The 55358-nt window shown below is 55.4% G+C and carries 53 protein-coding genes and 1 pseudogene; 40 read left to right on the forward strand and 14 right to left on the reverse strand.

Going from position 1 to position 55358, the window contains the following annotated elements; all coding sequences use genetic code 11:
• Positions 1–493 precede the first annotated feature (493 nt).
• Positions 494–1912 carry a replicative DNA helicase gene (gene dnaB, locus B9Z45_RS13325; RefSeq protein ID WP_108407714.1) on the forward strand — a complete coding sequence of 473 codons (1419 nt, stop codon included), beginning with the start codon at positions 494–496 and terminating at the stop codon, positions 1910–1912.
• A 27-nt stretch (positions 1913–1939) separates the two neighbouring features.
• On the opposite strand, the gene B9Z45_RS13330 is transcribed toward dnaB, so the two are convergent.
• The 3 genes from B9Z45_RS13330 to B9Z45_RS13340 all read right to left on the reverse strand — a co-directional run bounded on the left by B9Z45_RS13330 (position 1940) and on the right by B9Z45_RS13340 (position 4808).
• Positions 1940–3628, reverse strand: coding sequence for a PhoH family protein (locus B9Z45_RS13330; RefSeq protein WP_108407715.1), 1689 nt, complete (start codon positions 3626–3628; stop codon positions 1940–1942).
• Between the two features lie 159 nt (positions 3629–3787).
• Positions 3788–4273 carry a peroxiredoxin gene (locus B9Z45_RS13335; protein WP_108407716.1) on the reverse strand — a complete coding sequence of 162 codons (486 nt, stop codon included), beginning with the start codon at positions 4271–4273 and terminating at the stop codon, positions 3788–3790.
• 157 nt (positions 4274–4430) lie between these two features.
• Positions 4431–4808 (reverse strand): Mth938-like domain-containing protein, encoded by a 378-nt coding sequence (locus tag B9Z45_RS13340; protein WP_108407717.1) that lies wholly within the window; start codon positions 4806–4808, stop codon positions 4431–4433.
• Between the two features lie 131 nt (positions 4809–4939).
• Between B9Z45_RS13340 and B9Z45_RS13345 the strand changes: the two genes are divergently transcribed.
• The 6 genes from B9Z45_RS13345 to B9Z45_RS13370 are packed head-to-tail and all read left to right on the forward strand — an operon-like array spanning position 4940 to position 11021.
• Positions 4940–6181, forward strand: a complete 1242-nt coding sequence (locus B9Z45_RS13345) for a pyridoxal phosphate-dependent aminotransferase (protein WP_108407718.1) — start codon at positions 4940–4942, stop codon at positions 6179–6181.
• Positions 6182–6237: 56 nt separating this feature from the next.
• Positions 6238–7560 (forward strand): homoserine dehydrogenase, encoded by a 1323-nt coding sequence (locus tag B9Z45_RS13350; protein ID WP_108407757.1) that lies wholly within the window; start codon positions 6238–6240, stop codon positions 7558–7560.
• Positions 7560–9005: a threonine synthase gene (gene thrC / locus B9Z45_RS13355; protein ID WP_108407719.1), complete on the forward strand. Its 1446-nt coding sequence runs from the start codon at positions 7560–7562 to the stop codon at positions 9003–9005. Before B9Z45_RS13350 ends, thrC begins: the two co-directional genes overlap by 1 nt.
• Positions 9006–9019: 14 nt before the next feature.
• Complete coding sequence (gene glp / locus B9Z45_RS13360; RefSeq protein WP_108407720.1) at positions 9020–10279, forward strand: gephyrin-like molybdotransferase Glp; 1260 nt, start codon at positions 9020–9022, stop codon at positions 10277–10279.
• Positions 10276–10527 (forward strand): molybdopterin converting factor subunit 1, encoded by a 252-nt coding sequence (gene moaD / locus B9Z45_RS13365; RefSeq protein WP_108407721.1) that lies wholly within the window; start codon positions 10276–10278, stop codon positions 10525–10527. Before glp ends, moaD begins: the two co-directional genes overlap by 4 nt.
• A gap of 5 nt (positions 10528–10532) precedes the next feature.
• Positions 10533–11021 (forward strand): molybdenum cofactor biosynthesis protein MoaE, encoded by a 489-nt coding sequence (locus B9Z45_RS13370; RefSeq protein ID WP_108407722.1) that lies wholly within the window; start codon positions 10533–10535, stop codon positions 11019–11021.
• A 7-nt stretch (positions 11022–11028) separates the two neighbouring features.
• Here the strand turns inward: B9Z45_RS13370 and B9Z45_RS13375 are convergent, their stop codons facing one another.
• Positions 11029–11580: a hypothetical protein gene (locus B9Z45_RS13375; protein WP_199221907.1), complete on the reverse strand. Its 552-nt coding sequence runs from the start codon at positions 11578–11580 to the stop codon at positions 11029–11031.
• Positions 11581–11666: 86 nt separating this feature from the next.
• Between B9Z45_RS13375 and clpB the strand changes: the two genes are divergently transcribed.
• The gene (gene clpB, locus B9Z45_RS13380) at positions 11667–14273 is read left to right on the forward strand and encodes an ATP-dependent chaperone ClpB (protein WP_108407723.1); all 2607 of its coding nucleotides are present in this window, start codon (positions 11667–11669) and stop codon (positions 14271–14273) included.
• A gap of 75 nt (positions 14274–14348) precedes the next feature.
• Positions 14349–16049 (forward strand): thiamine pyrophosphate-binding protein, encoded by a 1701-nt coding sequence (locus B9Z45_RS13385; RefSeq protein ID WP_108407724.1) that lies wholly within the window; start codon positions 14349–14351, stop codon positions 16047–16049.
• Between the two features lie 89 nt (positions 16050–16138).
• Here B9Z45_RS13385 and B9Z45_RS13390 read toward each other — a convergent pair whose 3' ends face one another.
• Positions 16139–16540 (reverse strand): SWIB/MDM2 domain-containing protein, encoded by a 402-nt coding sequence (locus B9Z45_RS13390; protein WP_108407758.1) that lies wholly within the window; start codon positions 16538–16540, stop codon positions 16139–16141.
• Positions 16541–16917: 377 nt separating this feature from the next.
• Between B9Z45_RS13390 and B9Z45_RS16915 the strand changes: the two genes are divergently transcribed.
• From B9Z45_RS16915 to B9Z45_RS13435, 10 genes are all read left to right on the forward strand, one after another.
• A complete protein-coding gene (locus B9Z45_RS16915) occupies positions 16918–17097 on the forward strand; it encodes a hypothetical protein (RefSeq protein ID WP_146180917.1) in 180 nt (59 codons plus the stop codon).
• A 162-nt stretch (positions 17098–17259) separates the two neighbouring features.
• Complete coding sequence (gene aceA / locus B9Z45_RS13395) at positions 17260–18591, forward strand: isocitrate lyase (RefSeq protein WP_108407725.1); 1332 nt, start codon at positions 17260–17262, stop codon at positions 18589–18591.
• A gap of 107 nt (positions 18592–18698) precedes the next feature.
• Positions 18699–20618, forward strand: coding sequence for a threonine--tRNA ligase (gene thrS, locus B9Z45_RS13400; RefSeq protein ID WP_108407726.1), 1920 nt, complete (start codon positions 18699–18701; stop codon positions 20616–20618).
• Positions 20619–20704: 86 nt separating this feature from the next.
• Entirely contained in the window at positions 20705–21298 is a 594-nt protein-coding gene (gene infC / locus B9Z45_RS13405; RefSeq protein WP_108407727.1) for a translation initiation factor IF-3, read from the forward strand.
• Between the two features lie 135 nt (positions 21299–21433).
• Positions 21434–21637 (forward strand): 50S ribosomal protein L35, encoded by a 204-nt coding sequence (gene rpmI / locus B9Z45_RS13410; protein ID WP_108407728.1) that lies wholly within the window; start codon positions 21434–21436, stop codon positions 21635–21637.
• A gap of 25 nt (positions 21638–21662) precedes the next feature.
• Entirely contained in the window at positions 21663–22025 is a 363-nt protein-coding gene (rplT, locus tag B9Z45_RS13415) for a 50S ribosomal protein L20 (RefSeq protein WP_026036460.1), read from the forward strand.
• 124 nt (positions 22026–22149) lie between these two features.
• Positions 22150–23187, forward strand: a complete 1038-nt coding sequence (gene pheS, locus B9Z45_RS13420) for a phenylalanine--tRNA ligase subunit alpha (RefSeq protein ID WP_108407759.1) — start codon at positions 22150–22152, stop codon at positions 23185–23187.
• Positions 23188–23242: 55 nt separating this feature from the next.
• Positions 23243–25672: a phenylalanine--tRNA ligase subunit beta gene (gene pheT / locus B9Z45_RS13425; protein ID WP_108407729.1), complete on the forward strand. Its 2430-nt coding sequence runs from the start codon at positions 23243–23245 to the stop codon at positions 25670–25672.
• Between the two features lie 7 nt (positions 25673–25679).
• A complete protein-coding gene (locus tag B9Z45_RS13430) occupies positions 25680–26030 on the forward strand; it encodes an integration host factor subunit alpha (protein ID WP_108407730.1) in 351 nt (116 codons plus the stop codon).
• A 23-nt stretch (positions 26031–26053) separates the two neighbouring features.
• Positions 26054–26389, forward strand: a complete 336-nt coding sequence (locus B9Z45_RS13435; protein WP_108407760.1) for a DUF1840 domain-containing protein — start codon at positions 26054–26056, stop codon at positions 26387–26389.
• Between the two features lie 94 nt (positions 26390–26483).
• Here B9Z45_RS13435 and B9Z45_RS13440 read toward each other — a convergent pair whose 3' ends face one another.
• Both B9Z45_RS13440 and B9Z45_RS13445 read right to left on the reverse strand, forming a co-directional pair.
• Complete coding sequence (locus tag B9Z45_RS13440) at positions 26484–26966, reverse strand: DUF192 domain-containing protein (protein WP_108407731.1); 483 nt, start codon at positions 26964–26966, stop codon at positions 26484–26486.
• Between the two features lie 94 nt (positions 26967–27060).
• Entirely contained in the window at positions 27061–27417 is a 357-nt protein-coding gene (locus B9Z45_RS13445; RefSeq protein ID WP_370445843.1) for a cold-shock protein, read from the reverse strand.
• A 58-nt stretch (positions 27418–27475) separates the two neighbouring features.
• Here B9Z45_RS13445 and clpS point away from each other — a divergent pair, with 58 nt between their 5' ends.
• Both clpS and clpA read left to right on the forward strand, forming a co-directional pair.
• Positions 27476–27835: an ATP-dependent Clp protease adapter ClpS gene (clpS, locus tag B9Z45_RS13450; RefSeq protein ID WP_108407733.1), complete on the forward strand. Its 360-nt coding sequence runs from the start codon at positions 27476–27478 to the stop codon at positions 27833–27835.
• A gap of 56 nt (positions 27836–27891) precedes the next feature.
• A complete protein-coding gene (gene clpA / locus B9Z45_RS13455) occupies positions 27892–30228 on the forward strand; it encodes an ATP-dependent Clp protease ATP-binding subunit ClpA (protein WP_108407734.1) in 2337 nt (778 codons plus the stop codon).
• A gap of 92 nt (positions 30229–30320) precedes the next feature.
• On the opposite strand, the gene B9Z45_RS13460 is transcribed toward clpA, so the two are convergent.
• Complete coding sequence (locus tag B9Z45_RS13460) at positions 30321–31295, reverse strand: NADPH:quinone oxidoreductase family protein (protein WP_108407735.1); 975 nt, start codon at positions 31293–31295, stop codon at positions 30321–30323.
• 155 nt (positions 31296–31450) lie between these two features.
• On the opposite strand from B9Z45_RS13460, the gene surE reads away from it, so the two are divergent.
• The 4 genes from surE (at position 31451) to rlmD (ending at position 35451) form a co-directional block, all read left to right on the forward strand.
• Positions 31451–32221, forward strand: a complete 771-nt coding sequence (surE, locus tag B9Z45_RS13465; RefSeq protein ID WP_108407736.1) for a 5'/3'-nucleotidase SurE — start codon at positions 31451–31453, stop codon at positions 32219–32221.
• On the forward strand, positions 32218–33009 hold the full coding sequence (locus B9Z45_RS13470) for a protein-L-isoaspartate(D-aspartate) O-methyltransferase (protein WP_108407737.1): 792 nt from the start codon (positions 32218–32220) through the stop codon (positions 33007–33009). Before surE ends, B9Z45_RS13470 begins: the two co-directional genes overlap by 4 nt.
• Positions 33010–33023: 14 nt before the next feature.
• The gene (locus tag B9Z45_RS13475; RefSeq protein ID WP_108407738.1) at positions 33024–33893 is read left to right on the forward strand and encodes a peptidoglycan DD-metalloendopeptidase family protein; all 870 of its coding nucleotides are present in this window, start codon (positions 33024–33026) and stop codon (positions 33891–33893) included.
• A 121-nt stretch (positions 33894–34014) separates the two neighbouring features.
• Entirely contained in the window at positions 34015–35451 is a 1437-nt protein-coding gene (gene rlmD / locus B9Z45_RS13480) for a 23S rRNA (uracil(1939)-C(5))-methyltransferase RlmD (RefSeq protein WP_108407739.1), read from the forward strand.
• An 83-nt stretch (positions 35452–35534) separates the two neighbouring features.
• Here the strand turns inward: rlmD and B9Z45_RS13485 are convergent, their stop codons facing one another.
• A complete protein-coding gene (locus B9Z45_RS13485) occupies positions 35535–36230 on the reverse strand; it encodes a Bax inhibitor-1/YccA family protein (protein WP_108407740.1) in 696 nt (231 codons plus the stop codon).
• Positions 36231–36412: 182 nt separating this feature from the next.
• Here B9Z45_RS13485 and B9Z45_RS13490 point away from each other — a divergent pair, with 182 nt between their 5' ends.
• On the forward strand, positions 36413–36820 hold the full coding sequence (locus B9Z45_RS13490) for a heme-binding protein (RefSeq protein WP_108407741.1): 408 nt from the start codon (positions 36413–36415) through the stop codon (positions 36818–36820).
• A 108-nt stretch (positions 36821–36928) separates the two neighbouring features.
• Here B9Z45_RS13490 and ilvD read toward each other — a convergent pair whose 3' ends face one another.
• On the reverse strand, positions 36929–38632 hold the full coding sequence (ilvD, locus tag B9Z45_RS13495) for a dihydroxy-acid dehydratase (protein ID WP_108407742.1): 1704 nt from the start codon (positions 38630–38632) through the stop codon (positions 36929–36931).
• A 102-nt stretch (positions 38633–38734) separates the two neighbouring features.
• Between ilvD and lgt the strand changes: the two genes are divergently transcribed.
• Positions 38735–39532 (forward strand): prolipoprotein diacylglyceryl transferase, encoded by a 798-nt coding sequence (gene lgt, locus B9Z45_RS13500; protein ID WP_108407743.1) that lies wholly within the window; start codon positions 38735–38737, stop codon positions 39530–39532.
• A 21-nt stretch (positions 39533–39553) separates the two neighbouring features.
• Here the strand turns inward: lgt and B9Z45_RS13505 are convergent, their stop codons facing one another.
• On the reverse strand, positions 39554–40021 hold the full coding sequence (locus B9Z45_RS13505) for a winged helix-turn-helix transcriptional regulator (RefSeq protein WP_108407744.1): 468 nt from the start codon (positions 40019–40021) through the stop codon (positions 39554–39556).
• A 126-nt stretch (positions 40022–40147) separates the two neighbouring features.
• Between B9Z45_RS13505 and B9Z45_RS13510 the strand changes: the two genes are divergently transcribed.
• From B9Z45_RS13510 to B9Z45_RS13520, 3 genes are all read left to right on the forward strand, one after another.
• Positions 40148–41458, forward strand: coding sequence for a D-amino acid dehydrogenase (locus tag B9Z45_RS13510; RefSeq protein WP_108407745.1), 1311 nt, complete (start codon positions 40148–40150; stop codon positions 41456–41458).
• A gap of 280 nt (positions 41459–41738) precedes the next feature.
• A complete protein-coding gene (locus B9Z45_RS13515) occupies positions 41739–42734 on the forward strand; it encodes a tripartite tricarboxylate transporter substrate binding protein (RefSeq protein ID WP_108407746.1) in 996 nt (331 codons plus the stop codon).
• Positions 42735–42796: 62 nt separating this feature from the next.
• Positions 42797–44356 carry a malonyl-CoA synthase gene (locus tag B9Z45_RS13520; protein WP_108407747.1) on the forward strand — a complete coding sequence of 520 codons (1560 nt, stop codon included), beginning with the start codon at positions 42797–42799 and terminating at the stop codon, positions 44354–44356.
• A gap of 37 nt (positions 44357–44393) precedes the next feature.
• Here the strand turns inward: B9Z45_RS13520 and B9Z45_RS13525 are convergent, their stop codons facing one another.
• Positions 44394–44837, reverse strand: a complete 444-nt coding sequence (locus B9Z45_RS13525) for a universal stress protein (RefSeq protein ID WP_108407748.1) — start codon at positions 44835–44837, stop codon at positions 44394–44396.
• Between the two features lie 106 nt (positions 44838–44943).
• On the opposite strand from B9Z45_RS13525, the gene B9Z45_RS13530 reads away from it, so the two are divergent.
• From B9Z45_RS13530 to B9Z45_RS13570, 9 genes are all read left to right on the forward strand, one after another.
• Positions 44944–47298 carry a heavy metal translocating P-type ATPase gene (locus tag B9Z45_RS13530; RefSeq protein ID WP_370445844.1) on the forward strand — a complete coding sequence of 785 codons (2355 nt, stop codon included), beginning with the start codon at positions 44944–44946 and terminating at the stop codon, positions 47296–47298.
• 49 nt (positions 47299–47347) lie between these two features.
• Positions 47348–47485, forward strand: a complete 138-nt coding sequence (ccoS, locus tag B9Z45_RS13535) for a cbb3-type cytochrome oxidase assembly protein CcoS (protein WP_019428923.1) — start codon at positions 47348–47350, stop codon at positions 47483–47485.
• A 71-nt stretch (positions 47486–47556) separates the two neighbouring features.
• A complete protein-coding gene (gene ccoN, locus B9Z45_RS13540) occupies positions 47557–48993 on the forward strand; it encodes a cytochrome-c oxidase, cbb3-type subunit I (protein WP_108407749.1) in 1437 nt (478 codons plus the stop codon).
• A 13-nt stretch (positions 48994–49006) separates the two neighbouring features.
• Positions 49007–49633 carry a cytochrome-c oxidase, cbb3-type subunit II gene (gene ccoO / locus B9Z45_RS13545; protein ID WP_108407750.1) on the forward strand — a complete coding sequence of 209 codons (627 nt, stop codon included), beginning with the start codon at positions 49007–49009 and terminating at the stop codon, positions 49631–49633.
• 12 nt (positions 49634–49645) lie between these two features.
• Positions 49646–49786, forward strand: a complete 141-nt coding sequence (locus B9Z45_RS13550) for a cbb3-type cytochrome c oxidase subunit 3 (protein WP_108407751.1) — start codon at positions 49646–49648, stop codon at positions 49784–49786.
• Between the two features lie 37 nt (positions 49787–49823).
• Positions 49824–50741, forward strand: a complete 918-nt coding sequence (gene ccoP / locus B9Z45_RS13555) for a cytochrome-c oxidase, cbb3-type subunit III (protein WP_108407752.1) — start codon at positions 49824–49826, stop codon at positions 50739–50741.
• Positions 50742–50897: 156 nt separating this feature from the next.
• Entirely contained in the window at positions 50898–52280 is a 1383-nt protein-coding gene (gene ccoG / locus B9Z45_RS13560) for a cytochrome c oxidase accessory protein CcoG (RefSeq protein ID WP_199221909.1), read from the forward strand.
• A gap of 21 nt (positions 52281–52301) precedes the next feature.
• Complete coding sequence (locus tag B9Z45_RS13565) at positions 52302–52577, forward strand: nitrogen fixation protein FixH (RefSeq protein ID WP_108407754.1); 276 nt, start codon at positions 52302–52304, stop codon at positions 52575–52577.
• Positions 52578–52597: 20 nt separating this feature from the next.
• A complete protein-coding gene (locus B9Z45_RS13570; RefSeq protein WP_108407755.1) occupies positions 52598–52894 on the forward strand; it encodes a hypothetical protein in 297 nt (98 codons plus the stop codon).
• Positions 52895–52953: 59 nt separating this feature from the next.
• Here the strand turns inward: B9Z45_RS13570 and fnr are convergent, their stop codons facing one another.
• Positions 52954–53676: a fumarate/nitrate reduction transcriptional regulator Fnr gene (fnr, locus tag B9Z45_RS13575; RefSeq protein ID WP_108407756.1), complete on the reverse strand. Its 723-nt coding sequence runs from the start codon at positions 53674–53676 to the stop codon at positions 52954–52956.
• 198 nt (positions 53677–53874) lie between these two features.
• Here fnr and hemN point away from each other — a divergent pair.
• A pseudogene (gene hemN, locus B9Z45_RS13580) lies at positions 53875–54942 on the forward strand (oxygen-independent coproporphyrinogen III oxidase); the annotation flags it as partial.
• 145 nt (positions 54943–55087) lie between these two features.
• On the opposite strand, the gene B9Z45_RS13585 reads toward hemN, so the two are convergent.
• Positions 55088–55358: transposase (locus B9Z45_RS13585; RefSeq protein ID WP_146180911.1), on the reverse strand; the 271-nt coding region annotated here is incomplete at its 5' end.

A 55358-nucleotide genomic window follows, 5' to 3' on the forward strand; every position in this document is an offset into this window, starting at 1 on the left:
CCATACTCCTGGGCGATTTGATTGATGGTCTTCATCCCGCCGAGCGCCTCCAGCCCCACCTTGGCCTTGAACTCCGGCGGATGAACTCTGCGTTTTTTTGATTCAGTCATTGGTAACCCGTTTTTTTTGGATAGTGTCCCACTTAAACACCTGTCCCAAATTCGGGGTCCACTTCAGGGTATCAAGTTGACGCCGTTCAATTATTGCCCTCCAGATGGTCAGTTTTCGGTCGGTGTCATCAGCGAGAACATCAAATCTGAGCGTGATAACGTCAATTTTTGGTTTCCTGACCATAGCAAGGAATACCAGGTGCAACAGGAACACTGAAGGCCCATTCAATGTTAAGTCGGCGTTTCCAATTTATTAATCATTTTGTAATGCAAGTTGACTTGTCCTCTGTTGATCACCGGATCCCCCCTGTTTATCCACAGGCTTATCCCGTGACGCCAACTCTTGGCGAGGCTAACATGGTCGTTTGATTTTCTGGTACCCAATGTCTGCTGTTTTCTCCCCCCATTTGAGCGAGTTTCCCGCCAATCTTTCGTCTGACAGTCAAATCGCCAAGTTGCGTGTCCCACCTAACTCGATTGAGGCTGAGTCGAGCGTATTGGGCGGGCTCTTGCTTGACAACGGAGCTTGGGACCGGGTGGGCGATTTGTTGGTGGATTCCGACTTTTATCGGCACGAGCACCAGTTGATCTACGCCGCGATGGGTGCCTTGATCAACGCTTCAAAGCCGGCGGATGTGATCACTGTCAGCGAGTATTTGCAAAATCAGGGCAAGACCGCAGAAATGGGTGGCTTGGGTTACCTCAACTCCTTGGCCCAATATGTGCCCAGCGCCAGCAATATCCGCCGCTATGCGGAAATTGTTCGTGAGCGGTCCATTTTGCGCAAACTGGTTTCTGCCAGTGATGAGATCGCCACCAATGCTTTCAACCCGCAGGGCAAGGCGATCGATCGTATCCTGGACGAGGCAGAGCAAAAGATTTTCAACATCGGCGAAGAAGGCTCCCGCATGAAGCAGGGCTTTCAGTCGATGGACACGCTGGTTGTTGAACTGCTCGACCGTGTTCAGGAAATGGCGAACAATCCCAACGACATCACTGGGGTGCCCACAGGTTTTTACGACCTTGACCGCATGACTTCCGGCTTGCAGCCAGGTGATCTCGTGGTTTTGGCTGCCCGACCCTCTATGGGAAAAACTGCTTTTGCCATCAATATTGCTGAGCACGTGGCCTTGAACGAGGGTTTGCCTGTGGCAGTTTTTTCCATGGAAATGGGGGCATCGCAGCTCGCAGTGCGTGTGGTTGGCTCGATCGGGCGAATTGATCAGGGGCACTTGAGGACTGGCAAGCTCAGCGATGACGAATGGCCAAGACTGACCGAGGCCATCGAAAAGCTGCGCACTGTGTCTTTGCACATCGATGAAACACCGGGGCTCACGCCCTCAGAGTTGCGTGCCAACGCCAGGCGCCTGGCGAGGCAGTGCGGAAAGCTCGGATTGATTGTGGTCGACTATTTGCAACTCATGAGTGGCTCTGGCGGCTCAGGTGGCGATAACCGGGCCACAGAACTAGGCGAAATTTCTCGGGGTCTAAAAATGCTGGCCAAAGAACTGCAGTGCCCGGTCATTGCGCTGTCGCAGCTGAACCGAAGCGTAGAGCAACGCACCGACAAGCGCCCCATGATGAGTGATTTGAGAGAATCAGGCGCCATTGAGCAGGACGCCGACATCATCATGTTCATTTACCGCGATGACTATTACAACAAGGATTCCAAAGATCCTGGCGTGGCCGAAATCATCATCGGCAAGCAGCGGAACGGCCCAACCGGAACGACCCGGCTGACCTTCCTGAAGAACCTGACACGTTTCGAAAGCCTGGCTTCGGGTCTGAGTGACGACTACTGAGACCCGAAGGGTTTAGCGCCGCTTTGATCAGAGGGCATCGCTGGCAAAGTCGGCCAGCCTGGAGCGCTCTCCTCGAGCCAGGGTGATGTGGCCACCATGTGCCCAGCCCTTGAAGCGGTCCACGGCATACGTCAGACCTGAGGAGCCTTCAGTCAGATAAGGTGTATCAATCTGGGCCAGATTACCCATGCAGATGATCTTTGTGCCGGGGCCTGCCCTTGTGATCAGGGTTTTCATTTGCTTGGGCGTCAAGTTCTGCGCTTCATCGATGATGACGTACTTGTTCATGAAGGTGCGACCTCGCATGAAGTTCATGCTCTTTATCTTGATACGACTTTTGATCAATTCATTGGTAGCAGCCCGACCCCATTCCCCGGAATTACCACCATCGCCCTTGGCCAGAAATTCCAGGTTGTCGTCCAATGCGCCCATCCAGGGGCCCATTTTTTCCTCTTCGGTCCCAGGTAAAAATCCGATGTCTTCACCCACGCTCACCGTAGCCCTGGTCATGATGATTTCGGTGTAACGGCGGTCATCGAGGACTTGTGTCAAACCCGCAGCAAGTGCCATCAGGGTCTTGCCTGTTCCAGCCGTTCCAGCCAAAGTCACAAAGTCGATGTCCGGATCCGTCAGCAAATTCATCGCGAAATTTTGTTCCCGATTGCGAGTCGTAACGCCCCAAATGGCATTTTTTTGGTGGTTGAAGTCTTTCAGTGTGCGCAGCACGGCAGTTTTTCCGCGGATCTCGGTCACTCGCGCGTACAAGCTGGGCTCGCCAGGTGCCTCAAAATAAACGAACTGGTTCATGAATAGGCTGGGCACGATCGGGCCGGAGATCCGGTAAAAAGTGTGTGTGCCTTGTTGCCAACTTTCGACGGTCTTGCCATTCCTGATCCAGAAATCGGGTGGCAAGGACAGCGACCCGGGGTACAGAAGGTCGCCATCTTCAAGAGTTTTGTCGTTTTGATAATCCTCGGCGTGCAGGCCCAAAGCACGCGCCTTGACCCGCATGTTGATGTCTTTGGAGACAAGAACAACTTCACGTGGCGCATGCAATTGCCCCAGTGCTTTGACAACACCCAAGATCTGGTTGTCCGCCTTGCCTTGTGGCAGGGCCAATGGCAGGCTGAGGTCTAGCGCTTGTGTCTGGAAGAAAAGTTGACCAACGGCATCGGTGTGGCCTGTCGCACTTAATGGCGAGCCTTTACCCAAATCGGCGCCCTGCGCGGAGGCCAGGGCATCCAGTGAACGGCTGGCTTGTCGCGCATTGCGCGCTACTTCGGTCATGCCTTTTTTGTGACCATCCAGTTCTTCCAGCACGATCATTGGCAAGAAGACATCGTGCTCTTCGAACCGAAAAAGACTCATGGGATCGTGCATGAGCACATTGGTATCGAGCACAAACAGTTTGCTTGGTCCCGTTCTGCGTTTGGGCCGACTCACTGGCGCTGAGCCCTGTTTCGTGGGTGCGGGCTCACGCGCTGATGGTTCACTAACACCCGAAGTAACCGCTGAATCAATACGAGACGCCGGTGCCTTGCGGGGACGGACGACACGTTTGGACTCTGCGGCGACAGCTTGCTCGGCAGGCTGTAGAAACTTCTTGGTTTCGATCTGTACCAATGCGGTTGGGCTTTCAATTTCAGCCGACAGTTCCTCGAATGCTTTGTGGGTCAAGCGACTGGCGCGTTGGGTTGGTGCGGGTGGGAGTGGCATGGACAAAGGCCTCTTGAATGGTAAAAAAGTCAGGCGCTGAAAAATAAAAAAGCCGCCTGGAGGCCTAGGCGGCTTTTTGTTTCAGGGAAGAAGGGGGCTGAATTTCAGTGGCATGAAATCATTATGCATGAGCCGAAAGACAAAACATTCCCATTTGAATCAAGCAACCGTGGCGGCTTTCTTCAGGTCTTTGACGGCCTTCAGGACTTCTTCCACATGGCCAGGTACTTTCAGGCCGCGCCACTCTTGTTTGAGGGTGCCGTCAGTACCGATCAAAAAAGTGCTGCGCTCAATGCCTTTGACTTTTTTACCGTACATGATTTTATTTTTAACCACACCGAACATGTGGCACATTTTTTCTTCGGTATCGGCAATCAACTCGAATGGCAATTCAAGTTTGGATTTGAAATCATCATGTGATTTCATGTTGTCGCGCGACACACCCAGAACCATGGCGCCTGCTTTGACAAAATCCTTGTATTTGTCTCGAAACTGCATGGCTTCGGTGGTGCAGCCGGGTGTATTGTCTTTGGGGTAGAAAAACAAAACAACAGGTTGTCCAACGTGGGAAATGTTGGAAACTTTCAGGCCGCTCGTAGCGTTCGCTTCAAATTCGGGGAGGGGTTTGTTAAGAACGATCGCCATAAAACTTTGATCTCGCTTGACAGGTTGAGCGCTTGCCGCCACCAAGTGACGTCAGAACAGCTAAAGGCCGAGGGCCTTGGCAACCTCATATTTTACTCTGAATGGGGGCATCGAACGGACAGATTCCAGAAACAAGGGTTTGTCTGAAACGCATGCTTTAGGGTTCCAGCAGCAAAGCGACCACGACTTTTCGCCCTTCGCTGGCCAAAATGTTGTAGGTGCGGCAGGCTGCGGGGGTGTCCATGGTTTCAAGCCCGATGCCGAGTTCTACAAGCGATCTTAGCCAGGCTGGCTGAGGAAAGCGCAAGCGTTGCCCACTGCCAAAAATGACCAATTCGGCACCGCAGGTGGACAAAATGTCGAAATCTGTTGATTTCAAGTCCTCAAATCGGGAGACTTCCCACTTGTCAGGTGTTGAGCCAGGCAGGCTGTTGACGGTCAGTGAGTGGGAAAATTTCTGGCCATTGACCTCAATCCATCCTGCGCCGTAAGCATTGATGGTGAGGCCGTTGGATTTGTCCGGTTGTAGTTTCATGGGTTGACCTGGAAGGGCTGTGCGACTTCAGTCCGGCTTTAGAGCCGTTGCTCTTGTATTTGAGGCCGAAATGCTCTGGAAATGTGGTCAAATTATAGGTTTTCCCCTTCGCAACCGCCTTTGGAGGCACTTTGAAGCCCATTCAAAAATCTGCCAAGCTCGCCAATGTTTGTTATGACATTCGTGGCCCCATCATGGACCGCGCCCGTCAGATGGAAGAGGACGGTCAAAAGATCATCAAATTGAACATCGGAAACCTGGCAGTTTTCGGATTTGATGCGCCTGAAGAAATTCAGCAAGACATGATTCGAAACCTGCCTAATTCAGCCGGTTACTCCGACAGCAAAGGCATTTTTGCAGCGCGCAAAGCCGTCATGCACGAAACTCAAAAGCAGGGCATTCTGGGCGTCACGCTTGACGACATATACCTGGGAAACGGCGCCAGCGAATTGATTGTCATGGCCACCAATGGCTTGCTGGACAACGGCGATGAGGTGCTTTTGCCAGCGCCGGATTACCCGCTGTGGACTGCAGCTGCCAGTTTGTCGGGCGGCACCCCCGTGCACTACAGGTGTGAGGAGTCGAATGGCTGGATGCCTGATTTGGCAGATATTCGGGCGAAAGTCACGCCACGGACCAAGGGCATCGTGGTGATCAACCCCAACAACCCTACGGGGGCCTTGTACAGCGACGATTTACTCAAAGGCATCGTCTCGATTGCGCGCGAGCATGGCCTGGTCATTTTCGCTGACGAGGTCTATGACAAGGTTTTGTACGACGGCGTCAAACACACGCCCATGGCCAGCCTGTCTCAGGATGTGCTGACCTTGACATTCAACTCGCTGTCCAAGAGTTACCGTTCTTGCGGCTACCGGGCCGGTTGGATGATCATTTCGGGGGATAAAAAAAATGCCCGCGACTACATCGAGGGCCTGAACATGCTCTCCAACATGCGCTTGTGTGCCAACGTGCCTGGCCAATGGGCCATTCAGACCGCTCTGGGCGGACACCAGAGCATCAACGAATTAGTGGGTGAGGGCGGACGTCTGCGCAAGCAGCGCGATTTGGCCTACGACCTGATCACGGCCATCCCTGGCGTGACGTGTGTCAAGCCGCATGCTGCCCTGTACATGTTCCCCAGGCTGGACGCCCGGATTTACCCGGTTAAAGATGACCAGGAGTTTTTCTTGCAATTGCTGGAGGAAACCAAAGTCATGCTGGTCCAGGGTACAGGTTTCAATTGGCCCCACGCCGATCATTTCCGGATTGTGTTTTTGCCGCATGAGGATGACTTGCGCGAAGCGATTGCGCGCATGGCGCGTTTTCTTGAGGGGGCCCGCAAACGTTTCGGCACTGAGGCCTTGGTGGCCTAAATTGAAGAATTGATGCCCGATTTTTTCGGGTGGACTGCAGCAAAGAAGTTAAAAAAATGAAACCGATCAAAGTAGGCCTATTGGGCATTGGCACAGTGGGCAGCGGCACTTTCAACGTGCTCAAGCGCAACCAGGAAGAGATCCAGCGCCGCGCCGGACGCGGCATTGAAATTGCCATGGTGGCTGACCTGGATGTGGCGCGTGCCAAAGAAGTGGTGGGCGAGGGTATCCAAGTGGTGGCCGACGCCCGTGCTGTGATTGCCAACCCCGAAATCGACATCGTCATCGAGCTGATCGGTGGTTACGGCATTGCCAAAGCGCTGGTGCTGGAAGCCATTGCTGCTGGTAAACACGTGGTCACAGCCAACAAGGCCTTGCTGGCGGTGCATGGCACGGAAATCTTTGCGGCAGCGCAGGCCAAAGGCGTGATGGTGGCTTTCGAGGCCGCCGTGGCTGGCGGCATACCGATCATCAAGGCGCTGCGTGAGGGCCTGACTGCCAACAGCATTCAGTGGGTGGCCGGCATTATCAATGGCACCACCAACTTCATCCTGTCCGAGATGCGTGACAAAGGCCTCGATTTCGGGGTGGTGCTCAAGGAAGCCCAGCGCTTGGGTTATGCCGAGGCCGATCCGACTTTTGACATTGAGGGTGTGGATGCCGCCCATAAGGTCACCTTGATGAGTGCCATTGCTTTTGGCATTCCGGTGCAGTTTGACAAGGCCTACGTGGAAGGCATCACGAAACTGGGCGCTGCCGACATCAAATACGCCGAGCAACTGGGCTACCGAATCAAGCTCTTAGGCATCACCAAGCGCACAGCGCAAGGCATTGAGCTGCGTGTTCACCCGAGCTTGGTGCCCACCCAGCGTCTGATTGCCAATGTTGAGGGCGCCATGAACGCCGTGATGGTACAAGGCGATGCTGTAGGCACAACCCTTTATTACGGCAAAGGTGCGGGCGCTGAGCCAACGGCAAGCGCTGTGATCGCCGACTTGGTGGACATCACCCGTTTGCACACCGCAGACCCGCTCAACAGGGTGCCGCATTTGGCATTCCAGCCTGGGGCCATGAGCAATTTGTCAGTGCTGCCGATGTCTGAAGTGGTGACCAGTTATTACCTGCGTTTGCGCGTGGCTGATCAAGCAGGTGTTTTGGCCAAGTTGACCGGTTTGCTGGCACAAGCTGATATCAGCATTGACGCGGTTTTGCAGCGTGAGGCCGACCAGGTGAGCCTGGCGGGCGAAAACCAGACCGATGTGATCATCCTGACCCACGACACCCGAGAAGGCACCTTGAACGATGTCTTGGCCCAAATGCAGGCTTTGCCGACCGTGATGGCTCCGATTGTGCGCATTCGCAAGGAAGAGTTGAACTGATGCGTTACCTATCGACGCGCGGTCATGCTGACCGCAAACAATTTTGCGAAATATTGCTCGAAGGCTTGGCGCCTGATGGCGGTCTTTATCTGCCTGAAAACTATCCGCAACTGGACATTGCAGGGCTCACGCGGCTGCGTGAGATTTGGCAAAGCCAGGGTTATGCAGGTTTGGCTTTCGAGATTTTGTCCTTGTACATCGACGATATTCCACGCGATGACCTGCAGGCCTTGTGCCGCAAGACTTACACAGCAGAAGTATTTGGCACAAAAGAAATTGTGCCGCTCAAACCTTTGCAAGCTCCGGGCCAAAGCCAGCCGGACCTGTATCTGGAAGCCTTGTCCAACGGCCCCACCTTGGCGTTCAAGGACATGGCTATGCAGCTGCTGGGCAATTTGTTTGAGTATGAGTTGGCACGACGTGGCGAAGAGCTCAACATTTTGGGCGCAACATCGGGCGACACAGGCAGCGCTGCCGAATACGCCATGCGTGGCAAAAAGGGCGTGAGGGTCTTCATGACCAGCCCGAATGGCCGTATGAGCCCGTTTCAGCAAGCCCAGATGTTCAGCCTGCTGGACAAGAACATCTACAACATCGCCATCGATGGCGTGTTCGATGATTGCCAGGACATCGTCAAGGCTGTGTCCAACGACCTGGCTTTCAAGCGTCGCTTCAAGATCGGTACAGTCAATTCAATCAACTGGGCTCGCTTGCTGGCTCAGGTCGTGTACTACTTTGCCGGCTACTTCCAGGCGACACAAAACAACGACCAGAAAGTCAGCTTCACAGTGCCCAGTGGCAACTTTGGCAATGTGTGCGCGGGTCATGTAGCCCGCATGATGGGCTTGCCAATCGACCGTCTGGTGGTTGCCACCAACGAAAACGATGTGCTTGACGAGTTCTTCCACACAGGCATCTACCACGTGCGTGGCGCCACCAATACCCATGAGACTTCCAGTCCCTCGATGGACATCTCCAAAGCCAGTAATTTCGAGCGTTTTGTTTTTGATCTGCTTGAACGTGATGACACCCAAACCAAAGCCATTTTTGGCGAAGCGTTGAGTCGCGAAGGTTTTTTTGATTTATCTGGTGATCCCCGCTTTGCCAAGGCCGCCAACGCTTACGGCTTTGAGAGTGGGCGCAGTAACCATGTCGACCGGCTGAAGACGATTCAGCAGGTATTTTCAAGCTATGGCATGGTGATTGACCCGCACACGGCTGATGGCGTGAAAGTGGCCAAAGAACATCTGAAGGCCCAAGTGCCCATGATCGTTCTCGAGACGGCACTGCCCATCAAGTTCGCATCGACCGTTGTGGAGGCCTTGGGCCGCCAGCCGGAGCGCCCCGCTCAATTTGTTGGCATCGAGTCTTTGCCCAAGCGGGTTCAAGTCATGCAGGCGGATGTCGACCTGATCAAGGCCTTCATCACACAACACTGCCAATGAGCCCAATGAGCCCAATGAGTCCTACCCCACGCGCCCCTTTGATGTCGCTCGATGACGCGTTGAAAACCTTGTTGGCCCATATCAAACCATTGACGACCTTGGAGTCCGTGGCCACCCTCGATGCCGATGGCCGCATCCTGGCGCAAGACGTGGTGTCCGGTTTGCAAGTGCCCGCCTTTGATAACTCGTCCATGGACGGCTATGCCGTTCGCAGTGCCGATGTTTCGCAAGCCGGCGTGGAGTTGACGGTGACGCAACGCATTGCCGCAGGTCACTTGGGGGCGCCACTTTTTCCAGGGCAGGCCGCCCGTATTTTCACGGGTGCACCCGTTCCAGTCGGTGCAGATGCCATCGTGGCTCAAGAGCAAACCGAACTTGTTGTCACAGACCATCCCGGTCGGGTTCGGTTTTTGACCTCTGCTGAGCCCGGGCAGTGGGTACGCCGCAGTGGGGAAGACGTTCTTCTGGGCGACACCGTATTGAAGCGCGGACAAAAACTCGGACCTGCGGAGCTTGGGTTGGCCGCCAGTCTTGGCTTGGCGCATCTCCAAGTCATGTCACGGCCCAAGGTGGCTTTGTTCTCAACGGGCGACGAACTGGTCATGCCCGGTGACGTCGCACCTGAAGATATGCCGCCTGGTGCCATTTACAACTCCAACCGCTTTTTCTTGCGGGCTTTGCTGCACCGCTTGGGCTGCGAGGTCAGTGATCTGGGCATTGTTTCTGATCGCCGCGAAGCCACGGTAGCGGCCTTGAAATCTGCGGCAGAACACCATGATCTGATTCTCACCAGTGGTGGTGTTTCTGTTGGCGAAGAGGACCACGTGAAGCCTGCCGTGCAATCCTTGGGGGCGTTGGCGCTTTGGCAGATTGCCATGAAGCCTGGCAAACCCTTTGCCTACGGGCATGTGCGGCGTGAGACTGCAAGCGGTGTGGCTCACTTTGTGGGCTTGCCGGGCAACCCCGTGTCGAGCTTCATGACGTTTTTACTGTTGGTAAAACCCTTGCTACTGGCTCTGCAGGGTGCCGAGCAAATGGCCCCTGTCTCTTTGAAATTGCCGGCGCATTTTGATTGGGCAAAGGCCGATAAACGGCGTGAATTTTTGCGCGTCCGTCGCAATGCACAAGGCGGTTTGGATCTCTTTCCGAACCAAAGTTCAGGTGTTCTGACATCCTTGGTTTGGGGCGATGGCGTGGTGGATAACCCCGGTGGTCAGACCATTGTCCATAATGACGTGGTCGACTTCTGGCCATTTTCGGAGTGGTTGTCATGAAGATCCAGGTGCGTTACTTTGCGTCTTTGCGCGAAACCATCGGCTTTGCTGCTGAAGCGGTTGACACTGCCTGCGAAGACGTTGCCAGTCTTCGCCTTGAGTTGATAGCCCGTGGTGGCGCCTATTCAGAATGCCTTGCCATCGGACGGCCTGTGCGTGTTGCCGTCAATCAGGTCATGGCCCATGATGCGACGCCTTTGTCAGACCATGGTGAGGTGGCCTTTTTCCCACCTGTCACCGGAGGCTAGCTTCCATGTTTCCCCGCGTTTTCATCCAAACCGAAGACTTTGATGTTTCTCAAGAGCTGACGGCCTTGAGGGCCAATGATTTGCGCGTGGGCGCTGTGTGCAGTTTTGTGGGCACGGTGCGCGATACCCGTGCCTTGACTGGCGTAGCGCAGGATGAAGTTCAGGCCATGGAGCTTGAGCATTACCCAGGCATGACAGAGAAATCCATAGAAGACATGATCGACCAGGCGCACAAGCGATTTGATTTTTATGCCGCTCGGGTGGTACACCGCGTGGGCCGCTTGCTACCAGCTGACCAAATCGTTTTTGTGGCGGTCACTTCAGCGCATCGGGGCGAAAGTTTCAAGGCTTGCGAATTTCTCATGGACTACCTGAAAACCCAAGCACCGTTCTGGAAAAAAGAGCAAACCCCTCAAGGCGCGCAATGGGTCGATGCGCGTGTAGCCGACGATGCGGCTTTGGCAAGATGGGGCATTGTCGCCAACAACGCCTGAGCTTGTCTCAGTGCTTGTAAGTTTGTTGATCCGCAGCTGTGCCACGCGCGTTGTCTGAATGGGGCTCAGTGGTTTGAGCTGAATAAATCCATTCGGCTTTCTCCATGGATTGACGAATTAAATGGATCATGCCGTGAACCAGCTGTGCTTGTAAGTTCAGCTGGCACGACTGAATAGCCTCGCCTATTTTTTTTTGAAAAATGATTTGCAGGCTGCCATTTGGCTGCACGCTAAGCTGCGCGTCGGTCACCAATAAAGGCTCGTCACCCAAAGGCAATTGTTGCGCGTGTGTTTCGTAGGGGGTTGAAAAGTCTGCTGTTTGTAAAAAAGCATCGCGTTTGAGTTCCGTCAACATTTGCTGCGATGTGTGGTCAATGGCGGCTATGCCGGGTTGTGCGGCCTCAAGACGGACAACTGACGCTTGCATTGCAGGCAGCAGTCGGATGGCCATTCGACGTGTCAGCCAGAAACGAAATTCCTGACCATCTTGGGTATTGAGTCGAAGCAACAAGCGATCTTGCCGCTCCTCGTGGCTAACGGAAAGCTGGTGAATGTTCATGTTTTGATTTTAGGCAATGTGACAAGGCCCTCCAAGTCTTGAAAATGGGTAATGATCCCCAAACTGTCGGCTACAGGAGAATATTCATGCGCCTTGATAAATTGACGACCAAATTCCACGAAGCCCTGTCTGATGCCCAGTCGCTGGCCCTTGGCCGTGACCATGCCTACATTGAGCCTGCTCACGTTCTGGTGGCGATGCTCAAGCAAGAAGAAGGACCAAAAGCCTTGTTGTTGCGTGCGGGCGTTCAGGTGCAGGGCTTGGCCATGGCTGCCGAAGCTGCGGTGGGTCGTTTGCCTCAAGTCACGGGGCAAGAGCAGGTGCAGGTGGGGCCTGAACTGGGCAAGGTGTTGCAGGCTTGTGAAAAAGAAGCCATGAAACGGGGCGACGCCTTCATCGCCAGTGAACTGTTTTTGTTGGCCATCGCTGACAACAAGGGTGATATCGGGCGCTTGGCCAAAGAGCACGGGCTCAGTCGCAAAAGCCTGGAGACGGCAATTGATGCAGTGCGTGGTGGGCAAACTGTGGGCAATGCGGAAGCAGAGGGCCAGCGTGAAGCCCTTAAAAAATACTGCATTGACCTCACGGAGAGGGCGCGGATGGGCAAGCTCGACCCTGTCATTGGCCGGGACGATGAAATTCGCCGAGCAATTCAGGTTTTGCAGCGCCGTACCAAAAATAACCCGGTGCTGATTGGCGAGCCTGGGGTGGGCAAGACCGCGATTGTTGAGGGCCTGGCCCAACGCATCGTGGCCGGGGAGGTGCCCGATTCGCTCAAGGGCAAGCGGGTTTTGTCGCTTGATATGGCCGCTTTGCTGGCGGGCGCCAAATTCCGAGGCGAGTTTGAAGAGCGACTGAAAACCGTGCTGAGTGAACTGGCCAAAGACGAAGGCCAAACCATTGTTTTCATTGATGAGTTGCACACCATGGTTGGGGCTGGCAAGGCTGAGGGCGCCATGGATGCGGGCAATATGCTCAAGCCCGCATTGGCAAGAGGTGAACTGCATTGCGTGGGTGCCACGACGCTGGATGAATACCGAAAGTACATCGAAAAAGATGCGGCCTTGGAGCGGCGATTTCAAAAAATACTGGTCAACGAACCTTCCGTTGAGGCGACCATTGCCATCTTGCGTGGTTTACAAGAGAGGTATGAAATTCACCACGGTGTGGACATCACGGATCCAGCGATTGTCGCAGCGGCAGAACTGAGCCACCGCTACATCACCGATCGATTCCTGCCCGACAAGGCCATTGACCTGATCGACGAGGCTGCAGCCAAGATCAAGATTGAAATCGACTCCAAACCCGAAGTGATGGACAAGCTCGATCGCCGACTGATCCAGTTGCAGATTGAGCGTGAAGCGGTGCGCAAAGAGCACGATGAAGCCTCGCAAAAACGGTTTGCCTTGATTGAGGAAGAGATCGTCAAACTCAAAAAAGAAGCGGCCGATCTGGAAGAAATCTGGCGCGCCGAAAAGGCCCAAGCACAAGGCGGACAGCAAGTGAGAGAGCAAATCGACCAGCTGCGCCAGCAAATTGAAGACCTGACACGCAAAGGTGACTTCAACAAAGTGGCTGAACTTCAATACGGCAAGTTGCCCGCGCTTGAAAAAACTTTGAAAGAGGTTCAGGCCAAAGAGGCGCTGCCGGGTGAAAAACCCGTTCACAGATTGCTGCGGACCCAGGTTGGCGCTGAAGAGATTGCTGAAGTCGTGTCACGTGCTACGGGCATTCCTGTTTCCAAAATGATGCAGGGGGAGCGTGAAAAATTGCTTCAGATGGAAGACAAACTTCATCAGCGTGTGGTGGGGCAGGACGAAGCCATTTCGGCTGTGGCCAATGCTATCCGTCGATCACGTTCAGGTTTGTCGGACCCCAACCGTCCAACCGGCTCCTTCCTGTTCTTGGGCCCTACGGGTGTGGGAAAAACCGAGCTTTGCAAAGCCCTTGCTGGGTTTTTGTTTGACAGTGAGGATCACCTGATCCGTGTCGACATGAGTGAGTTCATGGAGAAGCATTCGGTGGCACGCCTTATTGGTGCGCCTCCAGGCTATGTGGGCTACGAAGAGGGGGGCCACCTTACAGAGGCTGTGCGTCGCAAACCCTACAGCGTTCTGTTGCTCGACGAAGTCGAGAAAGCCCATCCAGATGTCTTCAACGTTTTGTTGCAGGTGTTGGACGACGGCCGTTTAACCGACGGCCAGGGCCGCACTGTTGACTTCAAAAATACGGTGATCGTGATGACCTCCAACCTGGGTTCAAGGCTCATTCAATCGATGGTGGGGCAACCGGAAGAAGACATCAAGGATGCCGTTTGGGATGAATTGAAAACCCACTTCCGGCCGGAATTTTTGAACCGCATCGACGAGACAGTCGTGTTCCATGGTCTGGATGCCGATCACATCGCATCGATTGCATCGATCCAGTTGCAGGTGCTCAAAGATCGTTTGCTTCGCATGGACCTGAACCTTGAGGTAACGCCTGGTGCATTGTCCGAGTTGGCCAAAGTGGGCTTTGACCCGATTTTTGGCGCCAGACCCCTTAAAAGGGCGATTCAACAACGCTTGGAAAACCCCTTATCGCGCTTGCTGCTGGAAGGGCGCTTTCCGCCCAAATGCCAAATTCAGGTCTCGGTCGATCCGGTACGTCATCCCGGGCAGTTCGATTTCAAAGTGGTTGAAGCGCACGACTGATCTCTGTCGATGCAATTTGGAAAGTCGGCAAACGCGTGACACACTAACTGCAGAAGGCTTGTGCACAATGCGTCCATGAAGACAAAAATTGCGGGCCACTTGTTGGTTGAATGCCTCCTTGCCCAAGGCGTAACCCATGCATTTGGTGTGCCCGGAGAAAGCTTTCTGGCCGTGCTGGACGGATTTCATGTGCACCGTGACGCCATTCTTTTTGTGACTTGCCGTCAAGAAGGCGGCGCAGCTTTCATGGCCGAAGCCCAAGGCAAGCTCACCGGCCGCCCCGGCATTTGCTTTGTCACGCGAGGCCCGGGTGCCACCAATGCGTCAATTGGGGTTCACACTGCCTTTCAGGATTCGACACCCATGGTCCTTTTTGTGGGTGATGTGGCCAGTGACACGCGCGACCGGGAAGCCTTCCAGGAAATGGACTACACCCATTTTTTCGGGCCTTCGACGAAAGGCATGGCCAAAAGGGTTGAACGTGTAGACGATCCCGAGCGCCTGCCCGAGTACATTGCGCGGGCATTTGCAATCGCCATGAATGGTCGCCCTGGCCCTGTGGTGTTGGTCTTGCCCGAGGACATGTTGACCCAAGCCATCCATACCGCCCAAGCCTTGCCCCGCGTGGAGCCTGTGCAAGCCTGGAGCGATCCAGGGGCTTTGCGTCAATTAAGAGACCTCCTGCTGGCGGCTCAAAAGCCCTTGGTCATTTGCGGTGGTGGGGGGTGGACGGTACAAGCTGCCCAGGCGCTCCAGCGCTTCGCTGAAAACTGGCAGTTGCCTGTTGCCAACGCATTCCGTTTTCAAGACACCTTCGACAACCACCATCCCCAATATGCCGGTGATGTGGGCATTGGCATTAGCCCGGCTTTGGCCAAGTGTGTGCGAGAGTCGGATCTGATTTTGGCCATTGGTCCCCGTCTCGGCGAGATGACGACCGGTGGTTACACCTTGCTGCAAGCGCCCAAAACCTTGCAAAAATTGGTTCATATTCATGGCAGTGCAGAGGAGCTAAACCGTGTTTACCAAGCGGATTTGGCCATTCTCTCCACCATGAACGCAGCGGCACGAAGTCTGGAGGTTTTAACGGCGCCACCCTCACTGCCTTGGTCCGAATGGACTCGTTCGGCACATGAAGGCTACCTTGACAACCTGAAGCCCCAATCCTTACCGGGTGATGTGGACATGCCCGTGATCGTGGGCTTGTTGCAAAAACATTTGCCTGCGGATGCCGTGTTGACGAATGGAGCCGGTAATTTCGCGAGCTGGATGCATCGATTCTTCAAGCACCATGGCTTGGTCAAAGGTCACAAGACCCAGTTGGCCCCGACCGTGGGCGCCATGGGTTACGGTGTACCGGCAGGCATCGCCGCGAATATTTTGACCGGAAGGACGGCCTTCACCATTGCTGGGGATGGTGATTTTTTAATGAATGGTCAAGAACTGGCCACCGCTGTACAGCATGGTGGTAAGAGCATCATTTTGTTATTGAACAATGGCATGTTTGGCACGATTCGAATGCACCAAGAGCGCGAATACCCAACCCATGTGACAGGGTCAAAACTCCAGAATCCTGATTTTGTGGCCTTGGCTCAAGCCTATGGTTATGCAGGTGTTCGAATTCACAAGACGGCTCAATTTGAAGAGCACCTGTTGGCTGCTTTGGCTCGATCTGAGGGAACTTTGATTGAAGTGGTGCTTGATCCAGAAGTCATTACCACTCGAGGAACACTGCAAGCCATTACGCAAGCTGCATTGGCCAGGCAAGCTGAGTGACACTTTGGCTCTTTAATCTTGCCATTGTCAAATGAGAAGGACCCATAAAAAAACCCGCCGAAGCGGGTTTTTTTACATAAGTGCCAGAATTACTTCAGGTGTTTGCCGATCAAGCCGGCCATTTCGAACATGGTGACTTGCGCCTTGCCAAAAACAGCCTTAAGTTTGTCATCGGCATTGATAGCACGACGGTTCACGCTGTCTTGCAGATTGTGCTTTTTGATGTAAACCCACATCTTGCTGACCACTTCTGTGCGTGGCAACGGGGTTGCGCCCACCACAGCTGCCAAAGCGGCACTGGGAGTCAAGGCCTTCATGAAGGCTGGGTTAGGGGTGCGCTTTTTAGCAGGTGCCGCCTTTTTGGCAGGCGCCTTTGCCGCTACTTTTTTCGCGGGTGCTGCAGCTTTTTTTGCTGGAGCAGCTTTTTTGGCCGGTGCTGCTTTTTTAGCGGGAGCAGCTTTTGTTGCCGGGGTTTTTTTCGCAGTTGCCATGATGGAATTCCTTTGATCGGAAGTTGGTACGTCGCTGAGTAACAGTTTGTTTTCAGCCATGTGCATGCTACTGGAGAAACGGTCACTTACCAAGCTCATTTGTCAAATTTCTGTAGGGGTTGTTGCTGATTTGCAGGCTCCCAAGCCACTTTTCTCATCGGCCCGTCTTTTTTAACCATGACTCCCGGCTTTTGGCTTGTAAAGCGTGTCGCCAAATTCAAGTCAACATGCGCTGTCTTCGTCGTCTCATCAGTCGTGGCGTTTCTTGCTGATGTCCATGACCTTGTTGAAGGATCGTAATTCCAGCAACACCATGCTTGTCAAGTTGTCTCAAATTTCAATCCTCTTTGTTGAACGCCCCAATAGAGAGGTGCGCTTTGAATTTGGAAAAATTTGATGCGGATGCTGATCAACGTTGGTTTTTGTCTGGCCTGCTAGTTTGTAGCTGTTTTGCACATCGCATTTCATTCACCGCCAATATATTTCATAATTTGAAAAATACAAATGCTGCATCGCCGCATTTTTCTCAATATGGAAAAATGGATATTGCATTGTGAAAATTATTTCATAACTAGATGATTTCAAACAAATAAAAAAATGTCTTGTATAAGACATAAGAATTTAAATCAGTCTTGTACAAGAGTTAAGATGGTATCAACGACAAAGCAGAATCCTCTGCCAACATCGCTCGATTTCAACTTGACTTCAGGAGCCTTACCATGCCAGCCAACCTCACTCAACAACTGAGCCGTGAACAGCAAATCGCCGTCCTCGAAAAAGATTGGGCGACCAACCCGCGCTGGAAAGGCGTGAAGCGCGGCTACTCCGCAGCTGACGTTGTCCGTCTTCGCGGCAGCATGCCCATTGAGCACACCTTGGCTAAGCACGGTGCTGAGAAACTTTGGGACAAGATCAACGGCGGCGCCAAAAAAGGCTATGTCAATGCATTCGGCGCCATCAGCGCAGGGCAGGCCATGCAGCAAGCCAAAGCAGGTCTGGAAGCTGTGTATCTGTCAGGCTGGCAAGTGGCTGCCGACGGCAACACGTCAGAGACCATGTACCCGGATCAATCGCTTTACGCGTATGACTCGGTGCCGACCATGGTTCGACGCATCAACAATACCTTCAAGCGCGCTGATGAAATCCAGTGGGGTCGTGGCATCGAGCCAGGCAGCAAGGAGTTCATCGACTACTTTTTGCCCATCGTGGCCGATGCTGAAGCCGGTTTCGGTGGCGTTTTGAATGCCTTTGAGTTGATGAAGAACATGATCGCATCTGGCGCTGCCGGCGTTCACTTCGAAGACCAATTGGCCGCAGTGAAGAAATGCGGTCACATGGGTGGCAAAGTTCTGGTGCCTACCCATGAAGCTTGTGAAAAATTGATCTCAGCACGTTTTGCGGCCGACGTTATGGGTGTCTCTACCATCGTACTGGCCCGCACCGATGCTGAAGCTGCCAACTTGATCACGTCTGATCACGATGCGAACGACAAACCATTCCTGACTGGTGAGCGCACTCAAGAAGGTTTTTACCGCGTCAAAAATGGTCTGGAACAAGCCATCAGCCGTGGCGTTGCTTACGCACCTTATGCTGACTTGGTCTGGTGCGAAACAGGCGTTCCGGACATCGGCTTTGCCCGTGAATTCGCACAAGCTGTTCATGCTGCTTGCCCTGGCAAGCTGCTGTCATACAACTGCTCGCCTTCTTTCAACTGGAAAAAGAACCTCAATGACAGCCAGATCGCTTCCTTCCAGGATGATCTGTCGGCTTTGGGTTACAAATACCAGTTCATCACACTGGCCGGTATCCACATCAACTGGTTCAACACTTTCCAATTCGCTCACGCCTATGCACGCGGCGAAGGCATGAAGCATTACACCGAGATGGTGCAAGAGCCCGAATTTGCAGCACGCGAAAAAGGCTACACCTTCGTCTCGCACCAGCAAGAAGTCGGCGCAGGCTACTTCGACGACGTCACAACCGTGATACAGGGTGGTTCATCTTCTGTGAAGGCCCTCACAGGCTCCACCGAAGAAGAGCAGTTCCATTGAACGACTGATGGCTCGTTTTAGTTGAGGCCGGCGTAAAATCCTGCTTCAGCGTTTAAACACATCTTCCAAGCGCGGCTTCTGCCGCGCTTTTTTTACTTGTAGACACCATGGTTCAGATTACTCTTCCCGACGGTTCGTTGCGTGAATTTCCCGGCCCAGTCACGGTAGCTGAGGTGGCTGCATCGATTGGTGCTGGCTTGGCCAAAGCGGCCTTGGGCGGCAAGGTCAATGGCCAATTGGTGGATACCAGCTTCAACATCGCAGCCAATTCGAAATTGGCCATCGTGACGGCCAAGGATGCCGAAGGGCTTGAGCTGATCCGTCACTCGACCGCTCATTTACTGGCTTATGCCGTCAAGGATCTTTTTCCACAGGCACAGGTCACCATTGGCCCCGTCATTGAGAACGGCTTTTATTACGACTTTTCTTACAGCCGTCCCTTCACCCCAGATGACCTTGTGGCCATTGAAAAACGCATGACTGAGTTGGCCAGCAAGGACGAAGCCGTGCTTCGCCGTGTCTTGCCTCGGGATGAGGCCGTGGCTTATTTCAAGAGCCTTGGCGAAAACTACAAGGCCGAGATCATTGGCAGTATTCCTGCAGACCAAGAGGTCAGCCTTTACCGTGAAGGTGATTTCGAGGACCTGTGCCGTGGCCCACACGTGCCCAGCACAGGCAAGCTCAAACACTTCAAATTGATGAAGGTGGCGGGTGCTTACTGGCGTGGCGACAGCAAAAACGAAATGCTGCAACGCGTTTATGGCACGGCTTGGGCCAGCAAGGAAGATTTACAGCTTTACCTGACCCGCCTTGAAGAGGCCGAAAAGCGCGACCATCGCAAACTGGGCCGTGAACTCGATTTATTCCACATTGATGAGCACGCCCCTGGTCTGGTGTTTTGGCACCCCAAAGGTTGGACTGTTTGGCAGACAGTGGAGCAGTACATGCGCCAGGTTTACAGGGAAAGTGGCTACCAAGAGGTCAAAGGCCCTCAGATTCTGGACAAAAGTTTGTGGGAAAAAACGGGTCACTGGGACAAGTACCGGGACAACATGTTCACCACAGAGTCGGAAAAGCGCGACTATGCACTCAAGCCGATGAACTGCCCTGGCCACATTCTTATTTTCAAGCAAGGGATCAAAAGCTACCGTGATCTGCCCTTGCGTTACGGCGAATTTGGCCAGTGCCACCGCAATGAGCCTTCAGGGGGCCTGCACGGCATCATGCGGGTGCGTGGCTTCACCCAAGACGATGGGCATATTTTCTGCACCGAAAACCAGATATTGCCTGAGTGCGACACCTTTACCAAGGTGCTGAAGAAGGTTTATGCCGATTTCGGCTTCAGCAATATCCTCTACAAGGTGTCTACGCGGCCCGCCGCCCGTATAGGGGCCGATGAACTTTGGGACAAGGCTGAAAAAGCCTTGATGGACAGTTTGCGCGACTCCGGGTGTGAGTTCGTTATCTCCGAGGGGGATGGCGCTTTTTACGGGCCAAAGATCGAATACACGCTGAAAGACGCGATTGGCCGTGAATGGCAATGCGGCACGATTCAGGTCGATTTCAATTTATCGGAGCGTCTGGACGCGGAATATGTGGCCGAAGACGGTTCGCGTCAGCGACCTGTGATCTTGCACCGGGCGATTGTGGGCAGCATGGAGCGTTTCATCGGCATTTTGATCGAACAGCACGCCGGCGCCTTGCCTACCTGGCTTGCCCCGGTTCAGGTGTCTGTGCTCAACATCACCGATGCGCAGTCAGATTACTGTCGCGAAATCGCTGCAAAACTGCAAAAATCGGTGTCAAATCAAGGCCTTAGGGTTCTGATGGACCTTCGTAACGAGAAAATCACGTATAAAATACGAGAGCATTCATTGCAAAAGCTGCCTTATATTCTTGTCGCTGGTGACAAGGAAAAGGCAGCAGGTACCGTCGCTGTGCGCGCCCGAGGCAACAAAGACCTCGGCGTGATGTCGATCGATGCGTTCTTTGAACTCATTGCTGCCGACATCGCTTCTAAAGCCTGAAGGTGAATTTCGCCACAAGCTTTGGCCCGTGGGCACAAGGATGGATAGGCTGCATGTCGCAGTTTTGTTCCGTAAAGGATTGAGTCATCGCTACCGAATTTCGTGATCGTCGCCACCGCGAAGAACGTAAACACCGTTTGAACCGTGAAATCATGGCCCTAGAGGTCCGTGTATCCGGCCCTGAAAATGAGCCCATGGGCATTTTGTCTTTGGCAGAGGCCTTGCGCCTGGCTGGTGAAATGGATGTGGACCTGGTGGAAATAGCTGCCACGGCCACGCCACCAGTTTGTCGTTTGATGGATTACGGCAAGTTCAAGTACCAAGAGCAAAAGCGTGCGGCAGAGGCCAAAGCCAAACAAACTGTCATCGACATCAAGGAAGTCAAATTTCGCCCTGGTACCGATGATGGTGACTACAACATCAAGATGCGCAACATCCGTCGCTTTTTGACAGATGGTGACAAGTGCAAGATCACCCTGCGTTTTCGTGGCCGCGAGATCACGCACCAGGAGCTGGGCATGGCCTTGCTCAACCGGATCAGGGATGAGTTGGCAGACTCGATCATCGTTGAGCAGTTTCCAAAGCTCGAAGGTCGTCAGATGATCATGATGATTGCGCCTGGACGCAAAAAGCCCACAGGCAAAGCGGCAGATACTGCCGCGCCTGTTGAATCGGCTTGAACAGAATTTGATCTGCCTTCGGGCAAATCAGATCAAGAGTTGCCTTCGGGTGGTTCTTGTTAAAAGTGGCTCGGGGCCAACAAGGCTGCAAATATTTTGCAGACGCCTCACGAGCACAACCAAAGGAGCATTGATATGCCCAAGATGAAGACCAAAAGCAGTGCAAAAAAGCGCTTCCGTGTTCGTCCAGGTGGAACCGTTAAACGCGGCCAAGCCTTCAAACGTCACATCCTGACCAAGAAGACCACCAAAAACAAGCGTCACCTTCGCGGTTCAGTCGCTGTGCATGAGACCAATATGGGTCACATTGCTCAGATGCTGCCCATGGCTGGCCTGTAATCACTGACGAACAAGGAGAATTAATATGCCTCGCGTAAAACGTGGTGTAACGGCGCGCGCCCGTCACAAGAAAGTTTTGGCCCTTGCAAAAGGTTTCCGCGGTCGCCGCGGCAATGTTTTCAGGATCGCCAAACAGGCGGTGATGAAGGCCGGCCAATATGCCTACCGGGATCGCCGCACCAAAAAGCGTGTGTTCCGTCAGTTGTGGATTGCCCGTATCAACGCCGCTGCGCGTGAATGCGGTCTGACCTACAGCCAGTTCGCCAACGGCCTGAAGAAGGCTGCCATCGAAATCGACCGCAAAATGCTGGCTGATATTGCCGTGCATGACAAGGCCGCTTTCGCTGGAATCGTGAACCAAGTCAAAGCCAAACTGGCAGCAGCTTGATTTCACGGGCATCGTGAACCCGTAGTTTTGCTGCAGGTTCATGCATGGCCAGTCCATCAAAGGGGTTGAGGCTCACAAAAGCTTCAATCCCTTTTTTTACTCTGAAACCCACCGATCCCACACCATGAACGAGCTGGACACACTGGTCGAATCTGCCCGGCAGAGTTTTTCGCAGGCACTGACACCTGCTGACCTTGAAAACGCCAAAGCCCAATTTTTGGGCAAAGCCGGTCGAATCACTGAGCTGATGAAGGGCATGGCCGCGCTGAACGTGGATGATAAAAAAGTTCTAGGCGCTGCCATTAACCTGGCCAAGCAAGCCATCGAATCTGCCCTGAATGATCGTCGCCAAGGTCTGGCCGATGCCGAACTGCAAGCCCAACTCAAAGCAGAAGCGCTGGATGTGACATTGCCAGGACGCAACCTGAGACAGGGTGGGTTGCACCCGGTGTCATTGACCCTGGAACGCATTGAAAATATTTACGGATCTATGGGATTTGAAGTTGCCCAAGGCCCGGAGATCGAGACCGACTGGTTCAACTTCACAGCGTTGAACACGCCTGAGGACCATCCAGCACGCTCTATGCACGACACCTTTTATGTCGAAGGCGGTCATTTGCTTCGAACACACACCAGCCCAATGCAAATCCGCCATGCGGTGCAGCACGTCAAGCGTTATCGCCACCAGCTTGACGCAGGCCAGGGCATGCCCGAGATACGCGTGATCGCGCCGGGTCGCACTTACCGCGTGGACAGCGATGCCACCCATTCGCCCATGTTCCACCAGTGTGAAGGCCTGTGGATTGGCGAAAACGTGAGCTTCAAGGACCTCAAGGTCGTATTCACCGATTTCTGCCGCACCTTTTTCGAAAGCGACGATCTGGTGTTGCGCTTTCGTCCGAGTTTTTTCCCGTTCACCGAGCCAAGTGCAGAAATCGATATCCAGTTCCAGACAGGCCCGCTTGCAGGTCGATGGCTGGAGGTAGCGGGTTCTGGACAGGTTCATCCAAACGTGGTGCGCAACATGGGCCTGGACCCTGAGCGATTCATTGGTTTTGCCTTCGGCATGGGCCCTGACCGGTTGACCATGCTGAGATACGGTGTGAACGATTTGCGCCTGTTCTTTGATGGCGATATCCGTTTTCTGAGCCAGTTCCAGTGAGCATGAAGACCTGCAGATCATTTCTGCAGGCCCTCGACACAACAGAGTTAAGACGATGCAATTTCCCGAATCCTGGTTGCGCGAATTCTGCAACCCGCCCCTGACCACCCAACAACTGGCCGATACCCTGACCATGGCAGGTCTTGAAGTGGAAGAGGCTGTGCCTGTGGCTCCGCCATTTACCAAAATTGTGATCGGTGAAATCAAGGAGGCTGTCCAGCACCCCAATGCCGACCGCTTGCGTGTTTGCCAGGTCGATGTGGGGCAAGGGACGTGGCTCAACATCGTCTGCGGTGCGCCGAATGCACGCGTTGGCATTCGAGTTCCTTGCGCCATGGTGGGGGCCGAGTTGCCCCCTGGCGAAGACGGAAAACCCTTCTTGATCAAGGTTGGCAAATTGCGGGGCGTTGAAAGCCAGGGCATGCTGTGCTCAGCCAAAGAACTGAAGATTGCTGATGACCACGGTGGCTTGCTGGAGTTGCCAAACTATGCACCTCTGGGACAAGATATTCGCCAGTACCTGAACCTGGACGACACGCTCTTCACCCTGAAGCTCACGCCGAATCTGGCGCATTGTCTGAGCGTGTACGGCATCGCCCGCGAAGTGTCTGCATTGACCGGTGCACCGCTCTTGTCACCTGTATTCCCGTCATTGGACACACAGATTGCTGACAAATTAAATGTCCATGTGCACGCCACCGACTTGTGTGGCCGTTTCAGTGGTCGTGTAGTCAAAGGGGTGAACCCCAACGCCCAGACCCCCCAATGGATGGTGGACCGACTGGCCCGTTGCGGCCAGCGCAGCGTAACGCCACTGGTCGATATTTCGAACTATGTGATGTTCGAGTTCGGGCGTCCGTCACATATCTTTGACCTGGACAAGATCCATGGGGGTCTGCAGGTGCGCTGGGGTCGTGATGGCGAACAGCTGAAATTGCTCAATGGCCATACCGTGACAGTAGACAGCAAGGTGGGCGTGATCGCTGACGAGAGTCAGGTCGAGTCCCTCGCGGGCATCATGGGTGGCGATGCCACCGCTGTATCGGACGAGACGAAAAATATCTATATTGAAGCCGCTTTCTGGTGGCCCGCCGCCATCGCAGGCCGTTCGCGTCGCTATAACTTTTCGACCGATGCGGGTCACCGCTTTGAACGAGGTGTTGATCCTCAGTTGACGGCAGAACACATCGAACGCATCACCCAGTTGGTGCTGAACATTTGCGGCACACCAGAGACGCAAATCGGCCCAGTGGATGACCAGATCCTGACCATGCCGGATTCAAATCCGGTCACATTGCGGGTGGCACGCGCGAACAAAGTGATTGGGATGCCGCTCACGCAACAACAGTGTGCAGATGCACTGCGTGGTCTGGGTCTGAAGGTGACCGAAGCCGATGGCACCATCACCGTGACGCCGCCAAGCTTTCGCTTCGACCTGCAGATCGAAGAAGACCTGATCGAAGAAGTGGCACGCATGGTGGGGTACAACAACCTGCCCACAAACCCGCCCCTGGCACCGATAACCGCCAAGATTCGGCCTGAAAATTCTCGAAGTCCCTTCATGGTTCGCCGCAGTCTGGCGGCTTTGGGTTATCAGGAAACCATCAACTTCAGTTTTGTCGAAGAAAGCTGGGAAAAAGACCTGGCGGGTCAAACTGATCCGATCCGCTTGCTCAACCCAATCGCCAGTCAAATGAGTGTCATGCGCTCCAGCTTGATCGGCTCCTTGCTGCAAGTCGTCAAGTTCAATGCCGACCGCAAAGCCGACCGTGTCCGGGTGTTTGAATTGGGCCGAGTGTTCAAGCGCGATGCCAGTGTGCCGGACAGTGACACGACTGTGGAGGGTTTTGACCAGCCCATGAAGGCTTCGGGCATGGCTTGGGGGCCACTGGAGCCGCTCAATTGGACGGGCAAGTCCCGCCTGGTCGATTTTTACGATGTCAAAGCCGATGTCGAACGTCTGCTGTCACCTGCCAAAGCCGAATTTGTGGCTGCCGAACACCCTGCATTGCACCCTGGCCGTTGTGCCCAGGTGCTGCTACAGGGGCGCGTGATAGGTCATGTAGGTGAATTGCACCCCCAATGGCGTCAGGCGTGGGATTTGCCGCATGCCCCTGTTGTGTTCGAGTTGGATCTGGATGCCCTCACGCATCGAACTGTGCCCATGGCGCAGTCGGTGGCAAAGCTTCAGTCTGTGGAGCGAGACATCGCAGTCATCGTGGACGAGCAGGTCACACACGCCCAGTTGATGAAGGCCATCCACAGCGCCCCATCCCAGGGTTTGTTGCGCGATGTCGTGTTGTTCGACATCTATCGCCCCAAAGCGGAAGCTGCTGGTGGCCTGTCCGCCAGCGAAAAAAGCCTGGCGGTGCGCTTGACCTTGCACAGCGACGAAGCGACCCTGACCGAGGCACAAATAGAAACCGCCATGAGCGGTGTGATGTCCCATTTGGCAAAGCAAGTAGCGGCGCGGTTGCGTTCTTGAGGTGGCTATGCAAATCAGTTTTGAATCACTGGAAACTCCGGCACTGACCAAGGCGCAATTGGCCGATTTGCTTTTTGAGCAGATTGGTTTGAATAAGCGCGAGTCCAAAGACATGGTTGATGCCTTCTTTGATCTGGTTGTGGACAACCTGATCGCAGGCGACGATGTGAAGATTTCCGGATTCGGCAACTTTCAGATTCGCACCAAGGCGGCGCGGCCTGGACGTAACCCACGCACGGGAGAATTGATTCCTATTGATGCACGTCGTGTCGCGACCTTTCACGCCAGCCATAAACTCAAGTCCCTGATTCAGGGCGATACTGACGAAGACGAAGGCGTTGAAACGGTGGGTCGTTGAAAACTTCACTCAAGGAGCGCAGCATGCTGTTCAAGTTCAAATCACAAGCCACCAGCGACCTCATCTTGCTGGAAGCCGATGCCCGCAGGTTACTCAAGATCATCCTGGGGGATGATCCTGTCAAGGGGATTGTGCAGGCCAAGGACCTTCCTGGCGCGATTGAGGCCCTGGAATTGGCCGTGACGAAGGATGAGGCAGACAGAAAGCAGCGATCCGACAAATCACTGGCATTGGTCAGCGGCGAAGACGATGACCCCGTGCCTTTGAATTCGGTGAGCCTGGCCCAGCGTGCCGCACCCATGCTGAAAATGCTCAAGCGCTGTCTGGCAGAAAATTCAGACGTGGTCTGGGGCATCTGATCGCGTCAGTCAACGCGGTTTTTAAGGCCATGGCTTTTATGGGGCGTAAGCCAATTGCAGGCAGCGGTCTGGCGCCCTTAGCGCTTGCGGAAACTCAACGCGCGAAGACCGCACCGCCCAACTTGTAGCCCGCCTGCAGTTGCCGTTTGGCAAACCAGCCCACGTTCATTTCGAGCACATAGCGTACGGGTTTTTCGGAGCAATGGGAGTCATCACTTTGAGGCTTCATGTCGGCGATGTTCACGATGGTGCCATCGTCGGCAACAAAAGCCGCTGACAGGGGGATCAAGGTGTTTCTCATCCAGAAACACTGCTTCGTGGGTTGTTCGAAAACAAACAACATCCCCTCGTGCTGAGGCATCTCCTTGCGCCACATCAGGCCGATTTGACGCTGTTCGGGGGTTTGGGCCAGTTGGACGTTCAAAACATGCATGCCAGCCGTAAGCTGAATCCGGGGCAATTGAAGCTGAGGCCCCTGCTGCGCGATGGCTGCAAACGTCAGGGAGACAAAACCCAAGGTCAAGGCTTGGCGAATACGGCGGCAGTTCAACAAGCCAATAAAAGCAGGGAAGTTCATGGTTTGAAGCAATCAGGGGCAGTTGGCAAGCTTGAGAGGATAACTGCAGCCTAGGCCCCCTTCCGACTTTGAAAGTCCAAACCGCGCTTTATTGTCAAGCTGAAGCATTGGACGGTGTTGAAACACTGGCCTGAACAGCCTCAGCGCCGGGAATTTCGGCTTTGATGTTGGCAGCCATCAGCCCTTTTTCGCCTTCTGTCAGATCAAAGCTGACCCGCGCACCCTCTTTCAAACTTTTATAACCCTCAGACTGAATGGCAGAAAAGTGGGCAAAAGCATCAGGACCGCTCCCATCGGGCTGTATGAATCCAAAGCCTTTGGCATCGTTGAACCATTTGACGGAACCACTGGGCATGAGTTGTCTCCATGATGTTGGCGCAGTTTGAATCGACGTTGTCGATTTTGTCAATGTGAGGTTTTCCCCCATACCTCTTTTTATGACCATCTTCATTCAGGACTTTTGTCCTCAAGCGCCTCAAGATGGTCCAAAGCATCGATAGAATGATTTCATGGCAACGAAAAAACCTGCAAATCCGACGCTGCCGCCCGTGTTACCCCGAACGCCCGATGGTGGCGATGCGGTGGTACTCGAACGGCTTGCCCAAAAAATTGAACCGCCCCAGATGTTCCAGGTGGCGATGCTGAACGATGACTACACCCCCATGGAGTTCGTGGTGATGGTCATACAGGAGTTTTTCAGCAAAGACCGCGAGGCGGCCACGCAAATCATGCTCAAGATTCACCTCGATGGCAAAGGCATTTGTGGCGTTTATTCCCGCGATGTGGCTGCGACAAAGGTGGACCAGGTGCTGGACGCCGCCAAGCAGGCAGGCCATCCGCTGCAATGTGTCAGTGAACCTATTGAATAGTGGGCCTTACCCCCCACATCGGTTGTATATCTTTAGCAAGGCAAAAAGGAAATCACATGATTGCCCAGGAATTGGAAGTCAGTTTGCACATGGCCTTTGTGGAGGCCCGTCAGCAACGCCACGAATTCATCACGGTCGAGCACTTGTTGTTGGCACTGTTGGACAACCCCAGCGCCGCTGAAGTGCTGAGGGCTTGCGCCGCCAACATCGATGACTTGCGCAAAGCCTTGAGCAATTTCATCAAGGACAACACCCCACAGGTCGCCGGTACCGAAGAGGTTGACACACAACCCACTTTGGGTTTCCAAAGGGTCATTCAACGCGCCATCATGCATGTGCAATCCACAGGCAGTGGCAAAAAAGAAGTGACCGGTGCGAATGTGCTGGTGGCCATTTTTGGCGAAAAAGATTCGCATGCGGTTTACTACTTGCACCAGCAAGGCATCACCCGTCTGGATGTGGTGAACTTCATTGCCCATGGCATTCGCAAAAGCGATCCGCCAGAGGCTGCCAAATCAGCCGAAAACCCCTCCAGCTCTGAAGGCGAAGAGGGCTCTGGTGGTGAGCGGAGCGAAAAAGCCTCGCCCCTTGAGCAATACACCAACAATCTGAACCAGGCGGCCAAGGAAGGCAAGATCGATCCGCTCATCGGTCGTGAATACGAAGTCGAGCGCACGATCCAGATTTTGTGCCGCCGCCGCAAAAACAACCCCCTGCTGGTGGGCGAAGCGGGTGTTGGCAAAACGGCGATTGCAGAAGGTCTGGCATGGCGCATCACCCAGGGAACAGTCCCCGATATTTTGGCTGAAGCCACGGTTTATTCGCTGGACATGGGCGCGTTGCTGGCCGGCACCAAGTACCGGGGTGATTTTGAGCAACGTCTCAAGGGCGTGCTCAAGTCGCTCAAGGACAAGCCCAACGGCATCCTTTTCATCGATGAAATTCACACGCTGATCGGTGCCGGCGCTGCGTCCGGGGGCACGCTGGATGCATCCAACCTGCTCAAACCTGCGTTGTCCAATGGTCAGCTCAAGTGCATCGGCGCAACCACCTTCACCGAGTACCGTGGCATTTTTGAAAAAGACGCTGCCCTCAGCCGCCGTTTCCAGAAAGTCGACGTGGTCGAGCCATCCGTTGCGGAGACGGTGGACATTCTCAAAGGCCTCAAAAGCCGTTTTGAGGACCACCACAGCGTCAAGTACACGCTTGCAGCTTTGCAAGCAGCTGCCGAGTTGTCGGCCAAGTTCATCAATGACCGCCAATTGCCTGATAAAGCGATTGACGTGATTGATGAGGCTGGTGCCGCCCAAAGGATTCAGGTAGCTTCCAAGCGCAAAAAGACCATCGGCAAGACCGAGATCGAAGACATTGTGGCCAAGATCGCCCGCATACCGCCTGCCAATGTCTCCAATGACGATCGCAGCAAACTGCAGACCATTGAGCGCGATCTCAAGTCGGTGGTGTTCGGCCAAGACAAGGCACTGGAAGTGCTGTCATCGGCGGTCAAGATGGCCCGTTCAGGTTTGGGCAAGACCGACAAGCCGATTGGCTCCTTCCTGTTTTCTGGCCCCACCGGCGTGGGCAAGACCGAGGCGGCCAAACAGCTGGCTTATATTTTGGGCATCGAGTTGCTCCGCTTTGACATGTCCGAGTACATGGAACGCCACGCTGTCAGCCGCTTGATCGGTGCGCCTCCAGGTTACGTGGGTTTTGACCAAGGTGGCTTGCTGACAGAAGCCGTAACCAAGAAGCCACACTGCGTGCTGTTGCTCGACGAGATCGAAAAAGCCCACCCGGACATCTTCAACGTGTTGTTGCAGGTCATGGACCACGGCACCTTGACCGACAACAACGGGCGCAAGGCCGACTTCCGCAATGTGATCATCGTCATGACCACCAACGCGGGCGCCGAGACCATGAACAAGGCCACCATCGGGTTCACCAACCCGCGTGTGGCGGGCGACGAAATGGGCGACATCAAGCGCCTGTTCACACCCGAGTTCCGCAACCGGCTCGATGCGATTGTCAGTTTCCGCCCACTCGACGAGCAGATCATCTTGCGTGTGGTGGACAAGTTTCTGCTGCAACTGGAAACGCAACTGGCCGAAAAGAAAGTCGAAGTCACTTTCACCGACAAGCTGCGAAAGTTTCTGGGCAAGAAGGGCTTCGATCCACTCATGGGTGCGCGGCCAATGCAGCGTCTGATTCAGGACACCATCCGCAAGGCCTTGGCCGACGAGTTGCTGTTCGGTCGCCTGACCGATGGCGGTCGCCTGACTGTGGACATCGATGACAAGGACGAGGTGCTTCTGGACATCACGTCTACCCCCAAGAAGGAAAGCCGTTCTTCGCGCTCTGAACCCACAGAGCCTGAAGAGGCCACCGCCAGCTGAAAGCCAAACGGCCCTGTGCTGAAAAACAAAAAAGGAGGCCTGTTAAGGCCTCCTTTTTCATATCCAAATCACTCAGCAGTTCAAGCTTTTTGTCAGTTGACCATGACCAGTTTGCCTTTGACGCTGCGCGAACCCATCAAGGTGTAGGCCGCCTTCAGATCGTTCATGGGCAGGGTTCGGTCAATGACGGGCTTGATCTTTCCATGGCTGTACCACTGGGCCAACTCGCCCATCATGGCCGTGTTGGCTTGGGGCTCGCGTCTTGCAAAGTCACCCCAAAAAACACCGACCAATGAGGCGCCTTTGAGCAAAGGCAAGTTCAAAGGCAGTGAAGGAATGGGTCCACCTGCGAAGCCCACCACCAGGTAGCGGCCACGCCACGCGATGGAGCGGAAGGAGGGCTCGGCCAGATCGCCTCCCACAGGGTCATAAATCACGTCGGGGCCCCGGCCTTCGGTCAGTGATTTCAGGGCTTCGCGCAGGTTCTCGCGGCTGTAATTGATGGTGGCGTCCGCCCCCAGCGAGGTGCACAGGGCACATTTTTCGTCGGTCGATGCCGCTGCAATCACTTTGGCGCCCATGGCTTTGGCAATCTGTATGGCAGCCGTACCAACGCCCCCTGCAGCACCCAGCACCAACACGGTTTCGCCGGTTTTCAGCGCGGCACGGTCCACCAGCGCGTGGTGCGAGGTGGCATAGGTCATGATGAAAGCCGCGCCGTCGACGGCTGAAAAACCGGCAGGCAAAGGCATGCACAGTTTGGCGGGCGCCAGTGTGTGGGTTCCAAAGCCACCGGTGCCCGACAGGCAGGCCACACTTTGCCCCACTTTAAGGTGGCTAACCCCATCGCCGATGGCTTGCACAACACCCGCGTATTCGGAACCCGGCACAAAGGGCAACTCGGGTTTCATCTGGTACTTGTTCTGGACGATCAGCAAATCCGGAAAGTTCAGGCTGGCTGCCTGAATTTGTATGAGGACCTGACCCGGGCCGGGCGTTGGTGTGGGCAGTTCTTTCCAGGTGAGGGCGTCAACCCCGACAGGGTTCTCGCAAAGCCAAGCGTGCATACAACTTCTCCTTGATGGGTGCTTCATGGGCAGGGCTGCATCTTAGGCAACTGCAGGGGCGAGGTCGTGTCCCCCGAGCGACCAATTTCAGCAAGTCGATGAATGCGCTGGCGAGGGGGCTGCCGCCTACAATGATCGGATTGACAGGACACACCATGAAAATTCTCATTTCCAATGACGATGGTTTCCGCGCCGAGGGGATTGTGGCCTTGTATGAGGCGCTTAAAACCATTGCCGAAGTGGAGGTGGTGGCGCCCGAACAGAACAACAGTGCCAAATCCAATGCATTGACCTTGCACACGCCCTTGTATATGCACCGGGCTGACAACGGGTTTCGATACGTGAATGGCACACCCGCCGACTGTGTCCACATTGCATTGACGGGTTTGCTGGGGTACCGACCTGATCTGGTGATTTCTGGCATCAACAACGGCGCCAACATGGGCGATGACACCCTCTATTCAGGCACTGTTGGCGCCGCCATGGAAGGCTATTTGTTTGGCATTCCAGCCATGGCGGTGTCCCAAATCGACAAAGGCTGGGCACACATTGACTCTGCGGCTTTCAAAGTCAGGCAGCTGGTCCAGCAAATGCAAGCCGGGGACTTGCTCGGCACGCGGCCATGGCTGCTGAATGTGAACATTCCCAATCTTCCGCTGGAACAAATCAAGCCTGCACGGCTGTGTCGCCTCGGTCGACGCCATGCCGCGGAGCCTGTCATCACCCAGCTTGATCCCCGTGGGCAAACGATGTACTGGATTGGCAATGCAGGCGCTGCCATGGACGACAGCGACGGCACTGACTTTCACGCCGCAAATTTGGGCCATGTGGTGGTGACGCCGCTCAAGGTTGACTTGACCGACCACGCCCAGCTGGACCACTGGAGCCAAGCCTTTGGCCGAATCAACACCCAGAACAAAGCATGAACAAGCGTCCTGGTTTTCCGATCCAGTTGTCGCAAACTGGTGCAGCGGGTCCCCCCAGCAAAAGCAAACCTTCAGTGCCCGCACGTTCGGGATTGAATCCGGGCGTTGTGTTGGCGCGTGCTGCTTCCAGCGTGTCAGGCGTGGGGCTGGACTCGGATGCGGTCAGGGCGCGCATGGTCCAAAAGCTGGCAGAGCAAGGCGTCAAGGACCCCCGTGTACTTGAGGCCATGGGATTGGTGGAGCGCCATTGTTTTGTGGAAAGCGCGCTGGTTAATCAGGCCTACGAAGACACGAGTTTGCCCATCGGCTTGGGGCAGACCATCTCCAAGCCGAATGTGGTGGCGCGCATGGTCGAATTGCTGTGCCAAGACGCGACAGGCAAGCTAGGCCGGGTTCTGGAAATTGGCACTGGTTGTGGCTACCAGGCTGCCGTGCTCAGCCATGTGGCTACAGAGGTCTACAGCATTGAGCGATTGCGCGGCTTGCACGAAAAAGCCCGAGCCAATTTGCGTCCATTCAGGCTGCACAACGTCCATCTTATTTTTGGGGATGGCATGCTGGGCTATCCGAAGGGGGCGCCCTATGCTGGCATCATCTCGGCGGCGGGTGGCGACGCAGTCCCCCAGGCCTGGCTGGACCAACTGGCAGTTGGCGGTCGAGTGATCGCGCCGACCATCACTTCAGCAGGTCACCAAGCCTTGGTGGTCATTCTAAAAACGTCTCTGGGTTTCGAGCGCCAGGTTCTCGAGGCCGTGCATTTTGTACCTCTAAAATCAGGCGTTGCCTGAACAAGTAAAGCCCGATGAATTTCAATTCTTCTTTTCGCCCCCTGGTTTTGACGGTGATGGTCTCTGCATTGCTTTCAGGCTGCACGACTACACCCCGAACTCCGGCGCCCGTGGAAGACCGGACCGCCATGGGCCGTTCGCCCGCCCCAACCCCCGCAACGCCTGCCACTGAATTGGTCAAACCTTTGCCGGGCAGTGAAAATGCAGGCAAGCCTGGTTATTACACTGTCCAGCGTGGTGACACCTTGACCCGCATTGGTTTGGACAACGGTCAAGGATGGCGTGATTTGGCCCGATGGAACAATCTGACCAACCCAGATCTGATTGAAGTGGGTCAGGTGCTGCGGGTCGCCCCTCCCGGTGGTGCCGTAGAAACAGCTGGCGTGGTGGTTCGGCCGATCGCACCGACTTCAAATTCATCCCCCGTTGTGACCTCGGCAAAATCTGAGCCTAATTTGGTGAATCAACCGAACAACGCCAACGCCAACGCCAACGCCAACGCCAATGCCAATGACGAAGGCTTGGGGTTTATCTGGCCTGCCAACGGTTCACTGATTGCGGGATTTGACGAAGTCAAAAACAAAGGCCTCGACATCGCAGGCAAAGCGGGTGACACCGTGATGGCGGCCGCTGACGGCCAGGTGGTTTATGCCGGTGCCGGGTTGAGGGGTTATGGGAACCTGATCATCCTCAAGCACAACAGCACGTTCTTGACGGCTTACGCACACAACCAGGCCTTGCTGGTCAAGGAAGACCAAAAAGTTCGCAAAGGGCAAAAAATTGCCGAAATGGGCAAGTCTGACTCGGACCGGGTCAAGCTCCACTTTGAGGTGCGTCGCCAAGGCAAACCGGTGGACCCTGCCCAACTCTTGCCCGCCCGTTAAGGCAAGCGCCATTTGCCCTGGCAAGTCTCTGAGGTTTTTCTAAAGCCGATTGAATGGGACCTGTCTGGTGCATTGAGGTTTTAAGAAATTGCGGTGCCTCACATCCTGAGACAATCAGTCCATGAGCGAACCAGATATTTCCCTTTCTCAAGCCCACGCTGCCGAAGCCAGCCATTCCAGTGCCGACCTGCCTGAGGGCTGGTTGCGCGTTGGCTCTTTGGACATGGAGGCTCAAGGCATCGCCCGCAGGCCCGATGGCAAAGTGGTTTTCATCGAAGGTGCATTGCCTTTTGAGGTGGTTTCGGTTCAAGTCAGTCGCAAAAAAAGCAGCTTTGAGCATGGCACCGTGACCGAGATTCACCACGAATCTTCCCAACGCGTTCGCCCGGGCTGCCCGCATTTCGGGCTGCACACAGGCTCGTGCGGCGGTTGCAAGATGCAGCACCTCGAGGTTTCTGCTCAGGTGGCCATCAAGCAGCGGGTGCTTGAAGACAATTTATGGCACTTGGGCAAAGTCAAAGCCGAAACCATGTTGCGACCCATCGAAGGGCCCGCCTGGGGCTACCGCTACCGTGCCCGCCTGTCGGTGCGTTATGTGATCAAAAAAGGAGACGTGCTGATTGGCTTTCACGAACGCAAAAGCCGCTACATCGCCGACATGAAGGTCTGTCCAGTTTTGCCACCGCATGTCAGCAAGATGCTGCTGCCACTGCGCAAGCTGATCGGCCAGATGGATGCTCGGGAGACCGTGCCTCAGTTGGAACTGGCCTGCGGCGACGAAGTCACCGCCTTGGTATTGCGCCACCTGGAACCCTTGAGCGACGGTGACAAAGCCTTGCTGCGCGAGTTTGCCGCTGCGCAAAATGTGCAATGGTGGTTGCAGCCAAAAGGGCCCGACACGGTGCGCCTGTTGGACGAAGGCGGCCCACAACTCAGTTATGGTCTGCCCGACTTTGCCATCAACATGCCCTTCAGGCCCACAGACTTCACCCAGGTTAACCCGTTCATCAACCGGGTTTTGGTGGCCCGAGCGCTGCGTTTGCTGCAAGTGCAAAAGAACGAGCGCGTCATCGACTGGTTTTGCGGCTTGGGCAATTTCACCTTGCCTCTGGCCACTCAGGCAGCGCAGGTGCTGGGGATAGAAGGTGCCGAGACCCTGGTGGTCAGGTCTCGGGACAATTACGACCGCAACCAGGCATCACGCTCTGAGGGGCAAGCCCTTGCACCCACCCGGTTTGTCGCCCGCAACCTGTTTGACATGACCCCCGACATGCTGGTGGCCGATGGCAGCGCCGAAAAATGGCTGGTGGACCCACCCCGTGAGGGCGCATTTGCATTGTCAAAGGCGCTGGCTGAATTGAATGAAAACCAGGATTTACGCCAGGGCTGGACACCACCTCAACGCATTGTTTACGTGAGTTGCAACCCCGCAACGCTGGCCCGCGATGCGGGAATTTTGGTGCATCGGGCTGGCTACCGCTGCGTCAGCGCAGGTGTGATCAACATGTTCGCGCATACGGCACATGTGGAAAGTATGGCGGTGTTTGAGTTGGCTTGAGCCGAGTGAGGGGCCTTGCAGCCAAAAAAAGGCTCCCTAGGGAGCCTTTTTTGAGCGGTATTGCCACTCTGTGACTTGGTGGCTTAATCGCGTTCGCCACCCATGATGCCCAGCAATGCCAGAAGGCTCTGGAACACGTTGAAGATGTCCAGGTAAAGGGCCAGCGTGGCACTGATGTAGTTGGTTTCACCGCCGTCAATGATTTGCTTGATGTCATACAGCATGTAAGCGCTGAATATGCCAATGGCCATGACAGATATGACCATCATGCCGACAGTGGAGCCAACAAACACGTTGATGATGCCGCCAATCATGATGGCCAACGCGCCTACAAACAACCATTTGGACATGCCCGAAATATCGCGCTTGATCGTGCTGGCCAGGCTGGCCATGACGAAGAACACGCCGGCGCTCCCTGCAAAGGCGGTCATGATCAAGTCAGAGCCGTTCTTGAAACCCAACACCATAGCGATCATGCGCGACAGCATCAAACCCATGAAGAATGTGAAGGCCAACAACACGGGAACGCCTGCTGCAGTGTTTTTGGTCTTTTCGATGGCAAACATGAAGCCAAATGCCCCAGCCAGGAAAACAACCAAACCCATGCCGCCCGACAGCGAGCGGGTGATTCCTGTGGTCACGCCAAGCCATGCGCCCAGGACAGTAGGCAGCAAGCTGAGGGCGAGCAGCCAATAGGTGTTGCGCAGAACGCGGTTGCGTGTGGCCAAGTCGGAGCCATGGCCCCAATCTGTGGTGTTAAGTGTGCGTAGGTCGCTCATGAATCTCTCCTGTTCAAACCCTGAATTCAGGGCCATTGCATTTTAGGGTGTGGTCGGTCCTCTCTGCTTATATCCGCACAGCCATGGGGTTATCGGGTGAATCAGTTTTGCGTGGAGGTGTGCAATGGCGGGTGTAGTGGCCGTGTATCCTTGCGGTTTTCAAACTCAGCGTCCACAAAAACATGAAATCACAAGCCACTCTCGAATCCTCCGATATCAAAGCCATTGCCGCTGCAGCCGAAGCCGAGGCGATCCAGAACAACTGGGCGGTGAGTATCGCCATCGTGGATGCGGGCGGTCATTTGTTGCACTTCACCCGTCTGGATGGTGCTCCGCCGCTTTCCTCGCACATCGCACCTGCCAAAGCGCATACGGCCGCTTTGGGTCGTCGCGAGACCAAGGGCTATGAAGATATCATCAATGGCGGTCGTTTCTCGTTTTTGTCTGCCCCTGCCGTACAGGGGATGCTTGAAGGGGGTGTACCGATCATGAAAGACGGGGCTTGCCTGGGTGCGGTGGGCGTGAGTGGGGTCAAATCCAGCGAAGATGCGCAGATTGCCAAAGCCGGTATTGCTGCCATTGGCCTATAATGGCTTGCTGGCCTTCAGAGGTCATTGAGTTGGCAACATTGCCATAGGTCGACCCCCAGAAAAAAGCCGCTGAAAAGCGGCTTTTTAGCTGAGTACTTTTTGACGGTATCAGTAAAGATCAAGCACGGCACCTTTGCTGGCGCTCGAGGCGTTGAAGGCGAATTTGGCCTGCACGCCTCGTGTGTAACGGGGTGCGGGAGGGGTCCAGCCTTCACGCCGCTTGGCCAGTTCTGCTTCAGCCACGTTAAGTTCCAGCACCAGTTTGTGTGCATCGATGGTGATGCTGTCGCCTTCGTGCACAAAAGCAATGTTGCCGCCAGCGGCTGCTTCAGGGGCGACGTGGCCCACCACCATGCCCCAGGTGCCACCCGAAAAGCGGCCATCGGTGATCAGGCCCACGGTTTCGCCCAAACCTGCGCCGATCAGGGCGCCTGTGGGTGCCAGCATTTCAGGCATGCCAGGACCACCTTTGGGGCCAAGATAGCGCAAAACCATCACGTCTCCCGCCTTGATCTTGCCAGCCAAAATCGCCTCGAGGGCAGATTGTTCGTCGTCGAATACACGGGCAGGACCTGTGATGACCGGATTTTTCAGGCCCGTGATCTTGGCCACGGCACCTTCGGGTGACAAGTTGCCCTTGAGGATGGCCAAGTGGCCTTCGGCATACATGGGCTTGTCGATCGGGCGGATCACATCCTGGTCAGCACGGGGAACGTCCGGAACGTCTTTCAGGTTTTCGGCAACGGTCTTGCCGTTGATGGTCATGCAGTCGCCATGCAGCAAGCCGGCTTTCAGCAGCACCTTCATGACTTGCGGAATCCCACCTGCCTGGTGCAGGTCGACGGCCAGGTATTTGCCACTGGGTTTCAGGTCGCAGATCACAGGGATCTTCTTGCGCATGCGCTCAAAGTCGTCGATGGTCCAGGCCACCTCTGCGGTGTGGGCAATGGCCAGGAAGTGCAGTACCGCGTTGGTGGAGCCACCGGTGGCCATGATCACAGCCACGGCGTTTTCAATGGCTTCCTTGGTCACGATGTCGCGCGGCTTCAGGTTTTTCTTGATGGCCTCAATCAGCACTTTGGCCGATTCCTTGGCCGAATTTTCCTTTTCGTCTTGTGGGTTGGCCATGGTCGACGAGTAGGGCAGGGACATGCCCAGGGCTTCAAAAGCCGAGGACATGGTGTTGGCGGTGTACATCCCGCCGCAAGAACCCGTGCCAGGAATCGCACGCTTTTCAATTTCTTTCAGGTCAAAATCACTGAGTTTGCCGGCGGCGTTTTCGCCCACGGCTTCAAACACGCTCACGATGTTCAGGTCTTTGCCCTGGTAGCGGCCGGGCAAGATGGTGCCGCCGTAAACGTAAATGGCAGGCACGTTTGCGCGCAGCATCCCCATCATGCCGCCGGGCATGTTTTTGTCGCAGCCACCCACGACCAGCACGCCGTCCATCCACTGGCCCTGCACGCAAGTTTCGATGCAGTCCGAGATCACTTCGCGGCTGACCAAAGAGTACTTCATGCCTTCGGTGCCCATGGCCATGCCGTCAGAAATAGTGGGTGTGCCAAATACCTGGGCATTGCCGCCAGCCTCTTCGATCCCTTGAATGGCCGCATCGGCCAGCTTTTGCAGGCCACTGTTGCAAGGGGTGATGGTGCTGTGGCCATTCGCCACGCCCACCATGGGTTTGACGAAATCACCCTCTTCATAACCCATGGCGTAGTACATCGAGCGGTTGGGGGCGCGGGATTTGCCCTGCGTGATGTTGGCGCTGCGGCGGTTGATGGGGGTGATCGGAATGATTTTGTCGCTCATGGTGGTGTCTTTATAAAAGCCCAAAAGAAGGTCGAGAGATTCTAACGGGCGACAGCGACAGCCTTTGTCCACTTTGGCGCATGGCCGGTGCACAATCCGGGCATGCTGATTCATCCTCAAATCGACCCCGTCGCCCTGCAATTGGGGCCCTTGGCCATCCACTGGTATGGCCTGACCTATTTGGCCGCGTTTGGCCTGTTTTTTTGGCTGGGCGTGCGGCGTCTGGGCCATGCGCCCTTCAAAAACTTGCCGCAATGGCAAAAACGCGATGTTGAAGATATCCTGTTTCTGGGCGTCTTGGGCGTGATTCTGGGCGGGCGCGTGGGGTACTGCCTGTTTTACAAACCCGCTTATTACCTGTCGAATCCCCTGGAGATTTTTGCCATCTGGCAAGGCGGCATGAGTTTCCATGGTGGCATGCTGGGCGTGATGGCTGCCATGGTCTGGTTTGCCAGCACGCGCCATCGCCCGTTTTTGCAGGTCATGGATTTTGTGGCACCTTGCGTGCCCACAGGTTTGGCCGCTGGGCGCGTTGGCAACTTCATCAACGGCGAATTGTGGGGGCGCTTGGCGGATCCAGCTCTGCCATGGGGCATGGTGTTCAGGGGGGCGGGTGATGCGCCGCGCCATCCATCGCAGGTCTACCAGTTTTTGCTCGAAGGTGTGCTGTTGTTCGTGCTGTTGTGGTTCTATGCGCGCAAGCCTCGGTCACAAGGGCAGGTGGCGTTTGCTTTCTTGTTCGGCTATGGCGTGTTCCGATTTGTGGCCGAGTTCTTCCGTGAGCCTGATTCGCACCTGGGCCTCTTGAGCCTGGGCATGAGCATGGGGCAGTGGCTGTGTGTACCAATGATCGCGGGCGGCGCACTGCTGTGGCTGTGGTGCGGACGCCGGACGCCCTAAGCTCTGATCGTCAGGCGGGTTTCAACGGTCAAGTGGCAGGACCGTGCTCTCCTTGATTTCTTCCATCACCACATAGCTGTTGGACTGTGCAGGCACCGGGATTTTGTTGAGGATGGTGCCCAGCAGTTCGCGGTAATCGCTCATGGCGCGCAGCCGCGCCTTGACCAGGTAATCGAAGCTGCCCGAGACCAGGTGGCACTCGAGCACATCGGGCATCAGACCCACCTCACGGCGCACGGTTTCAAAGACCTGCGGTGATTTTTGTGACAGTGTGATCTCGATGAAGACCAGCAGCGGCTTGCCCAGCTTCGCCGCATTCACCCGGGCGTGGTAACCGGTGATCAAGCCCTGCCGTTCGAGCCGCTTGATGCGCTCCGAACAGGGGGATGTGGACAGGCCCACCTGTTCGCCCACTTCGGTGACTGACATCCGACCGTTGCGTTGCAGCAGATCCAGGATTTTGAGGTCAATGCGGTCAGGTTCGGACATATTGCGGTGAAGGCCTGAAATAAGGCCTTTAAACAGTTGAAATTGCTGCTATTAAACATTAATTCGAGAAATTATTCTGCTTTGAATCCATAACATCACCGGATCTCAAGTCAATAGGGGTCTGTCATGAAAGTTGTCGTGTTGGGTGGAGGCGTGATTGGGGTGAGCACTGCCTGGGCGCTGCTGCGCCAGGGGGCACAGGTCACGCTGGTGGATCGCCAAAATGGTGTGGCACTCGAGACGAGCTTTGCCAATGCGGGTCAGGTGTCGCCCGGTTATTCGACGCCTTGGGCTGCCCCAGGCGTTCCGCTCAAGGCCTTAGGTTGGTTGTTCCAGTCCCATGCCCCGCTGGCCATCCGTCCCGACGGCACCCTTTTCCAGTGGCGCTGGATGGCGGCCATGCTGGCCAATTGCACAGCCAGCCGCTATGCCGTCAACAAGGAGCGCATGATGCGCCTGTCCGAGTACAGCCGGGACTGCTTGCGCGCCTGGCGTGCAGAAACCGGCATTGACTACGAAGCCCGCAGTCAGGGCACTTTGCAGCTGTTTCGCAGCCAGGCCCAACTCGACGCCGCTGCCCGCGATGTGGCCGTGCTGCAGGAGTGTGGTGTGCCGTTTGAGCTGCTGGATGCTGCCGGGGTGGTGGGGGCGGAGCCAGCGTTGGCACACGCCAGTGCACCGATCCGAGGCGGTCTGCGCCTGCCCAACGACGAAACAGGCGATTGCCACCTGTTCACCCGCCAGCTGGCAGATCGCGCCTGCGCTCAAGGGATGAGACTGCGCAGCACTTGCAACGTGCAGGCGCTGGAGGGCGACGGCCAACGCATCACAGGGGTACGGCTGGCCAGTGCGGCTGGTGGCGAGAGCGAGCTGCTGCTAGCGGACGTGGTGGTGCTGGCAGCCGGCAGCTATTCCCGTGACTTGTTGCTGCCGCTCGGACTGGACATTCCGGTTTACCCAGTCAAGGGCTACTCACTCACCATGCCGTTGTGCGATGCCTCGCTCGCACCCCAGTCCACCGTGCTGGACGAGACCTACAAGATTGCACTGACCCGCCTCGGTGATCGTCTGCGTGTCGGGGGCATGGCCGAGCTGGCTGGCTTTGATCTGCGTCTGAACCCACGCCGCCGTGCCACGCTCGAGAAGGTCACGCGTGAACTTTTTCCGGGTGGTGATCTGACGCAGGCCCAGTTCTGGACTGGACTGCGCCCCATGACGCCGGATGGCACGCCACTGGTGGGCGCAACGCCGCTGCGTGGGCTTTACCTCAATACGGGTCACGGCACATTGGGCTGGACCATGGCCTGCGGCAGTGCGCAGCTGCTGGCCGATCTGATCTCGGGTCGCCAGCCGGCCATCCGCAACGAAGGGCTCGACATGGGTCGTTACGGTAAACGTGGCAACCAAAGCCGCCTGAGAGCGTTGGCGCCAGCCTGAGCCATTTGAGTTTTGCTCTGGCCGCTTTTGCAACCAGTTGCCCCACGCACCGCTTCATTGGCCGTAGCCGCCCGCAGTGAAACTGGATCTCCCTTGCGGCTTGCCAATCAGCGCCGGGGCGCTTTTTGCGGGGTTTCCTGTCCAGTTCAGGTGTCACCCTTGTTACTTTTAATGGGACTGGCCAAGGGAGCAAGGCCGAATGTTGATTGTTTTTGCCAGAGATGGTTCGCTGCCAAAGACTTTATGATGCACAAACCCATATAAAAAAAGGAGACACGCCATGACAGACTGCATGCCATCGGGCCAACGCCGGGATTTCATCAAAGCCATGGCCGCCCTGGCCGGGACGATGCCTGTGTGGGCTCATGCCCAAAGCACTTGGCCTTCCAAGCCTGTGACCTTGGTAGTGCCTTTTCCCGCCGGAGGTGGTACCGACGCGTTTGCGCGGCCGATGTCGGCCCAATTTTCCAAATTAACCGGCAAGCAACTGATCATCGACAACCGGGGTGGTGCAGGCGGCACTTTGGGTGCCGGCATCGCGGCCAAGTCAGCGCCTGATGGCTACAACCTCTTCATGGGTGCCGTGCACCACACCATTGCACCGAGCATGTACCCTAAGCTGGATTACGACTTGGAGCGTGACCTGATTCCACTCATCCTGGTAGCTAACGTGCCCCAAGTGGTGGTGGTCAACCCCAAGAAGGTGGATGCCCCTGACTTCAAAGCGTTTCTTGAATTTGTCAAGAAGAACCCAGGGCGTTTGAACTATGGCTCCGCTGGAGGCGGGACGTCCCACCATCTGGCAGGTGAGTTGTTCAAGCTTCAAACCAAAACTTTCATCACGCACATTCCCTACCGTGGGGCTGGCCCTGCTTTGCAAGACCTGATTGCAGGTAACGTGGACATGATGTTTGATGGTTTGGGCTCATCTGCAGCGCACATCAAAGGGGGCCGCATCAAGGCCCTGATGGTCTCAGGTGCCAAGCGCAATGCCGCTTTTCCGGACGTGCCCTGCTCGGCAGAACTGGGCTTGCCTGACTACACCGTGTCCACTTGGTACGGTGTCTGGGCACCCAAAGGTACGCCTGCAGATGCGCAGGCTCGTGCCATTGATGAAATTCGCCGCTCTTGCCTGACCGATGAAGCCAAAGCCGTTTGGGCCTCACAAGGCGCTGAGTTCCCCAATCTGACCACCACCCAATTTGATGCCTTCATCAAAAAAGAACTGGCCAAGTGGTCCCAGGTTGTCAAGTCATCCGGCGCCAAACTGGATTGAGTTTTTTGGGCCATTTCAAGGGCCTGTAAGCGGGCCCTTTCCCACGTTTGTATTTTGAGACCATGACCAACGACAACCTGTTTTCAGCCCTACGGGCTGCTTTTCCTGCCGATCTAAATGCGGTGGCCATCGAGACAGATGATGGTCTCAAATACAGTTGGAGAGACCTCGACCGTGCCACGGCCATGGTGGCCAATTTGTTGCATTCGCTCAATCTGCCCGACGGAAGCAGGGTGGCGGTACAGGTCGAAAAATCGGTGGAGGCCATGGTCCTTTACTTGGCCACTTTGCGAGCTGGCTATGTTTTTCTACCACTCAACACGGCGTACCAAAGTGCCGAAATTGAGTATTTCATCGGCAACGCCGAACCTGCGGTTGTGGTGTGCAGCGGGGCCAACTTCGGCTGGGTCAGCAAGATTGCGTTCAAGGCGGGAACACAACACGTGTTCACTCTGAACGATGACCGAACCGGCAGTTTGCTTGAGCGCGCTGCGCATCAAAGCGACCAGCACCAGGCAGCCATTCGAAAAGCCGATGACCTGGCCGCCATTTTGTACACCAGTGGCACCACGGGCCGCAGCAAGGGCGCCATGCTCACGCACGGCAACATGCTCAGCAACGCCCGCACACTCAAGGATTATTGGGGCTGGACGTCAACCGGAGGGCCTGATGGCCGTGGCGATGTGCTCATCCACGCACTGCCTATATTCCATGTGCACGGCCTGTTTGTGGCCATCCATGGCGCATTGATCAATGGCAGCAAGATGATCTGGATGGCCAAATTTGACCCCAAGCGCGTCATTGCCCACATGGCCAAGGCCACTGTGTTCATGGGCGTGCCTACACTGTATGTGCGCATGCTGTCAGAGCCGTCCTTGACCAAGGCTGCCACCCAGAACATGCGCCTGTTCATCGCAGGCTCAGCGCCTTTGTTGATTGAAACCTTCACTGAATGGCAGCAACGCACGGGGCACACGATATTGGAGCGTTATGGCATGAGCGAAACAGCCATGCTGACCTCCAACCCCTACGCCGCAGACAAGCGTTATGCCAACCAGTCCGAAAGACGTGGAGGCACAGTGGGTTTTCCTTTGCCAGACGTCTCGCTGCAAGTGATTGGAGAAGACGGGCGCAAGCTGCCTGTTGGCGAGATTGGGGGCATTCAGGTCAAAGGGCCCAATGTTTTCAAGGGCTACTGGCGCATGCCTGAGAAAACGGCCGAAGAGTTCACCGTGGATGGTTATTTCAAGACGGGCGACGTGGGCAAGGTTGACGAACGTGGCTACGTGACGATCGTGGGGCGCAGCAAAGACCTCATCATCAGCGGTGGCTACAACGTGTACCCCGCAGAGATTGAGGGCTACATCAACGAGATGAAGGGTGTGTCTGAAAGCGCGGTGGTGGGCGTCCAGCACCCTGACTTTGGCGAGGTCGGCGTAGCTGTGGTCATTGCCAAGCTCGGGACAGCCCTCAAGCCTGAAGCGATCTTGGCCGAGCTAAAGGCAAATCTGGCGAACTTCAAGATCCCCAAGCGTTGCTTTGTCGTGGCCGAGTTGCCGCGCAACACCATGGGCAAGGTGCAAAAGAACCTGCTCCGCGAGCAATACAAGGGGCTGTTTTAGGATCTGAGCGCCCCGCCAAGGTGCACAGATCGTCGGATCAGCGCAATACCAGGACGGGAACCTGCGAATGCGTCAATACTTGCTGGGTTTCGCTGCCCAAGAGCAAGCGTTTGATGCCTTTGCGACCATGCGAGGCCATGACAATCAGGTCGGCCTTCTGTTTTTTTGCAGCTGCAATGATGGCGTCCGAGATGACATCTGATTTCACTGTCATCGCCTTGGCCACTACACCTTTGGCCTTGGCAGCCTTTTCAATAGCACTCAGTTGCACCATGGCCGATTCATTCCATTGCTTTTCAACGCGTGAGATCTCTTCAGCCGACAAGGGAATGCTGCCTTCAAAATAGGCTTGAGGGTAGCGCGGCACCACCTTGAGAGCGACCAATTCTGCTCCGCAAGTCGCAGCAAGCGCGATGGCACTCGTCACCGCTTTTTTGGACAAAGTGGAACCGTCGGTGGCCACGAGAATGCGTTGGTACATGGAGTGCTCCTGATTGATGGAAAGTGACCCAGCATAAAAGAGGGGCGGGCCTCTTCAATTGATGCACGTCAAGCTTTCATTTGTTCACCTGCCGTATGCTTTGAACATGACACACGTCAATGTTTTGCCAACCCTGACACCAACAACTGTTGCCCCCATCGACAGGTTGATGGTTCTGCCAAACCAGGACGCCGAGGGCCTGAAATTGCTGGACACACCCGAAGCATGGGATGAGTTCAGCTTGCCCGATCAAACCGTGCCCGATTGTTTGCGCTCCAGTGTGGTGTTTGAAGGCATGCATTGCGCTGCCTGCGCCATCTCCCTTGAAGACGCATTGCGGGCTGTACCGGGCGTACGCGAAGTCCAGATCAGCTCAGCCAGCCATCGGGGACAGGTGGTCTGGTCACCACAGCAAACGAGGCCCTCTGAATGGATGCAGTCGGTCGAGCGCATTGGCTACAAGGCAGTGCCCGCCAACGATGCGCATGCCCACGAACGACGCCGACAGGAGTCGCGCCGCATGGTCTGGCGTTTGTCCGTGGCGGCCATGTGCATGATGCAGGTGATGATGTACGCCACACCGGCCTACCTCTCTGCGCCAGGTGAGATCTCCGCTGAAGCCATGCATTTGCTCCGCTGGGCATCCTGGGTGTTGTCCTTGCCGGTGATGTTTTTTTCTTGCGCCCCATTTTTGGGCAATGCATGGCGAGATTTACGTGAGCGTCAGATCAGCATGGATTCACCCGTGGCACTGGGCATGGTGGTGACTTTTGCAGTCAGCAGCCTGGCCACTTTTGAGCCGGAGGGGCCCTTTGGCAGAGAAGTCTATTTCGACTCACTCACCATGTTCGTTTTCTTTTTGCTCATGGGCCGATGGCTTGAGTTGCGATTGCGAGACCGCACGGCAGGCGCACTGGAAGCGGTTCTCAATCGCTTGCCCGACAGCGTGCGCAAGCGCCGATCGGATGGCGAATGGGAGCGCATCTCCATACGCGGCCTGACTGTGGGCGATGTGATCAAGGTCTTGCCTGGCGAAGCCTTTGCGGGGGATGGTCTGGTGCTTGCAGGGCAAACCCAGGTGGATGAGGCATTGCTCACCGGAGAGTCGCTGCCCCTGGTTCGTCGAGTGGGTGACCGGGTCATCGCAGGCAGTTACAACCTGAGCGGCACCCTGGAAGTACGCATTGAACAGCTAGGGGCTGCCACCCGTTATGCCCAGATCGTGGCTTTGATGGAAAGCGCCTCGGTGTCCAAGCCTGCCATGGCCTTGCTGGTGGACCGTTGGGCCAAGCCCTTTTTGCTTGCCGTTTTGCTGGCATCTTTGGCAGCCGTCATTTACGGTTGGCGCACCGATCCAGCCCATGCCTTGATGGTGGGCGTGGCTGTTCTGATCGTGACATGTCCATGTGCCTTGTCCTTGGCCACACCCGCTGCGATGCTGGCCACTGCGGGCGCATTGGCGCGTGGAGGCGTGCTGGTGCGTCGACTGGAAGCCTTGCAAAACCTGGCGAGCATCGACACTGTTATTTTTGACAAAACAGGCACCTTGACACGGGACGCCTTTGAGGTGGTTCATGTCCATACCCGTGTGGGCGTGGAGGCTGACAAAGCCCTGGCGTGGGCCTCTGGCTTGGCGCGTCACTCTTTGCACCCGGTGTCCAGAGCCTTGTGGTCGCAGGCGCGGCGTCAGGCCGAAGCTGCGGGTCGCTTGCCTGACCTGGACGCCTTGGTGGCGCAGGGTGTATCTGAACAGGCCGGACAGGGCGTTCGTGGTGTGTTGCAGGCGCCCGGTCAAGTTGCGATGAACTTGCGACTGGGATCCGCTGTTTATTGTGAGTCGCCAATACCCGGTGGACCACATTTACAAGTCAGCCTTGCCGACGACCAAGGCTGGATGGCCACGTTTGAACTGGCAGAAGAGGTTCGCCCCGAGGCATTGGCCGTCGTCAACGCACTGAAAAACATGGGCTTATCCCTGAAAATTTTGTCGGGGGACGGCCAAACCGCTGTGAGCAAGGTGGCCCAATTTGTTGGAATTTCCGACGCCATGGGCCACTGCCAGCCGCAAGATAAATTGCAAGCCCTGAAAAAATACCAGGCGCAAGGCCACCGAGTGGCCATGGTGGGCGACGGCTTGAACGATGGCCCTGTGCTAGCAGGTGCTGATGTGTCTTTTGCTCTGGGTCAGGCTTTGCCCCTGGCGCAGTCAAAAGCCGACTTTGTGTTGATGGGCGGGCAGTTGGGGGTACTGGTGAGCACCGTGTTGCGAAGCCGTCAGACCTTGCGAATTGTCAAACAGAACCTGGTCTGGGCAGCTGTTTACAACGCTGCTTGTGTGCCCTTGGCATTGGTGGGCTGGTTGCCCGCTTGGGCTGCCGGTCTGGGCATGGCACTCAGTTCACTGCTGGTGGTGCTCAATGCCATGCGCTTGGCGCAAGACGACATCGCTGCTTTGAAATAAACCCCAACACTGACGTCCAAACTCAGCAATTCGACATCTGGAGCACGCCATGGACATTCTTTATTTATTGATCCCTTTGTCAGTGGCTTTGGTGTTTTTCATCTTGGCGGGGCTCTGGTGGGCCATTCACCGGGGGCAATTTGAGGACATTGAGGCAGAAGGCGAACGAATATTGCGAAACGATTGATATTGATCAATTGGCCTCGGTGTATATCCCGTCAAACTTCTTCATTGGTTTGAAAACAAGAAGAGGTGAAAATGAAATTTGCCAATATGCAGGCGACCTCGTACAACGATACGGTTGTACGGCAGTTCGCCATCATGACGGTGGTTTGGGGTGTGGTGGGCATGCTGGTTGGCGTGATCATCGCGGCCCAACTTGCGTGGCCCGAGTTGAACCTGGGCATTCCATGGCTCAGTTATGGCCGTTTACGCCCACTGCACACCAATGCGGTAATTTTTGCATTTGGTGGTTGCGGTTTGTTCGCTTCAGCCTATTACGTGGTGCAGCGCACCTGCAACGTCCGTTTGTTCAACGACAAACTGGCTGCTTTCACCTTTTGGGGTTGGCAGCTCGTTATCTTGATGGCAGCCATCACCTTGCCTTTGGGTTACACCAGTGGCAAGGAGTACGCAGAGCTGGAGTGGCCAATTGATATCCTGATCACCTTGGTGTGGGTCTCGTTTGCCATTGTTTTCTTTGGCACCATCGGCACACGCAAGGTTCGGCACATCTATGTGGCCAATTGGTTCTTTGGCGCTTTCATCATTGCCGTGGCCTTGTTGCACCTGGTCAACAGCGCTGCGCTGCCCGTGGGCATGATGAAGTCTTATTCGGCTTACGCCGGTGTGCAAGACGCCATGGTTCAGTGGTGGTACGGCCACAACGCAGTAGGCTTCTTTCTGACCGCAGGCTTCCTGGGCATGATGTATTACTTCATTCCCAAGCAGGCTGAGCGCCCCGTGTACTCGTATCGGCTGTCGATCGTGCACTTCTGGGCGCTGATCTTCACTTACATGTGGGCGGGTCCCCACCACTTGCACTACACCGCCTTGCCAGATTGGACACAGTCGATCGGCATGGTTTTCTCGTTGATTCTGTTGGCGCCCAGCTGGGGCGGCATGATCAACGGCATCATGACCCTCTCAGGCGCATGGCACAAACTGCGAGACGATCCGATCTTGCGTTTCCTGATCGTTTCCCTGTCTTTCTACGGTATGTCGACCTTCGAAGGTCCGATGATGTCCATCAAGACCGTCAACGCCTTGTCCCATTACACCGACTGGACCGTGGGCCACGTGCACTCCGGCGCCTTGGGTTGGGTGGGTCTGGTGACCATGGGCTCGATGTATTACCTGATTCCCCGCTTGTTCGGCCAGAAAAAGATGTACAGCGTCAAAGCCATTGAACTGCACTTCTGGACCGCCACCATCGGCATCGTGATTTACATCGCGGCGATGTGGATTGCCGGTGTGATGCAAGGCCTCATGTGGCGTGCAGTCAATGCGGATGGCACCTTGACTTACACATTTGTCGAGTCGGTGAAAGCCACTTTCCCGTTCTATGTGTTGCGTCTGGTTGGCGGCTTGTTGTACCTGGGCGGCATGTGCGTGATGTTGTGGAACGTGTTCAAGACAGCGACTCAGGGTCGCTCCGTCGAGGTTCAGATTCCCATGCTGGCAGCCCACGCCTGAGGAGAAATAGAAAATGTCTCAAAATCCAAAAACGGGCGGTCTGTCCCATGAAAAAATCGAGACCAACAACTTCCTGATGATCGTGCTGATCCTGGTTGTGTTGCTGGTTGGCGGCATGGTCGAGATCGTGCCCTTGTTCTTCCAGAAGTCCACCACCCAGCCACTGGCAGGCCTCAAGCCTTACAACGCGCTGCAAGTGGCCGGGCGCGATGTTTATGTGCGTGAAGGTTGCTACAACTGTCACTCGCAGATGATCCGCCCCTTCCGAGCCGAAACATTGCGCTATGGCGCTTATTCGGTAGCGGGTGAGTTTGTGTATGACCACCCCTTCCAGTGGGGCTCCAAACGCACCGGTCCAGATTTGGCGCGTGTGGGCGGTCGCTACAGCGATGAATGGCACCGCATCCACCTGAATAACCCGCGTGACCTGGTGCCGGAATCCAACATGCCCGCCTATTCCTGGCTTGAAAAAACCCCTGTGGACGCCGCCAGTTTGCCGACGCACATGAAAGGCTTGCGCACTCTGGGCGCGCCCTACAGCGATGAAGAAATTGCCAAAGCCTCAGAAGACGTCAAGGGCAAGACCGAAATGGACGCGGTCATTGCCTACTTGCAAGGCATGGGCATTCATCGCAAATAAACGGAGCAGAACATGGACATCAATACCTTGCGCTCTATCGTGACTGTTGTGACCTTTGCCATTTTCCTGGCCATCGTGTGGTGGGCTTTGTCTCGGCGCAACCGTGCCGACTTTGACGAAGCCGCACAGCTGCCTTTTCGGCAGGATGACTGAATTGTCCTCAGCACATAAAAAATCAAAGGAATAAAAAATGAGTGGCTTCATCAGCAATTTCTGGCACTTGTATGTGGCCGGCATCACGCTGGTCAGCATCATCGCCTGCCTGATCCTGCTCTGGTTCAGCGGAAAAGCAAAGGCTATGACCGCCAATGACAACACCACTGGCCACGTATGGGACGGCGACCTGCGCGAGATGAACAACCCCTTGCCACGTTGGTGGGTGGGTCTGTTTGTCATCACCATTGTGTTTGCGCTGGTTTATCTGGCCATGTACCCGGGCGTTGGCAATCTTCCTGGAAAGTTTGGCTGGACATCCGCGGGTCAATACGATGCAGAGGTGGCCAAGGCCAATGCCGAAGTGGCCCCTTTGTATGCCAAGTTTTCGGGCATGTCCCCTGAAGATGTGTCCAAAGACCCTCAGGCACAAGCCATCGGCAATCGATTGTTCATGAACAATTGCGCCCAGTGCCATGGTTCGGACGCCCGCGGTAGTAAAGGCTTCCCGAATCTGGCGGACGCTGATTGGCTTTACGGTGGTACCCCCGAGATCATCAAGGCCACACTGGTCCAAGGTCGCAACGGCAACATGCCGGCCTTAGGCGCCGCGGTTGGCTCACCCGAAGACATTCGCAACGTGGCGCACTATGTGCTCAGCCTTTCGGGCAGTCCACACGACTCTTTGCGTGCTTCTTTGGGCAAGCCCAAGTTCGGTGTCTGCGCGGCTTGCCATGGCATGGACGGCAAAGGCAATCACGCGCTGGGTGCCCCCAACCTGACCGACGACATCTGGCTGCATGGCTGGGGAGAGAACGCCATCGTGAACATGATCAACAACGGCAAGGTCAACCAAATGCCGTCCCAGGCAGACAAATTAACCGAAGGCCAGATCCATGTGCTGGCGTCTTATGTTTGGGCCTTGTCGAACAAGGCAGTGCCCACCGGCAAATAAGGCGACAGGTGAACAGAGTCACTGAGTCCGGACGCCCTTGTTGGGCGTCCTGTGCATTGAAAGCAAATCATTTTGGACCCCCAGGAAAAAACGCCTCGCAAGATCGTGCCCATTGTCCCTGTGGTCGGTGCGCCTGGTGTTGCGGATGAGGTGCAGATGAGGTCGCTTTACGAGGCGACCCAAAAAATTTACCCTCGCAGCGTGCATGGCATTTTTGCCAAATGGCGCTGGATCATGGTGGTCATCACACAACTGGTTTTTTACGGCTTGCCTTGGCTTGAATGGGGCCAACGCCAAGCCGTGCTTTTTGACTTGGGCGCTCGGCGTTTTTATATTTTTGGTTTGGTCCTGTACCCGCAGGACTTCATTTACCTGACCGCGATCCTGGTGATCTCGGCATTTTCACTTTTCCTGTTCACGGCCGTTGCCGGTCGCTTGTGGTGCGGGTATGCCTGTCCACAAACGGTGTACAGCGAAATTTTCATGTGGGTTGAGCGCAAGATCGAGGGGGATCGCACAGCCCGCATCAAGCTCGATGACGCCAACATGTCGACCGAAAAACTGTTCAAGAAGTGGTACAAGCACATCGTTTGGCTGACCATTTCCATGTGGACGGGCTTCACCTTTGTGGGCTATTTCACGCCCATCCATGATTTGGGCATGTCGTTTTTTCTGGGCAACATGAGCTCATGGGAAGTGTTTTGGGTGTTCTTTTACGCCTTTGCCACCTACGGCAACGCCGGCTTCATGCGCGAGCAAGTCTGCAAATACATGTGCCCCTATGCGCGATTTCAAAGCGCCATGTTCGACAAGGACACCTTGATCGTCACCTACGATGCAGAGCGTGGTGAACCCCGGGGTGCGCGATCCAAAAAATCCGATCCGGCCGCGCTCGGGCTGGGCTCCTGCGTGGACTGCAGTCTGTGCGTTCAGGTGTGTCCAACCGGCATCGACATTCGCCAAGGCTTGCAATACGAATGCATTGGTTGCGGTGCCTGTGCCGACGTGTGCGATACCGTGATGGACAAAGTGGGCTATCCGCGTGGCCTGGTCAAATATTCCACCGAAAATGCCATGAAGAATCACTGGACGTCAGAACAAACCATGCGCCATGTGTTTCGGCCTCGGGTGCTGCTTTACATTATTATTTTGCTGGTGGTGGTCGCAGCCCTGCTGACCAGTCTTGGTTTGCGCAAACCGTTCAAGGTCGATGTGGAGCGAGACCGTGCGTCCCTTGCCCGAATCGTGAGCGGCGGCAATATCGAAAATGTTTACCGCCTGCAAATCATGAATGCCGCCGAAAGACCGCTTGATTTCCGATTGAATGTTCAAGGGCTGCCCAATTTGTCTCTTGTCACAGCGCGCGACGTGCGGGTTGCATCGACTGAATCGCTGTGGGTTTTGGTGCGTTTGCAGTTGCCTTACGATTCGGCACCCGCTGGTTCACACCCGATTGTGTTCACAATTCATTCGGTGAATGAGGGTGGACAGGTGCTGTCAGAGCTTCAGGAAAAATCGGTCTTTCTGGTGCCTCGTTGATTCTTTTACAAAGGCTTGTGCATGTCAAATTCAACCGATTCAAAATCAACAAAGCAGCCCTGGTGGTCATACGGTCATGTCTGGCTCGTGATCTCGGGTCCGCTGGTCGTGGTGGTGGCTTCTTTCATCACGTTTTACTTGGCTGCTCATGGGCAAGACCCGGTGTTGACCCAGTCCAATGTCGAAGCCGACCTGAAAACTCTCGATGCCCGTACCACTTTGGCGCCCGCCATGCAGGCCAGAAACCATGCAGCAACGGGCACGTTGCCATCACCCGATTCCAATAAAAAACCTTGAGTGGTTTCGAGGAGACCAACATGTTGGCAAAAAGAATGATGTGGGTCGCATGGCCTGCTTTTTTGGTGGCAGGTTTGCTGGAGATGCTGGTCTTCGGACTGGTCGATCCGCAGGACTTGCAGTGGTTTGGCCACCCATTGGCTATGTCTCGCCAAGGCGTTTACACGCTGGCTTTTTTTGCTTTTTGGATTTTGACCATGCTGTCTAGTGGGCTGACAGCGCTGTTATCGGTGTCACCCTTTGAGGTCAACCGTTGCCCTGTGCCCACTGACGAAAGGCCCATCGACTGTGCGCGCCAAGGAGATGGTCGCTGTTGAACTGAAACGCACAGATTCGCGCATGCCATTGGGCCAGTGCAGTGGCAAATGACTGGGCTTCAATGGCAGTGGTTGTGATTAGTCACCAAGCGCTGCAGGGCGTCGGTGTCCAAAATGCGAACATGTCTTTGCTTGACCTCGACGGTACCGTCCTCGACAAATTTGGAGAACGTCCGGCTGACGGTTTCCAGCTTCAATCCCAGGTAGCTGCCAATTTCTTCGCGGGTCATGCGCAGGATCAACTCTGACTGTGAAAAACCACGAGCGTGCAGACGTTGCACCAAATTGAGCAAAAAGGCTGCCAGTCTTTCTTCTGCCCGCATGCTCCCCAGCAGCAGCATGACCCCGTGCTCTCGTACGATTTCGCGGCTCATGATCTTGTGCACGTGGTGCTGTAGCGCTGTCACTTCACGTGAAATTTCTTCAATGCGGTCAAAAGGCATCACGCAGACCTCGGCGTCCTCGAGCGCTACGGCATCACAACTGTGCTGGTCATTCACGATACCGTCCAAGCCAATGATCTCGCCTGCCATCTGGAAACCCGTCACTTGATCGCGCCCATCTTCAGTGGCCAGACAAGTTTTGAAAAAACCAGTACGTATGGCGTAGAGCGAGGAGAATTTTTCTCCGTTCGTGAACAAGGTGGTTCCCCGCTTTATTTTGCGCCGCACAGCGACCAAATCATCGAGACGGTTCAGGTCCTGTTCGCTCAGGCCCATGGGCATGCACAACTCGCGCAGGTTGCAATTGGAGCAGGCGACTTTGATGGCTTGGGGATTCATGGTTTATCTCATGGAGGATTTGCCTTGGATCAAGCCTTGAGCTTAAACCGAAAAAATGCCATAAGTTGGGGGCTTACCCTTTCGATGCGGCAAATCACCAAAAACAAGTATTCCTTTTGACTTGGGTCAACACGCATGCAAAAGCAAACTGTCACAGTGAAACGTTGCTTGCACACATTTGAATCAAGGGGCAGCCACTTGTCCGACATCACACCTGAATTGTTGACCCGCTTCGATGAGCCAGGCCCGAGGTACACCTCTTACCCAACAGCAGACCGTTTTGTTGACGCTTTCGGTGCGGCCGACTACGCGCAGGCCCTGGATCAGCGTCAGTCGGGCAGGGTGGGCAAACAATTGCCGCTGTCCTTGTATGTGCACATCCCGTTTTGTGAGTCGCTCTGCTACTACTGCGCCTGTAACAAAATCATCACCAAACACAAAGAGCGATCGGCCGATTATTTGCGCTACCTGAGCAAGGAAGTGGCACTGCACACGCGGCATCTGGGTCCAGGCCAAACAGTTAGCCAGCTGCATCTAGGCGGTGGCACGCCAACCTTCATGAGCGATGACGAACTGCGCCAACTGATGACGATGTTGCGTCAAAACTTTGATTTTGTGCCCGGTGGTGAATATTCGGTGGAGGTAGACCCCCGCACCGTGGACGAAAACCGTCTGGCCATGTTGGCTGAGTTGGGGTTCAACCGTTTGAGTTTTGGCGTGCAGGACTTTGACCCGGCTGTGCAAAAGGCGGTTCATCGCATCCAGCCAGCCGAGCAGGTCTTTCAATTGGTCGAGGCGGCGCGTCGCCTGGGTTTTGAGTCGGTCAACCTGGATCTGATTTACGGCTTGCCCTTACAAACACCTGAATCCTTTGATCGCACTTTGTCTCTGGTCAACAGCTTGCGACCGGACCGAATAGCTTTGTATGCTTACGCGCATCTGCCTGAACGTTTCAAGCCACAGCGCCGTATTCATGCCGAAGATCTGCCTTCCGGCAGTGACAAGGTGGTCATGCTGTCTCGCTCGCTGGAAAGCTTGACCGTTGCTGGCTACGTTTACATTGGCATGGACCATTTCGCCTTGCCCGAAGACACATTGGCAGTGGCTAAAAGGCAAGGGCGTTTGCACCGTAATTTTCAGGGCTATAGCACCCAAGCCGATTGCGACCTCATCGCTTTGGGGGTTTCCTCGATTGGCCGCATTGGCACCACTTACAGCCAGAATGCCAAAACCATGGAAGAGTACGTCGATCTTCTCGACCTAGGGCTACGCTGAACAAGCCACCGAATTCAGCGATATGTTGCTAGTTGATTGCATGATGCGAGATGTGATGGGCGAAGCGGCCCAATTTCGGCCCGTATTTCTGGCCTTTTCACGCCAGACACGCGCATTGCGCGCTCTGAAGACGCACTCATGCCATGCGGCGTCCACGCGCTAAGTAGATGTTGGCCAGACCCAAGGCCACGAACGAGCGCGTGGCGTTCTTGGCCAGGCCGCGATAGCGCACCTTGGTGAAGCCCCACAGCCGCTTGACCACTGCGAAGACGTGCTCCACCCGGGCGCGTACCTTGGACTTGTTGCGATTCTTCGAGCGCAGGGCCGGGTCAACCTCACCTCCCTTGCGCACCCGCTGGTTGGTGAAGTCGTTCGCATGTGGTGCCTTGGATGCGATCAGTGCCTTC

The organism is Limnohabitans sp. 2KL-17, from assembly GCF_003063415.1.
GTDB lineage: Bacteria > Pseudomonadota > Gammaproteobacteria > Burkholderiales > Burkholderiaceae_C > Limnohabitans_A.

Bases quoted from the DNA above. Each gene is read 5' to 3' on its own strand.
- dnaB (WP_108407714.1), top strand. From the start codon at position 494: ATGTCTGCTGTTTTCTCCCCCCATTTGAGCGAGTTTCCCGCCAATCTT.
- B9Z45_RS13330 (WP_108407715.1), bottom strand. From the start codon at position 3,628: ATGCCACTCCCACCCGCACCAACCCAACGCGCCAGTCGCTTGACCCAC.
- B9Z45_RS13335 (WP_108407716.1), bottom strand. From the start codon at position 4,273: ATGGCGATCGTTCTTAACAAACCCCTCCCCGAATTTGAAGCGAACGCT.
- B9Z45_RS13340 (WP_108407717.1), bottom strand. From the start codon at position 4,808: ATGAAACTACAACCGGACAAATCCAACGGCCTCACCATCAATGCTTAC.
- B9Z45_RS13350 (WP_108407757.1), top strand. From the start codon at position 6,238: ATGAAACCGATCAAAGTAGGCCTATTGGGCATTGGCACAGTGGGCAGC.
- thrC (WP_108407719.1), top strand. From the start codon at position 7,560: ATGCGTTACCTATCGACGCGCGGTCATGCTGACCGCAAACAATTTTGC.
- glp (WP_108407720.1), top strand. From the start codon at position 9,020: ATGAGTCCTACCCCACGCGCCCCTTTGATGTCGCTCGATGACGCGTTG.
- moaD (WP_108407721.1), top strand. From the start codon at position 10,276: ATGAAGATCCAGGTGCGTTACTTTGCGTCTTTGCGCGAAACCATCGGC.
- B9Z45_RS13370 (WP_108407722.1), top strand. From the start codon at position 10,533: ATGTTTCCCCGCGTTTTCATCCAAACCGAAGACTTTGATGTTTCTCAA.
- B9Z45_RS13375 (WP_199221907.1), bottom strand. From the start codon at position 11,580: ATGAACATTCACCAGCTTTCCGTTAGCCACGAGGAGCGGCAAGATCGC.
- clpB (WP_108407723.1), top strand. From the start codon at position 11,667: ATGCGCCTTGATAAATTGACGACCAAATTCCACGAAGCCCTGTCTGAT.
- B9Z45_RS13385 (WP_108407724.1), top strand. From the start codon at position 14,349: ATGAAGACAAAAATTGCGGGCCACTTGTTGGTTGAATGCCTCCTTGCC.
- B9Z45_RS13390 (WP_108407758.1), bottom strand. From the start codon at position 16,540: ATGGCAACTGCGAAAAAAACCCCGGCAACAAAAGCTGCTCCCGCTAAA.
- aceA (WP_108407725.1), top strand. From the start codon at position 17,260: ATGCCAGCCAACCTCACTCAACAACTGAGCCGTGAACAGCAAATCGCC.
- thrS (WP_108407726.1), top strand. From the start codon at position 18,699: ATGGTTCAGATTACTCTTCCCGACGGTTCGTTGCGTGAATTTCCCGGC.
- rpmI (WP_108407728.1), top strand. From the start codon at position 21,434: ATGCCCAAGATGAAGACCAAAAGCAGTGCAAAAAAGCGCTTCCGTGTT.
- rplT (WP_026036460.1), top strand. From the start codon at position 21,663: ATGCCTCGCGTAAAACGTGGTGTAACGGCGCGCGCCCGTCACAAGAAA.
- pheS (WP_108407759.1), top strand. From the start codon at position 22,150: ATGAACGAGCTGGACACACTGGTCGAATCTGCCCGGCAGAGTTTTTCG.
- pheT (WP_108407729.1), top strand. From the start codon at position 23,243: ATGCAATTTCCCGAATCCTGGTTGCGCGAATTCTGCAACCCGCCCCTG.
- B9Z45_RS13430 (WP_108407730.1), top strand. From the start codon at position 25,680: ATGCAAATCAGTTTTGAATCACTGGAAACTCCGGCACTGACCAAGGCG.
- B9Z45_RS13435 (WP_108407760.1), top strand. From the start codon at position 26,054: ATGCTGTTCAAGTTCAAATCACAAGCCACCAGCGACCTCATCTTGCTG.
- B9Z45_RS13440 (WP_108407731.1), bottom strand. From the start codon at position 26,966: ATGAACTTCCCTGCTTTTATTGGCTTGTTGAACTGCCGCCGTATTCGC.
- B9Z45_RS13445 (WP_370445843.1), bottom strand. From the start codon at position 27,417: ATGAAGATGGTCATAAAAAGAGGTATGGGGGAAAACCTCACATTGACA.
- clpS (WP_108407733.1), top strand. From the start codon at position 27,476: ATGGCAACGAAAAAACCTGCAAATCCGACGCTGCCGCCCGTGTTACCC.
- clpA (WP_108407734.1), top strand. From the start codon at position 27,892: ATGATTGCCCAGGAATTGGAAGTCAGTTTGCACATGGCCTTTGTGGAG.
- B9Z45_RS13460 (WP_108407735.1), bottom strand. From the start codon at position 31,295: ATGCACGCTTGGCTTTGCGAGAACCCTGTCGGGGTTGACGCCCTCACC.
- surE (WP_108407736.1), top strand. From the start codon at position 31,451: ATGAAAATTCTCATTTCCAATGACGATGGTTTCCGCGCCGAGGGGATT.
- B9Z45_RS13470 (WP_108407737.1), top strand. From the start codon at position 32,218: ATGAACAAGCGTCCTGGTTTTCCGATCCAGTTGTCGCAAACTGGTGCA.
- B9Z45_RS13475 (WP_108407738.1), top strand. From the start codon at position 33,024: ATGAATTTCAATTCTTCTTTTCGCCCCCTGGTTTTGACGGTGATGGTC.
- rlmD (WP_108407739.1), top strand. From the start codon at position 34,015: ATGAGCGAACCAGATATTTCCCTTTCTCAAGCCCACGCTGCCGAAGCC.
- B9Z45_RS13485 (WP_108407740.1), bottom strand. From the start codon at position 36,230: ATGAGCGACCTACGCACACTTAACACCACAGATTGGGGCCATGGCTCC.
- B9Z45_RS13490 (WP_108407741.1), top strand. From the start codon at position 36,413: ATGAAATCACAAGCCACTCTCGAATCCTCCGATATCAAAGCCATTGCC.
- ilvD (WP_108407742.1), bottom strand. From the start codon at position 38,632: ATGAGCGACAAAATCATTCCGATCACCCCCATCAACCGCCGCAGCGCC.
- lgt (WP_108407743.1), top strand. From the start codon at position 38,735: ATGCTGATTCATCCTCAAATCGACCCCGTCGCCCTGCAATTGGGGCCC.
- B9Z45_RS13505 (WP_108407744.1), bottom strand. From the start codon at position 40,021: ATGTCCGAACCTGACCGCATTGACCTCAAAATCCTGGATCTGCTGCAA.
- B9Z45_RS13510 (WP_108407745.1), top strand. From the start codon at position 40,148: ATGAAAGTTGTCGTGTTGGGTGGAGGCGTGATTGGGGTGAGCACTGCC.
- B9Z45_RS13515 (WP_108407746.1), top strand. From the start codon at position 41,739: ATGACAGACTGCATGCCATCGGGCCAACGCCGGGATTTCATCAAAGCC.
- B9Z45_RS13520 (WP_108407747.1), top strand. From the start codon at position 42,797: ATGACCAACGACAACCTGTTTTCAGCCCTACGGGCTGCTTTTCCTGCC.
- B9Z45_RS13525 (WP_108407748.1), bottom strand. From the start codon at position 44,837: ATGTACCAACGCATTCTCGTGGCCACCGACGGTTCCACTTTGTCCAAA.
- B9Z45_RS13530 (WP_370445844.1), top strand. From the start codon at position 44,944: ATGACACACGTCAATGTTTTGCCAACCCTGACACCAACAACTGTTGCC.
- ccoS (WP_019428923.1), top strand. From the start codon at position 47,348: ATGGACATTCTTTATTTATTGATCCCTTTGTCAGTGGCTTTGGTGTTT.
- ccoN (WP_108407749.1), top strand. From the start codon at position 47,557: ATGAAATTTGCCAATATGCAGGCGACCTCGTACAACGATACGGTTGTA.
- ccoO (WP_108407750.1), top strand. From the start codon at position 49,007: ATGTCTCAAAATCCAAAAACGGGCGGTCTGTCCCATGAAAAAATCGAG.
- B9Z45_RS13550 (WP_108407751.1), top strand. From the start codon at position 49,646: ATGGACATCAATACCTTGCGCTCTATCGTGACTGTTGTGACCTTTGCC.
- ccoP (WP_108407752.1), top strand. From the start codon at position 49,824: ATGAGTGGCTTCATCAGCAATTTCTGGCACTTGTATGTGGCCGGCATC.
- ccoG (WP_199221909.1), top strand. From the start codon at position 50,898: ATGAGGTCGCTTTACGAGGCGACCCAAAAAATTTACCCTCGCAGCGTG.
- B9Z45_RS13565 (WP_108407754.1), top strand. From the start codon at position 52,302: ATGTCAAATTCAACCGATTCAAAATCAACAAAGCAGCCCTGGTGGTCA.
- B9Z45_RS13570 (WP_108407755.1), top strand. From the start codon at position 52,598: ATGTTGGCAAAAAGAATGATGTGGGTCGCATGGCCTGCTTTTTTGGTG.
- fnr (WP_108407756.1), bottom strand. From the start codon at position 53,676: ATGAATCCCCAAGCCATCAAAGTCGCCTGCTCCAATTGCAACCTGCGC.